Source organism: Gemmatimonadaceae bacterium, from assembly GCA_036003045.1.
In the GTDB taxonomy this organism is placed as follows: domain Bacteria; phylum Gemmatimonadota; class Gemmatimonadetes; order Gemmatimonadales; family Gemmatimonadaceae; genus JAQBQB01.
Genome location: DASYSS010000100.1, coordinates 1 through 44431 on the forward strand (window position 1 = coordinate 1; position 44431 = coordinate 44431).

A 44431-nucleotide genomic window follows, 5' to 3' on the forward strand; every position below is an offset into this window, starting at 1 on the left:
TTCATCCCGCCTGCATTGCCATGCAAGGGTGACGCGCGATGTCTGCGCGAAGCGATCGCTCGTCCACCGCGAACGCAACCGTCACCTCGATCTCGGCGCGCTCGGGAACGAGGCGAACGATTTCGAGGCGCCGTGTTTCCGGGCGCGAAAGAGCGCCGAGTACGCGCGGTGCCGCGTTCGCCGTCGCGGCCATGGGAACCCGGCACGGGAGAAAGAGCCGGCGCGAGGCGTTGCCGAGCTGCACTTCGAGTCCATAGCGCGCGAGAAACGCGGAGAGTACGTCGTATGCAGACCGCGCCGCCCTGAGATCGACGTCCGAGTGATAGACCCGCCAGGCGTCATGGACCCATCGATCACCGCGTCGGTCGCGAGTGATGACGAGCAGAGAGGAGGGATCGTGCCGCGGTAAGGACATCGGCGCGGCGACCCATACACCGACGGTCTCGAAGAGCGCGGTGCCACGGTCCGTCGTCGTCAGATCATTGACCCACCGGGGGAACCGGAGCACCCGCTCGACGTCGCGACGCGTTACGTGATGGGTTGGCGCGTGACGCTTGAACTCGTGCTCGAATTTGATGCGGAACCCATTGAGGGGCACACCGACTGCTGGTGCCATGGCAACACCTGCGGCTCCGCGGTCGCAGCCGCGGGTCGTCCCAAAAAAAACCTCTACGTACGGTGCGTCGTCGCCGCCGTCCGATCGTATAGACTTGCGAATCCAGCAAACGTATCGGGCCACATTTGCTTCTTACCGAGATGTAAAGCGGCTCGGATGTGTTCACGCCGAGGCGCAGCAAACCCGCCCACTCAGGTCGCGGGAAATACAAACTCGCCCTGAAAGTCCACGAGGACGAAATCGTTTTTGGCGTTACGCTTACCGTTGGGCGGTTCGTCGCGGGTATGGCTCGAGCCAGTTAGAACAGCCCGTGAGCGTGATACCAGTCGTGAACCCGCTGGAACATCGCCGGCGACGTTCGCACGGCGAGGTGATCGAGGCCCGGGTACACGAACAGTTGATGGTCGACGTTCGTCGCAGCCAACACCGAGTCCTGACGCTGGTCGTAGCTCAGTGCCACGGTGGTGTCGGCGTCACCATGATGCATCTGGTAGGGCGTTCGGATGGTGATCGCTTCCGCGATCGTTGGCGCCGGTCCCGCGACGATGAACGCCGGGCGGACGCCGCCGCCCGTGTGCGACGCGACGCGAAAATCACTCGGGTACGCGCCCAGCAGCGCGACGTCGACATACGCGCCCATGCTATGCCCATGAGCGGCGACGCGGGTCATGTCGACGTACCCGAGCTTGCGCAACAAGAGATAGGTCATGTGGGCGCGCTCCACGTTGGCGGCACTGGCGCCGACGTCGGCCGCGGTTCCGGGCGACCCGAGCGGTACGCCGCTCGAATGGGTGTAGTTCACGCCGATGCACACGAGTCCCCACGTTACCATCGTCGGCGCAACGAGACCCGAGAAGAACGAGGCGCTGCCATCGGAGCCATGACTCAGCAGAACCGCCGGAAATGGTCCCGCGCCGAGGGGTTTGTACAATACGCCGGTGAGATCATACGCGACGCCGTCGACGGCGCCTTTGTACGACCATGTTGCCCCAGTGGGCGACTCGGGATTTCCGGTGACTACGAACCCGGTGTCGGAGCCGGAGCCGATCGTGCCGCTCGAGGTAGCACCGGAGCCACCGCACGCGGCGATGGCGATGAACGAGAGCAACACGAGCATTCGGACGCCGCTATGCATAAGAGCATGGACGGTTCGAGGATCTGGCCGCGCGACATGCGCGACGCGGCAATGGAAAGTGGTAGAGAATACGCCGGTGCCCGTCAAGCCGATTCAGGCTTCTTGGCGCGATTCCATGTGCAGATGGCGATTTACTCCGCGGATACCTTCAAGAAGCAAGGCTTGCCAACGGTCAGCTCGCGCGAGCACACGGTGGAGGGAATGACTCCGGTGCTCATCGGATTGATCTGGCTGACGAACGCGTCGTAGCTGACGGCTCGACGCCGCCGCCATTCGCTGATCCGAATGACGGCGGCGCTGCAACGGCGGCGGCTTGATCACGTGCAGGTGCCGGCCGCGGATGTGACGTTGACGGTGTAGCTCGCTGTGTGCCCCGCGACCGCGACCGTCCCAGCGTACGTGCCAAACTGGCTGATCGGCACTCGCACGACGACTGATCCGGATGAGAGCGTCCCCGCGAGGCTCGTCGGACCGATGACGCCCGGGCCGGAAATACCGAGCTGGTACGCTTGGTCAAGCTGCGCCGGCGTCGTGTTGATCGTGACGCACACTTCACTCGTCGTGGTCAGATGACGATACGTCGCCGTGCTGGAGAGCGTGAACGTTGCCGCGGGTGGCATCCACGTTTGGTCGACCGTGATATACCGAACACTCATGTTGTGCTTCGCGGTGCCGCCGCCGTCCGTCGCCTTGTCCTCGGCGAACACGCCGAAGCAATAGCGGAGCGTCGTGGGGGCTCCACCCGCGCTGACGGGATTGAAGGCGTTGGCGTTGAGCGTGAAGCTGCCGTTCGACAGCACGCTCGACGTGTAGTCCCACGAGTTGCCTGCGACCTGCCCCGGCCCCGTACCGCTCGGCCACGGCGTGTTATCCGTATTACCGCACTGGTTGCTCGGGCCGGGCTTGAGGACGCTCCCGGTGGCCTTGAACAAATAGGCATCCGCGATCGTGCCGCCGATGCTGAACGGCATCGACGCACCGTTCGACTGCGACGTGGCCGGCGGAGGCGCCGGAATCGTGATCGCCGGGCCGTGGTTCTTCAGGTAGAGACTCATCGTCGACGTGGCGCGGTTGCCGGCAACGTCCTTTCCGTTCCAGACGATGCCGAGTTGGCCGTCGGGAAGGCCCGTCAGCGATGCGGTGTACGTATTTCCGTTGCGGGTCACAGGGAGAGACTCCCCGCCGATCGACGCGCTCACGCTCGATGGATCGACCCCGCTCGCCGCCGCTCCGTTTGATCCAATGATGTCGTTGATGTCGACATGAATGCTGTTGATCGCGAAAGGACCGGTCAGCGACGACACCGGAAACGGATTGACAAAAAGCGGCGGCGTGTTGTCACTCACGGTCGGCGTCGTGTTTTCCACCAACGACGGCGGGACGAAGAAATCCGCCGGCTTGGCTTCGCAGCCCGCCAGGACGAGCATCGATGCAAGAACCGCTACCGACGTGGCGTGGCGCGCGAGCGGCCGGCCGCCAAATGAGAATTCCGAGTCGAGTTTCATTGAAGTATTCCTCAGAAGCCGGCGTGGATGGGAAGCCGGTACGTAAGGCCGGCTCCAAAGCGGAGATTGAGGTCGGCGTCGTTCGAGGTGCCCGCGCCGGTGTAGGTCATGTTCAAGCGCCAATTCAGATCCGACGACAGCGGGCGCTCGATGGCGACGCCGATGTTGGTCTTCCACGTCTCGAGCGTCCGATGCGACTGGTCGAGCGAAACGCCGAGCCGTGTGATCGGAACGAGGTCGAGGTAGTCGTAGGCATACGTGACTCCGCCGATCACCTCGACATGGGTCTTCCACAGAAACGACAAGCTCCGGCCGGCGCTCAGATCGTAGAACGTCCCGTTCAAGTCTCCGTCGACTCGCGAGAATGGTGAACCGGGTGTGCTGAACCGCTGGGTGTAGTGCAGTGTGTTGACGTGACGGCACGCCCAAATGCGCCACCCGGCCTGCGCGAATCCAAGCCCGACGCCCCAGCCCGGCGCGGTCTGCTCCCCGGTGAAGGCGCCGATGTTCGCCTGGTCGCCCGCCGTATGCGCGAATTGTTGATACCAGTTCTCCTCGATCCCCGCGCCCACGAACCACCCGCCGCCGCCCACCTTGCCGTGAGGGATCGCGCCCACCTTGGGCGGTTCCGTTCCACTCGGCGTTCCGGTCCCGGGCTTCTCCATCGTATGAGGACGCGTCGTGTCGATGGCCGGCGGAGCGCCGGTGCCAGGGCGTTCTTGGGTGTGCGGGTGCGTCGTGTCCGTTGGCGGCCGCGCCGGCGGCACACTGTCCTTCGGCGCCCTGGGCTGCGGCGTCGTCAGATGTTCTGTGCAGTCGATGATCGGGATTGGCAAACCATAAATGTCAAGAATCTGATAGTAGATTCGCGTGAGGCGTGCGTGTTCGGCCTGCTCCCACTTCTCTTCCGCTTCGAGCACGCGGACGGCCGCCGTGTCGGATGGAACGCTACGAAGCGCCGCCGCCAAGCGATCGAAGACCTCGTCGTGGTAGTTGCGCAAAGCAGTCGCCGCGTCCTGGTTCTCGCGGAGCAGCTGAGCGATCGCCTTTTTCCACGCGTCGTACTCCGCTTGCGTGCAGAAAAACTTCGGAATGGACGGGATGCCCTGGAGGAACCGGGCGGGCCGCTTCAGGCCGGCCAGAGGATCCTTCTTCGGCGGGTCGACCGGTGGCGGATTTCGCCTCGCCTTGGGATCGCTGCAGTCGACGACCCGAGTCTTTCGATAGAGCTCGAGCTTCTCGTTGAGCGCCTTCTGCGGGTCCTGAAGGATCTCTTTGTTCGACTCCGACCAGAAGCCGGGCGCGAGCGGATCGATGCCCGCTTTGGCGAACGCACTACCGGGCCCGGATATTTCCGTTGAGCCGTTCACGCTTCCCTTGAACGCAGTCCAGTCGCGCTCGAGGTCGCCCAGCTCCGCGCGCAGTTCGGCCAACATCCGGCCCGCGGCCAGTTTGTCGGCGTTGTCGCAGTACACGCCGCCGACCGGCACTTCGTCGATCCGTTTGAGCAGCGCGGCAGCGCGATCCTTGAACTCGGCCGACTGGCGGCGATAAGACTCGACGCCGTTCTCGAAAAAATGCCACTGCGCGCCCGCGCTGGCGGCGTTCGCCGCCAGCCCGCCGAGCGCCATCGTCAGTACCAGCGCGATCCTCCCGGTGCCGTTCGCGGCAAGACGCAACGCTTTGGATCCGACCATTGTTCGCTCCCTGAAGGGGTTCGCTTACAACGCCGGATTTCGCGCTGAAAGTGCTCATTGCCCTCAGAGGTCGGGCCGACGAGCCGTCAGCCATGCCCGTGATTGGCGCCCGAGGGCCATGAGCGGTATCGTCTGGTCGACCCAGCCGCGCTCCTGTGCTCCCTCTCCCCCCGTCCGAATCGGCGCCGGTCACCGAGATTCTCGCCCAGGCGCGAGCCGGAGACCGCGCGGCAATGGAGCGGCTCGTCTCGCTCGTGTACGGTGAGCTGCACGCAATGGCCCATCGCAAGCTGTCGTTCGAGCGCACGGGTCACACGCTGCAGACGACGGCGCTCGTCAACGAGGCCTACCTCAAGCTGGTAGATCAACGCAACGTCGATTGGCAGAACCGTTCCCACTTCTTTGCGGTGGCGGCGCTCGCGATGCGGCGGATTCTCGTCAACCACGCCGAAGCGCGGAACGCCGCCAAGCGAGGCGGCGCGGTGGAGCGCGTTCCGCTCGATGAGGTTCAGGTCATCGGCGGCGACATTCCCGACGACCGGCTGCTCGCGCTCGACGAGGCGCTGAAACGGCTCGAGCAGTTCAATGAACGCGGCGCCCGCGTGATCCAGTATCGCTTTTTCGGCGGAATGAATTACGACGAAATCGCGACGACCATGGGTGTTTCTCCCATTACGGTCCGCCGTTCGTGGGAATCGGCGCGGGCGTGGCTCAAGCGTGAGCTCGAAGCCGATATCGTCGACCAGCCATGACGAGTCCCCGCCCAAACCTCGATCCCTCGCAACCGACGGCCGAACGCTGGGCCGCGATTGAATCCGCATTCGGCGAGGCGTCCGGGCTGGCCGCGGCCGAGCGCGCCTCGTATTTCGCGGCGCTCGACCGGGACGATCCAGCGCTCGCCGCCGAGGTGAGGTCGCTCCTCGAGGCGAGCGACCCGTGGTGGATCGATGAGTCGCTGGTCACGCTGCCGGTCGCTGAGCCGATGGTCCCTGACCAACGAATCGGCGCATACCAACTCGTTCGCGCCCTCGGCCGCGGCGGGATGGGCGAGGTGTGGCTCGCGCTGCGTGAGGGCCAGGATTTCCGGCAGCACGTCGCGCTCAAGATCGTGCGTGCCGGGATGGAATCGTCGGAGCTGGTCGCCGGCTTTCGGGCGGAACGGCAGATCCTCGGGTCGTTGAACCATCCCAACATCGCGCACTTACTCGATGTCGGCGAAACGGAAGACGGACGGCCATTCCTGGCATTGGAGTTCGTCGAGGGCCACCAGCTCACTGACTACTGCGACGAGCATCGGCTGTCGGTCGACGACAGGCTGCGCTTGTTTCGAACGGTGTGCAACGCGGTCAGATTCGCGCACCAGAACCTGGTGGTTCACCAGGACCTGAAACCGTCGAACATCCTGGTGACGTCGGACGGCGTCCCGAAACTGCTCGACTTCGGGATCGCAAAAGTCCTGGCGCCGACCCGCTTTGACGCGGATCCGGCGAGTTCGGCGGCCGGGCCGGACCTCAAAGCGCTGACGCCGGAGTACGCGGCACCAGAACAGATCGAAGGCGGGCCGACCACCACGGCGAGCGACGTCTACGCGCTCGGCGTCATTCTCTTCCAGCTTCTTTCGGGGCGGCGGCCATATCGTGATGTCGGCGCCGACCGGTCTGCACTGCTGGAAGCCATCCGCACCCGGCCGGTGCCATTGGCGAGTGAAGCCGTCGACTCGGACGGCGACGTTGAACGCGCGGGTCAAGTTGCCGCAGCCCGAAAGCTGTCGCCCGATGCGTTGCGGGCGAGACTGGCCCGCGACCTGGACGCCATCGTCCAACGCGCGCTGGCGCCGCTCGCCGCCGACCGGTACTCCTCCGCGGAGCAGTTGGCAGCAGACGTCGAGCGAAGCCTGAACCGGTACCCCGTGAGCGCGCGTCCGCGAGCGCCGCGCTACGTCGCCGAATGTTTCATGCGCCGTCATCAGGTTGGCGTCGTGTTGAGCGTCCTCGCATTCGCGAGCTTGGCGGCCTTCATCGTCACGGTCCTTCGACAATCGGCGGCGATTCGCGAGCGGTCCGCGCAGGTCGAGAGCGAGCGCAAGCGCGCGGTGGCCGTTTCCTCGTTCCTTCAGGATCTGTTTCGCGGCGCCGACCCGGCGGAGGCAAAAGGCACGACGATCACGGCGCGGGAACTGTTGGATCGAGGCGCCGCGAAGATCGAGCGCGAGCTGGTCGACCAGCCGGCAGCGAAAGCTGATCTGATGACGGTGATGAGCGAAAGCTACCAGAACCTCGGTTTGTATCCGCCGGCCGAACAGTTGGCGGAACGCGCGGTGGCGACGCTCCGCGCTCGCCACGCTCCGGCCGACTCGGCCTTCGCCGCCGCGCTGATCGCGCACGGAATGGCGCTGCACTACATCGATCGCACCCGCGACGCTCGCGTCGAGTACGACTCTGCGCTCGCGATCCGGCGCCGACTGGGCGACACGACGAGCGCCGTGGTCGCGCAGACGCTCGCCCTCGAGGGGTCGACGTTTCAGGACGACGGAGCGGACAGCACGGCGCGCCGGCTTTATAGCCGGGCAATCGGCTTGCGGCGCGCGAGTGGGGGAGGGGAAGTCACGACGGACACCGTGCTCGCGTTCACGCTCAACAACCTCGGCGTGCTGTTGCGGCGGAAGGGAGATCTGAACGGTGCGGATACGGCGTACCGCGAAGCGCTCGCGATTCGCGAGGCGACGCTGGGGCCGGATCACTTCGAGACTCTGCGGACTCTCAACAACCTCGCGCTCGTGTCCGGGGCGCGCGGAAACCTCGCGGTGGCCGAGTCGTTACTGATCGTCGCGGCGGACGGATGGAAGCGAGTCGTCGGGGCCGATCATCCAGCGACCGCATTCGCTCTCAACAACCTGGGCAGTGTCTACATGAGGATGAACCAGCCGGCCAAGGCGCTGCGGTTGTTCAATGAGGCATTGGCCATCCGGCGGGCGAAACTCCAGCCGAGCGAGCCACTCATCGCGGTGACTTGGACCAACGTCGGCACGGCTCTACAAGCATTGGATGATCGCCGAGGTGCGCTTCAGGCGTATCGTGCCGCGCTTGCGGTACGAGAATCGGTACCGGGACCGGAGACACCGGCGGTGGCGGACTTGAAGAAGGCGATCGCGCGTCTCGAGAAGACGACTCGACGCTGACGGTAACCCACGGTCACCGAGAGAAGATGTACCGGAGCCCCTTGGGCGCTTCTTTCGCCTGCCAGAGCATCGACGACGGGTAGGGGAGCAACGTGAGCTGAAGCGGCGACAGGATCCGCGGCAGTTGCTCGTGCACGTCGGCCCACGACTTCGCCCACCCTTCGTCGCTCGCATCCTCTTGATGCTTGTAGGCGTCGCTCACGTCGTACACTTCCGGAAGAGCAACGAAATAGTCCGCGAGCTTCTTCCAGTGGGCGGTCATCATCTCCGTCCAGTGCGCCTGCGCCGCTCGCACTGCCTCGAGCTGGTCTCTCGTCAGCAGCAGCGAGTCGGACTCGGTGGCGATCGATGCGTATGGGTCGAGGACGGTGCGGATGTAGCGTTTCACCAATTCATCTGACGTGAGCTTGGGGCCCGGGTGGCCGGCGCGGCCGGGGTTGAGCCAGCGTTCGAGCTGCTGTTCGGTGGCAGGGCGGCCGAGCGTCATCGACACGTCGAGCGTGAGGCGGAAGGGAGCGCGAAGGGTGTTGAGCGACGGGTTCGTCGTGCCGAAGCGCGGGTTCACTTGATAAACGAACCGGCTGTTCGCCGCGTCGAAGCCGCGGACGTTGTACAGCACCGGATCGGCGAACGGCTGCGTGCCCCAGCCGCGCAGATGGTCGCTGCCGTGAAGCAGCTGATCGAGCCCGCCCAATGGGTTCGTCAGGTTGAGCGCGACGTTCTGCACGTTCTTCGGCAGATGGAGCCTCCCACCGGTGACGTTCACCTGCGCGTTGAATGACGCCGTCCACGGACCCTGGCAGCTGTTGCGCTGCGCGGCGGCGCCGAGTTGGCGCTCGAGGCAGTTGCGCGCGGCGCTCGACGTAGAGAACAGCGAACGAAGCGCCGACGCGACGCTCGTGTCGCGCGTGGTCGCCGGGTTGAAGACGAACGCGCGGTCGTTCGCGAGCCCATCCCCGTTTACATCGGAGCCGACGAGCGGCGTGAACGGCACGCCGGAGGAGAATCGTCCGAGGCCGGTCAGCGTGAAGCCCGCCCTGGATATGCCGAGCGAATAAATGAATGAATGCCGGATGTCGAAGTCGCCTCGGCTCCATGCAACCACATTCGGATCGCCGAAGGCCGAGCCGTCGAAGCCGCGATGCTGAGCGCGGTTGTCGGCGTAGGTGTACGCCAGCGACGTGTAGAGGAACGTGCGTTTGAAGGTCGTGTTGCGAGAGACGGTCGTGGTGAATTGGGCGGTGTGGGAACGAAGGTCGGAAACGTTGTCGACGACGCGGCCAAAGCTCTGGTCAACCCGAGCCGGCACGCTCGAGACCCCGCCGGTCGCTGGATCGATCGCCGTCGCGGGAACGAACACCGGTCGTCCTTCCTCACCCAGAGTGAATTGAGAGCTCGGCCGAAAATTCGCGTCGACGATCCCGGGCTGATTCAAGTTGAGCGCGTAGGTCCCCTCGAGCGCGTAGACGAAGTTGGCGAGGTTGGAGGAGAAGGAGAGATTGCCGCGCCAGCTTCGCGACGCGGTGTAACGCGAATCGAAGAGCTGGACGCCGGGAGCGGCGTCGGAAAAGACGGGGTTGGGCGCGCCCGGGACACAGCTCGACGGAATCGAGGATGGATCCGCGACGAACGAGGACCAGTCGGGCGTCGGAGCGGCGGCGCCGAGGCAGGTGATGCGCTCGATACCGTTGGGGAGACCAGTCGAGACGCGCGCCGTGGAGAGGAGCGCGGCGGGGAGCATGTTCCGGAATTCGCCGATGCCGCCGCGGATGTACATGGTCGGCGCCAACGCGAACGTGCCGACCGGATTGAACATGATGCCGGTGCCGCCGGGCCGGCGCAGCCAGGTGAAGCCCAGCCGAGGACTGAGGCCCCACGTGTCGGGGGCGTGGTCCGTGCGGAGTCCAAACACTCGTTCCACATCCGGGTTGTACGCCGGCACGGCGTTGAACCGGTTCCCCTCGAGGCGCAGGCCGCCGAGCAGTTGGAGCGTCGGCGACACGCGCCAAAGGTCGCCGGCGGAGAGGAATGCGTTCCATTCGCTGCCGGTGCGCGTCGGGTCGTTGAGAGTTCTGGTATAGACCGTCGGGCGCCCGGCCTGAAGATCGCTCAGCGAGTTGAACGAGAAGGTGCCGTACTTGTTGGTCTCCAGATCCTGCGAGAAGCCGTCGAGCCGGACGTCGGTATCGAACTTGAGACGATGCGGACGCTTGGCGGACACGTAGCTCTGCATCGTGCCGATGTTCTCCCACGTCCACTGGCGAACGTCGGTCGTGAGTCCGGAGTTCCCGCCGAAACCCAAACTCGTCGAACCCGACGTGGCGTCGGGGAAGCTCGACGTCACGAGCACGCGGCCGTCGGGGAGCTGCACGTACGGCGTCGCCTTGTTCTCCGAGTAGCTGAAGCCGCTCTTCGCGTCGAGGAGATAGTCGTCGTGGATGAACGTGGAGTAGTAGCCTTGCACCATGCCGATCGCCTGCCGGCTCTCGCCGCCGTGGCTCGGCGTTACCGTGGGCGACAGCGAGGTGGCCTGAGCACGCGACACCTTTCCGTAGAAGGTGATGGCCTCGGTGGTCGTGGACGGTTTGAGGTTCGCCCAGTCGTAGGGTGAGTGGTCGAATCGGGCGATGAGCGAGATGTTGTCGTTGATGCGATCGGGCGACGCGACGGGTCCGGCAACGGGCACGTGGGCACTCGACAGGAGGCTCCTGAGCCGGTCGACAGAATCCTGCGAGACGCCGGCGTGCGCGAGCAGGAGGGGATCGGCAGAGAGCAGCGAGGTGGCGTTCGAGAGGCTGCGGCCCCCCTGCACGCCGTAACTATAGAAGTACTTGTCGTCGGCGGACATCGAGCCGCCGCTGCCGAGGCTCGCGTTGAAGTTGGTGACGCGGGAGCCGAGGGCGCGCGAGACAGGATCGGTGTACTGCAGCGCCGGCGCGTCGAGCGTGAGATGCCCGCGCCGGTTGGTAAAGAGACTGCCGCCGCTCAGCTCCGTAGCGGTCTGCGCGCCAGAAAACCAACCGCGTGCGGGGTCATAGGTCGAGGTTGTCACGCGCGTCGTCATCTGCGCATCGCGTGGGACGTCGGCGCCTGGGAACGCCATGCCATTGAGCGTGGTGCTGTTGGCGCCGGGGCCGAGGCCGAGGGCGGAGATGCCGCCGCTGACGGTGGAGATTCCGGGGATCGTCGAGGCGAGCGACGCGAGATCTCCGGCGAGATCGGGCGAGAGTGCACCGGTCACGCCATAGGCAAATGTCTCCGACGATCCCACCTCGGGGCCGAATCCCGGCCCGCGCTGCGGCTTGGGCTTCGTCGCTTGTACCTGGACGGCGTCGAGACGTTGAACGACGGCGGGCATCTTCGCGTCCACGGTGTACACGCTGTCCGGGCCGCTTCGGGTGATCCGTTTGCGAAACGCGTTGAATCCGATCTTCGTGATGTGGACCAGGTAGTCGCCGGTGCCGTTCGGGATGACGATTCTATAGAAGCCGGCGGAGTCGGTGCGGGTCTCGAAGGTGGCGCGGTCGGGCGCCATGGTGACGACGATGTTGGCGGCTGGGATGGGGACGGTCCCGTCGGCGGTCGCGTGTCCCTGGATGATCTCGCGGCGGATGGCGGGAGACTGGGCGCTCGCCAGGGTCGGGAGTGCGACGCAGTGCGCGAGGGTCAGCGCGATCAGTCGGTATGACACGAGCGGCTCGGTCCCGGGTGGCTTGCGGAAAGGGCGCGGCGGCGCGCTGTGGCGTAAGAGTTTTTAGTATAATGCTCTTGCGCCGTCGCGATAGCGGGGGAGGTACGGCGCTGTGGACGTCCTTAGGGCGCTGATGTCCTTAGGGCGCTGACGTCCTTAGAGCGCTGACGTCCTTAGAGCGCTGACGTCCTTAGAGCGCTGACGTGCTTGGGGCGCTGACGTCCACGCTCCGGCGAGCCCGAGCAACATGGCGTTCGAGGTGTGCGGTGACTCCAAATCGTCGACACGACCCGTCGACTCCGCGATGACCGTTCGCTCGGCTGGCCCCGCCGCGGGCAGGCTCGTATGTTCGCGAGCATCGACCGCAACCGACGACATGAACGTTCCACTTCGCCTCCCAGTCCTGCCGCTGTGCGCCGTACTCGTCGTGGCTACCGGCAACGCCATTGCTGCGCAGACGACACCTGGCGCGCACTTCCCCACGAACGAGGACCTGCGCCATACGCGCGCAATCGCCGATCCGCGACTCTCTCCCGACGGGCGGATGGTCCTCTTTGCGGTGACAGAGCCAACGGTCGACAGTGCCACGACTCACTTCTGGCTCGCCGATGTCGCCACGAACACGTCGCGGCAGATCACGTTTGCGCCCGCAGGGACAAAGAGCAGCGAGCGAGACGGCACATGGTCGCCCGACGGGCGCGCCGTGTATTTCGTCGCGAAGCGCAGCAAGCACTCGCAACTCTATAGGTTGCCGCTGAACGGCGGTGAAGCCCAAGCGATCACGATGAAGATCGTTCCCTCGATCGACGCGTCCGCCGCGCCCGATGCCGTGGATGGATCGGCTGCGAAAGCGTCGCGCGACTCGGTCGAGATCGACGTGGCGGACTACTCGGTGGCGCCGGACGGGCGCACGGCGGCAATCGTGGCTCGCGATCCCGACACGCCGGGCGAGGAGAAGCAGAATCAAGATAGGGCCGACGCCCACGCGATCGACCAGGACATTCACGGCTCGCGCGCATACCTGTTCAACTTCGCGTCGTCGAAACTGACGCCGATCGCGATCGCCCCCGACATAAAAGAAGTCGTATGGTCGCACCGCGGCGACCGTCTCGCGGTGGTGACGAGCCCGATGAACAACGTCAGCGATCTCGGGCCGTCGGACACGCTGTGGATCGTGGACGTCGCGAATCCCGGCGCGCCGAGGCGCCTGGCCGAGTCGCCGACGACCGCCGGCAAGATCGTCTGGTCGCCGAGTGACGCGAGACTGTTCTTCGCCGCCCAGGCCGCCGCGGATACACCGCCAGGTTACTCGGACCTGTATGTCGTACCGCTCGCCGGCGGCGGTATCAGAAATCTGTCGAGCGGCTATTCGGGTTCCGTGAACTCACCGGACCTCGCGGAGACGGAGGAGACGGTCATTGCCAGCGTCGCGAACGGAACCAGGACGGGCTATGCGCGCTTCGCGGTCGCCGGCGGGCCGCCCGTCGAGCTCGCGATGGGTCACGCCGCGGTTGCATCGCTCCAGACGAACGATCGTCGCAGCGCGTGGGTGTATCTGGCCGCCGGCACCGACGAGCCGACGGCGCTGTACGTCGCCTCGAGCCTCGGCGGCGCCGCGACCCGGGTCTCGGCGCCGGCTACCGCCGACGCGAGTTGGCCAGCGGTGAAAGCGCGCGTCGTGCACTGGAAGAACGACGGCCGCACGATCGACGGGCTTCTGTATCTGCCGCCCGAAGCTGCGCGCGGGAAAGTGCCGCTGGTCGTCGACGTGCACGGCGGCCCGCTCGGCGCCTGGCTCGAGTACTACTCGGCATTCGCGCAGTTTCTCATCGGACGCGGCTGGGCCGTGTTGATGCCGAACCCCCGTGGGAGCAGCGGACGCGGCGCCGCGTTCGCCGCGGCGAACAAGAACGATCTCGGCGGTGGCGACTACCGCGACATCATGGCGGGCGTCGACTACGCGATCGCCAACCAGCCGATCGACGCCAACAAGCTGGCCGTCTTCGGCTACAGCTATGGCGGCGAGATGGCCGCGTTCATCGAAGGAAAGACGGACCGCTTCAAGGCGATCGTGTCGTGCGCGCCGGTGATCGACCAGTTCAGCGAGTACGGCACCGAAAACGGATCGTGGTACGACCGGTGGTATTTCGGAAAGCCGTGGGAGCAGTTCGCTGACGCGTGGCGGCAGAGCCCTCTCGCTGGCGCAAGTCACGCCAAGACGCCGTTCCTGCTGCTCCAGGGCGAGTCGGATTTGACCGACCCGATCGGGCAGTCCCAGGAGATGTACCGGGCATTGCGTCAGGCCGGCGTGTCGGTCCAGCTCGTGACATATCCGCGCGACGATCACGGTCCGCTCAGTCGCAACATCGTCGGGGGGCCGAGTCCGGAGCCGTGGCACGGCTTCGACGCGCGTCAGCGGATCGTGAAGTTCTACGAATCCGCGTTCGGCCGTTAGCGCGAGCTCGTGAGTTCCCCTCGCATCACACGGGCACCAATTCAAACGCAGACGACACCGATTTGAACTACAATCCCGCAGATTGTTTCGCTTTTTTGATCTGCGGGATCTCTCCGCTATCTCAGCGCCTCCATCGGATCGATGCGCGCCGCCCGCCGCATGGGAGCCAGCGCCGCCAGCACGGCGCACAGGGCGAGCACCAATCCAGCGACGGCCAACGTGAGCGGATCGGTCGCCGCAACGCCGAACAACTGCGAGGCGATCAGTCTATGTGTGGCGAGCACGCCGGCGGCTCCGAGACCAATGGCGACAGCCGTAACGCCCGCCGCCTCGCGCAACACGACGCGGACCAAATCGCTCGGCAAGGCCCCGAGCGCCGCGCGGACTCCAAGCTCCTGCGTCGCTGCGCGACCGAGTAGCTGATGACGCCGTAGGGCCCCACGGCCGCCAGGAGGAGCGCGAGCGTCGCGAATGCTCCGAGCGTGATCATGCTCATCCGTTGCTGCTGCGTGGCAGCGGTGCGCACGAGACGATGCGGGCGCCGAGCATCTGGAAGTAGTTGTTCGCGACGATGCGCTTTGCCGCAACCGGGCGTCACGCAGCAGATCCCACGCAGCCGGCGTCGTGATGGCCTGTCCGTCGACGCCAATGGTTGCCGCGCACGTCGCCGGCGAGTTGGAACGCCGATAGCTTGACGGTGTCGAAGAGCCGACCTAGCCACCCCGAGCATCCTATGGTCCGCATCCGGTCGATCATCGTGGGCGCGTTGTTTCCGGCGGCGCTTATCGCCCAATCATCGTCATCCGATAAAGGGCCCAACAACATTCGCGCGTCGTTCGCGTACTTCGCCGAACACTATGGCCGCCTGATCGTCGCCGCGCTCGACTCCATCCCGGCCACGAAATACGGCTTCAGCCCGACGCCGGCGCAGCAAACAGTTGGATACATCGCGCAACACCTCGAGGATGCCAATTTCGGCCTGTGTTCACGACTCGGCAGACCCGATCCACGCGCGGCGGCGGAATGGCGTATCAGCGATTCGGTTCGAGCGAAATGGCCCAAGGACACGCTCGTTGCGCGAGTCCGCGCGTCGATCGTCTTCTGCACCGCGGCCATCGGCCAGCTCAATGACCGGCGCATTGGGGAAGTGGCCACAATGCAATCCGATTCCGGCAGAACCATCTTGCCGGCGCGCGTGCTGCTGGCTTTCACGACGGACTTGGCCGAACACTACGCGCAGCTCGCATCGTATATGCGGCAGCTTGGCTTGGTTCCGCCATCGGCAGCGCCGCCGAGCAAAGCCCGCGTCGCCATCGACCTGCCCGTCAGCACGCTCGCCGCGTACGCCGGCAAGTACAACTTGTCTCCGGCCTTCGCGGGAGTCGGCGTGATGCTCGACGTGCACGTCCGCAACGGCGCCTTGTATCTCACGCCCAGCGGACAGCCGGAAGCGCGGCTATGGCCTGAGAGCGCGACGGATTTCTTTTTCAGGGAGATCGACGCCCAGGTCAGCTTCACGCGAAACGCGAGCGGTGTGGTGACGGGGCTCGTGCTTCATCAAGGCGGCGAGAATCGGGTCGGGCCGAAAGTGAAATAGCTGCCTAAGGGTCGATCACAGCCGGCGCGACACCCACTCATCCAGCGTCATCAGCCGCATACCGAGGCGTTCGGCCAGCGGTCCGGCATCGAACGACTGGTTGACCGTCTCAGTCAGGACCGCGGTCTGCATGATCTGGCTCAGCCCCGGATGAAAAGGCCGTAAGAGCACGGACATTACCCTTGGCACGGCGATCGGCGCATGCGTGACGCGGGCGCGCCGGCCGACCCTGCGCTCGTAGATGCGAACGACGTCGTGGCTGGAGAGGTTCTCCGGACCGCCGATGTCGACGGTCTGACCGACGAACGATGATTCCGTCAGCGAACGAAACGCGATCTCGGCCACGTCCGACGCCGCGACGAAATTCCGCGGGCGTTCGCCGCGGCCGAACAGCACGACCTTTCCCTTCTTGATGAGCGGCTCGCCGATGAGAACATGCGCGTGCAGATCCATGAACGCCGTCGGCCGAAGAATGGTCCACGCGAGTCCGCTCTTGACGAGATATTGCTCGACGTCGTGCTTGATCCGGAAGAAGGGAATCCGCCGGAACGCCCGATCGGGCTCATGGACGGAGACGTAGACGAAGCGGCGCACGCCGGCTGCTTTGGCGGCGTCGATCAGTCGGCATTGGCCGGCACCATCGACGTGAACCGACGCATGGCGTCCCCGCCCGAGAATCGAGTGTGCAGCCGAGACGACCGCGTCCGCTCCTTGGCATGCGCGAACGAGCGAGTCGGAGTCGAGGAGATCACCGCTGACGACGTCGGCGCCCTCGGCCCGGAGCGCGGCGACCTTGTTCGGCGTCCGCGACATGACGCGCACGTCGTACCCGGCGTTGAGCAGCCGAGTCGCGAGCATTTGGCCGAGCGTTCCACTTCCGCCGACGATGAGGATCACGCGCCTGCTCCGGTGCGTTCAAATATCCGGCGGGCTGGCCAGGATTCAAGCCGACCGCGAGAAGGGGCATCAGATCACGAAACTCCGGGAGGGCGAGACGGCCGAGAGGCGTTGTTCGAACATGTGAAGCGGCGTACTTAACGCTCGTGGGACGAGGTCTCGCCTCGCGCGAGGGCCAGATGGTGCGCGGCGTGGTGATCTCCTTCAGTCAACAGCCCGGCGAAGCCAAGACCCCGGATGCGAGCAACGGTCCGGGCGTCGGAAGAATTCTTGGCCGTGACAGCGATGATCGCACCTTCTGGCGTCGGCGTCGCCGACGCATGATACTCATCGCCGCGATCCAACATCTTCGCGTGATTGACCGCCATCCTCCGAATCGCATCGGCCGTGTGCCCCGTGCCTGTCACTCTCATCTCGACGCCCCCGGGGACGTTCCTCTGCGCCACTGCGGCGTGCAGCGTCACGTCGTCCATGTCGATCAGGTGCTGGCGAAGCGCCTCGATGTTGACCTTCGCCCAATCTGTGTTGGGGTCGGCCTTCAGCATCCGCACGACTTCGGAGATCGCGCCATACGCCGCCTGCCCGGCAGATACGGGCAATCGGGCGCTGCATTCCTTCGTGATTTGCGCGTGGGCCGAGTGATCCATCGTCGCGTGGTCGGCAGCAGGCGCGGTCAGGATGCTACAGTCGACCGAGCCTGCGGATTGGGCGTGAACGCGGGGTGTCGCGACGAAGAGGGCGGCAACTCCGGCGAGGATTACTTTCGTGCGGATCATGGCACCCTCTCACGGGTTAAGGTCTGCCATGAACCATGATGGGCACGAAGGCGAGGACCAAGAGACTAAAGTCACACCAGTTGGCGTGAGGGTTCAATTGTGATATCTCGGGATGCACTTGCCCGGCTACCGCTGTTCGATCGAGTAGCCCCGCAGGCCATCGATGCCCTGGCCGCCCGCGGCACCGAGCTGGCCGTTCCAACTGACGCAGTGATTTTTCGGGCTGGCAGCCCGCCACGCGGTTGGTTCGTCGTCCTCGAGGGTCGCGTTCGCGTCGTCCGCGGCAGCGGTGCGCGACAACACGTCATCCACACCGAGGGACCGGGAGGGACTCTCGGCGAAGTCCCGTTGGTGGCGGGGGGGACCTATCCGGCGACGAGCATCGCGGCGGAGCCGACCCGATGCGCGTTGTTCGACCGAGCCTCTCTCGAGGCCGCAATCGCCGAGTGCCCGGAGATCGCGTTCTTGTTGGCAGGGCGGTTGGCGTCGCGAGTTCGGTCGTTGGTTGCCCGGCTCGACGAGCGCTCGGCCACGAGCGTGCGCGCCCGCCTCATCGACTTTCTCCTGCGCCGGCACGCGGCGACGGCGTTGAATTCCTTCTCAATCGGCATGACGCAGCAGGACTTGGCCGAGGAGCTTGGGACGGTGCGCGAAGTCGTCGTCCGCGAACTGCGGCATCTCAAGGAAAACAAACTGATCGTGGCGCGGCCGAAGGGTCGTTTTCAGATTCCCGATCCGGCCGCTCTGCACAACGCGGTCGATCGATAGAGCTGGTCAGACATGACGGAGTGTCGCGTGCCGTCGTTCGCTATCGCGATGGTGGCCGGCTGTCCGGCGGGATGATGCCGTTCATCCGAAGGTATTCCACCAACTGACCGTAGTGATCGAATGAATGCGCCACCGCGTCGATGGCGAAAGACAGCCGATTCCTTTGCCATGCGCTCGACGTCGCGAGCGGGGCGGTGACGTTGGCCGAATTGATTGACGCGGCCGATCGATGCAGCGCGGCAAACGAACCTTGCAGATACGTCATGATCTGCACCTTCGTTCGCACCGAGTCCGGACCCGTCTCGTTCAACATCTCGGCGCTCGGGGTCTCTCGAAGGATCAACGCCGCCGCCCGGTAATTGTTGGCGGCAAGGTGCTTCACCTGCTCCCCGAAGGTGCGCACGCCTTCGAAGTCACCGAGCGCGGTCGATGGCCGAAATGAATACCGCTCCGCCGGCATCGCATCCGCGAGCGGCACCACATGCTGTTCCGTGTTCGCGATCCACGAATCGACGGTCTCGGCGATCGTTCCTTGCCGCGACGGCCGGATGGTTTGCGACCCGGCGGTGGCCGCTTCGATGAGAAATAGGATGGCGGCACGTGAAAGTCGGTTCATGAGCTCTCCGGAGTAGCCCGAGTCAGCGCGGTCCCGACGACTCTAACGCTTCAAGTCGACTCGAGCGCAAGCCGGGCTCCTGGAACACGCCGGTCCGCGCGCGCCCACCCACAGCCTGGCTTGCTGAACGCGGATGGCGTACAATGGCTCATGGCCCAGCTCACAATCTCGGAGGTCGGCAATCGCGTTGGCCTCCGGCCGTCGGCGCTCCGCTACTACGAGGAGATCGGTATTCTCCAGCCGCCCGCCCGCGTACACGGCCAGCGACGCTATGACAACGCGGCGCTCCATCGTTTGGCGGTGATTCAGCGGGCTCGCTCCCTTGGGTTTTCACTACGCGAGATTCGAACGCTCCTCCACGAATTCCCTACAGACGCTCCCCCGGCGGAGCGTTGGGCGACCCTGGCGCGACAGAAGCTCGATCAGCTGGCAACCCTCATGTCGCGCATGAAGGACAGGGAGTCGTTGCTTCAGCGCCAAGGGACGTGCACCTGTAAATCGCTCGATGAGTGCGGACGCTGTCTCACGGAAGCGAGTGTCACGGAGTCCTGATCCGGAGCCACGCGCGGTGACGGGCGGTTACCCCCCGTCAGGTGGCTGCCACAGCTCGACTTTATTGCCCTCTGGGTCGACCACCCAACCGAACTTTCCGTACTCGGATTCGTCGACCCGTTCTTCGACTTGCACGCCCTCCGATCGAAGCGCGGCAAGCAGTGCGTGCAGGTCGGCGACGCGGTAGTTGACCATGAACGGCGCAGCGCTTGGAGCGAAGTGTTGGGTGTCGGCAGGAAAGAGGGTCCACGCCGTCGTCCCAGCCCCTTCGGGATTGTCTGGCCCGTTCCAATCGAAGGCCGCGCCGCCCCACGTCTGGACGTCGATGCCCAGGTGGGTCTTGTACCAAGCACCCAAACTCTTTGGGTCCTTGGCCTTGAAGAAGATGCCACCGATACCTGTCACTCGCTTCATGAAGTCTCCAACGCTGAAAGGCCGGAAACGGACGCAAACGGAATGTTCAAACTTCTCTCGTGCGCGCTCTGCATCGACCCTACGCGCACCGGGCCAAGAAGGCGTGGGCGAACGCCGCTAGGTCAGTGAGGGACAATACCTGGCGTGCGCTCACGACGTATTCCCGTGCGAGACGATCGAAGCATAACTGGGCTCTTTCTCGTGGAGGACCGCCCACGCTTGGGAGGCCGTCGATGTACGCGCCAGTCGTATCCAATGTGAGGGATAACAGCGTCCTCCGTTGAGACGCGAAATCGTAGCGGTACGTTGCGTTGCCGTCGCAAGCGTAGTAGCCGTCTCGCAAGCGAAGGCGGAGCGAGTCCGGAACGGATACGCGCGCCAGTTTGATGACGTCCCTCGCCGTCGTCGCGACCCGAAAGACCACCCCTGAATGGTCGACCGTGTACCCACTCAGGCCGCCCCCGCAGCGGTCTCCGGCGGCGATATCGCGAACGACGGCAACGCGATCACTCTCGAGCCGCACCCAGAAGAGGTTCGAGAACTGGCCACTGCCATATCCATAGGCCTCAGTGGCAACGAGAAACCGATCGCCGGCCGAAGCCAGAGCCCGATAGCCGATGATCCGCGGAGTGTCCGGGTCGCGATGTTTGGCCCGACGCCAGCCGTCGGCGTCGGCTTGAATTGCGACTACGGTATCGGTGCAGGAGGCAAGGAGGATCGGTTTGACGCGATCGAGACGCTCCGCATCGAAGTCGAGGCAGAAAGGATGTAAAGCCTTACCGTGGTACACGAGCCGAGCCGTCGCCGAGTCTCCCGTCACCACGACCCCAGTTGTTTGCGCGGCCGATGGCAATGGCGGCAGCCAAATGACAATGCCAAACGCGACTGGAATGGCGACGCGCATCACTCGCCAACGAGGAGTAATCAATTGCACGGAAGCCAGTTGTCGGGCGTCACCATCATTTCACGCGGGTCATCGTACCACCTGAAGTACGCTCGAGGTCAATCCGACGCTGCCCTTGACCTCACGCCCACTTGAGGTGCGAGAATGACCGGTTCGCCAAGCACTCCCATGAGACCCGATTCTACCACCAAGCCCGCCGTTTCGCTGTCGTACCCGTCGACCGCGCGCCAGCATCGCCTTCAGCGTTGGAACACGGGTACGCCATGGTGACCGGCCCCCTCGAGGCGCGATTCGTCTCGGACGAGCCGGCGACCACGACGGTCGCCCTGCGGCGATGAACCTCCACTTGCTTACCGAGAGGGCGACCGGTATTCTCATCTCGGTAACCGATATGACCTTGAGGCATGCCCATGCGCGTCTCTCGATGGCCGGCCATGTTCGCGCTTCGCCTGCGCACGCTCCTTCGCCGTGCGGACGTCGAGCGCGATCTCGAAGACGAGATTCGGGATCACATCGAGCAACAAACCCAGCTCAACGTCGCGCGCGGCATGAACCCGGTCGCCGCGCGGCAGGCCGCGCTGGTGGCTTTCGGCGGCGCGTCGCGCATCAAAGAAGAGGTGCGTGACCAGCTGCGACCCGCGGCCCTCGCCGAGTTGACGCAGGATCTGCGATACGCGTGGCGGATGTGTCGGCGAACGCCGGCACTCACGGCAGTCGTCGTCGTGACGATAGGAACAGCGGTGGCGCTGGCGACGTCGGCCTTTAGCGCCGTCGACGGCGTGCTTCTCCGTTCACTTCCGTATAGAAGCGCGGAGCGCCTGGCGCTCGTTTGGGACACTCAGCGGCAAAAGGGAATCGCGCAACTCGACCCCGTGTCGTTCACCAACGCCATGGATTGGCGCCGCGACGTCAGGGCGCTGCAGTCCTTGGCCGTCTTCAGTTGCACGCCGCGGCCGATCATTACCACGAGCGGAGTCGCGGATCGGACGACGCAAATGGAGGTGTCACCGGATTTCTTCGCCGTCATCGGCGCAACGCCGCTGCTTGGCCGGCTGCTCGAGCCAAGTGACTTCGCGCCCGGCGCGGCGCCGGTGGTCGTCATCACGCACGCATTGTGGCGGCAGCGCTTGAACGCCAATCCGGATGTCGTATCGTCGCGCCTATCGGTCGACGGCGTGCCGGCAACCGTCATCGGCGTTCTCAGGCCGGAGTTCACGGCTTTACCGACGATGCTCGCATGTCAGCCGGAGATGTATCGCCCGTTGCCGTCGCGCTACGACGACGCGCAGCGATCGTGGAGCTTTCTCAAGACGATCGCGCGGCTGGCTCCGGGCGCGACGATCGAAAGCGCGCAGCGAGAGCTCGACGTCGAAAGCGCGCGCCTTGCGGCGGCGTTCCCGGAAGCCAATCGCGGACACCGCGCCGTGGTCGTGAGCCTCGGCGACTACGTGACGAGACCGCTCGAGGGAGAGCTGCTGCTCGTTCAAGCGGGCGCCGTGTTCGTGCTCCTCATCGCATGCGCCAACATCGCCGGCCTGATGCTGACGCGCACCGCGGCTCGTCAACGCGAGCTCGCGATTCGAATCGCGCTTGGTGCGAGCCGCGCGCGTCTGGCGCGACAGCTGGCGACCGAGTGCGGGTTGCTGGGAGCGGCCGCGTTCGTGCTCGGCGCCGGCCTCACGTCGATCGGCGCAGTCGCCATCGCTCGACAACTCGGCGACGTGTTACCCGATCCGCGCGGAGTCTCGGCCGACTGGCGAGTTCTCGCGTTCTCGATTCTCGCCTCGTTTGCCGCGACGATCGTGTTCACGATTGCGACGGTGGCCGCGGCCTTCCGAGGGCCGGGGCCGCTCTCGTCGCTGAGGGACGGTGGGCGCACGTCCGCCCCAGGTCATGCAGGCGTTCGCCGCGTCGTCGTCGCCGCCCAGCTCGCAATGGCGACGATCGTTCTCGTGGGCGCCGGGTTGCTCGCGCGAAGTTACGTAAAACTACGCGCGGTTCCCTCGGGGTTCGATCCGAGAGGTGTGGTGACGGCGCGCGTCACGCTGCCCGATACGCTCTATCCGCGGGGCGAGCGTCAGGTGCGATTCTTCGGCGAAGTATTGAATCGCATCTCCGCCGTGCCGGGCGTGACCGCCGCGGGAGCGGTGAGCGTGCTTCCGGAGTCGCCGAATTTCGACAGGACCGACGCGAAAGTCGTCGGACGAACGTATGCGCCCGGCGAAGTGCCGAGTCCAGACGTGTATCGCGTCACGCCGGGCTACTTCGAGGCGATGGGTATTCCGCTCGACGCGGGACGGCGATTTACCCCGACGGATGACGACCAGCATCCGCTCGTCGCGATCATCAACGAGACGATGGCACGGGCTCTCTTTCCGGACGGGAGCGCGGTCGGGAAGCGCATTTGGAGCGGGGCGGGCCAGGCGGAACGTACGGTGGTCGGCGTCGTGGGCGACACGTATCAGTACGGACTCGATCGCTCCCTGACCATGCAACTGTACGTGCCGCACGCGGATAATTCGGGCGGCGACCTCACGCTCGTGGTTCGCGCGGCGAGGGACGACGCAGGGGCCAACATCGCTGCGCGGGTTCGCGATGCGGTGCGGGACGTGGACCCGGGCGTGCCGGTCGATGAGATCCTGACGATGAAGCAGGTGCTGGCGCAGTCGGCGGCTCGCCACCGCGTCATCGCGCAGGTCTCGATCGCGTTCGCGATTGGCGCGATCGCGCTCGCGGCGCTCGGACTCTACGGCGTGATCGCGTTCGGCGTGTCGGCGCGAACGCCGGAGATCGGCTTGCGTATGGCGCTGGGAGCGACGAGCCGAGCGATCATCGCCAACGTCGCGGCAGATGTGGGTCGGATCGTCATCGTCGGGATTGTTGTCGGCCTGTCGTTGTCGGTGTGGCTGGCGGGCTTATTATCGCCGCTCCTTTTTCGTGTTTCGGCGCGGGATCCGCTGGCGTTCTTCGGGTCCTGTGCCGCGCTCACCGTCGTAGCCGCGCTCGCGGCGCTGCTCCCGGCGCGACGGGCCGCGCGTGTCAGTCCTGCGATTGCGCTGCGCTGCGATTGAGAACGAGACGTCCTAAGGGCGCCGACGTCCTAAGGGCGCCGACGTCCTAAGAGCGCCGACGTCCTAAGAGCGCCGACGTCCTAAAGGCGCAACTTCGTGTGGCGTGTTCAGGGGGCGAGAGGGTGGGGCTGTCCGGAGCGGAGCCGAGGCAATATTGCAGTGGTCCGTGGAGGACAGTCCCACCCCGAGCCTTCGCGCGAAGAGAGCGTGACCATAGGTAGTATGCAGCATTGGCATTGCAGCTTTGTACACCTGTTGACAGCGTGCCGCCCCTATCCCGCTTGACGTTAGGCCGCCCACCCCTTCAACCAGATTCGGAGTCCGCTGCATGGGGCTGGCCTCGCTATCGCGAGGAACCGCCGTCGTGGTGCTCGTGGTGCTATCGTCACGGCGAGCTCGCGCGCAGGCGAGCCACGCGTGCAGTACAGATCGCGCGGTCTCGACACTCGTGGGCGCCGGGCTCGGTGCCGCCGCGGCCGCGATTCCGGCGACGATCGTGCACCGGCACGATGCGGGGCGGGGCGCCCTGGCTGGGGCCGTGATCGGGGGGCGTGCTCGGTCCGTCGGTGGCGCGTTTTACAATGTCGGCTGCGACCGTGAGCCGTGTAACGCCACCCGCCCGCGGGCCGGTGTGATGCTGTCTCCGCCACACAAAGTGCAGTTGCGGGCGGGCTCCTTGGAAGTCTTATCGGTTGGGCGTGGCCGCCCAAGCGGCCGTAGGCGCCGCTTGACGATTGGATGAGGCTTCCAAGGGGCTGAGCATCATTTTATAGTATGCTGTCATGACAACCAGCATGAGCGCGGCGGCGTGGCGTGACCGGGGCATCGATCTTCTTCGCGACATCGCGTCGATTCCGCGACGTCGCTTTTTCTGGCTTCTCGTTGCGGCGATCGCCGGCTATTCGTTCGGGTACCGAGACGCGTTTCGCGGGCCCGAATCGTTGGCCTGGAAGGTCGGCGACCTGCTCGAGCGCGTCGCGCCGGCGACCGTCGACGAGGCACGGCGCCGAAATGCCGAGGCCCTGCGGCAACGCATGCGGCAGCAGGTGGAGCTGCCGCAGCAGGTAGAGCTGCCCGAGTAGGTCTACGCGGGCGGCGTTCCTGTCCGCTCCGGCGCTCCGGCGCTCCGGCACTCCGGCACTCCGGCACTCCGGCACTCTGGCGCTCGGTTGCGGCATTGCGGCGTCGGCTGTCATTTCAAGCGGACGCCCTGCAAACGATTGCCGCTAGCGTCACATCAAGCGAGGATCGCCATGCGATTTCGCGTGCTCCCGTTGTGCGCCTTGCTCGCTACTTTCGGGTCGGGATTGGCCAAAGGTGCGTTGGCTCAGGCGCTCCCCAAGGGCGTGACGGCCTTGCCCGTCCAGGGAGACTCGGGCATCTCAGCCTCGTGGCGACTTCTGGATGACTCGGCATTTAGCGTTGCGCGTGACTATGCGGAGCCCGGCGCCACGCGCCGGATGCACAACCATCCGGAATTCTCGTACCACGTGTTCATTCTACTGAGCGGCACGCTTCGCCTTACCGTCGAAGGCGAGGAGCCCAGGGACGTGCATGCTGGAGAGGTGTTGCGCATCAAGGCAGGCGCGAATCACACCTTCACGAACATCGGCACGGTCGTCGCCACAATCGTCGAGGTGTTTGGCAAACCCCACACACCCGCCAAGTAGTCGCGTTCCGCCACGCCCATCTCACCAAAGCCGCTCGGCGATGACACATCTTTGATGTTCAGCTGCTGTCGATTGACGCTCGTTCTCGGGTTCACCCTTGGAGTCGTGTCGCCTGGTTCGGTGAGCGCCCAGCGCGCGTATCGTTGGAGCTCCGATGCCACGGTCGGCGGCGCGATCGTCAGCGGGGGCGACTTCTTCAACAACGGCCGCGCCGCCGCCCATCTCGCTGTTGCCGGCCGGCTGCTGCAGCGGGCAGGGGGACGCTTCGCCGCGTATGCGGAGGTTGGCTACGATTGGTTCGGTCAGTTCGGACTATTCGGCACCAACCCTGATCTGGTGTGCATCGTCACTCCGGGCGGCGGTTGTGAGCCGTCGTATCCCGACGTTGCTGGACCCAGCGGGACGGTCGGCCTGCTGTACGCTCCCGTTCCGAGCGTCGAGAGTCGGATCGGCGTGGGTGGAGCAGCGTACTCGGTGGACGGCACGCGCATTGGCGCCGCGATCGGCCAACTCGATGCCAGCGTGTTTCCCGCCGGCCACCTTGGATTGGTCCTCGGTGCGCGGCTCGCGGTGATTCCCCGATATCGGCGCGATCGCCTCACGCTGCTGCCGTTGCTGATAGGCGTGCGCGTTCGGTAGTTGTGAACGGGAGTCGAGAACTGCCGAACGCCGAGACTGCCGAACGCCGAGACTGCCGAACGCCGAGAATGCGAGACTTCCGAGCTCCGAAACTGCCGAACTCCGAGAACTGCCCGATGCCGAAGGGATTCCGAGTTGCAACGAGCAATTGGCGCCGCGCCGATTCGCGTGGTGGCCACCATGCAGCCGGCGCAAGCCGTCGTGCGCGACGTCATTGCCTGCCTCGCCGAAGCGATAGGCGTTCGGGATGCCGCGACCGTGCTCTCTCGCGACCGTGATCTCTAAGGAACGCTGAACCTGTCAAGCGATGTGCGGTTGTTACGAAGTCTGCGGCTGCGCAATCTTATATGACTCGCTTGCAGCTTCGCGATCGCTTGAGGCTGCTAGAAACATCATCGTCGTTATGGACTTCATCCGGAATCCGACGCCGACGGAGCTCGTCGCCTTCGGTCGCAGTGTCCGCCGCCGCCGAGCTGCGGTGGGGACCGTTGTCGCGCTATCGTTCGGCGTAGCGGCGCTCATCCGCGACGGCGGGGGCGCGGGCTGGTGGTTCGCCGTTGTTTGGGGCAGCGCAGCGCTTCTCAGTGTCAGGATCTGGCGATGTCCGCGCTGCGGACGACTTCTGGATCGCAACCTTCTGGCCCGCGAATGTTCTCATTGCTATCTGCGATTTGATGGCAATGTGCCGACGAGTCGTCCCGCTAACTCACGCTGACGCGGCGACGACCCTCAACGCCTCCCCCTCTCGTTGTTGAGCGTCGTCCTCTAGTGCGCGGGGGTGACCCTTCACCCTTGCCCTGAGCGCAGCCTCGCGTGGTTGAAACCGAGATGGTGCCTACGACCGCACGTGCCGCAGTTGTCGCGAGTATTCTTTTCGGGGGCGCGTGTGCACGGCCAACCTATCGGCCGACACCGATTCCGTTGGCGCAACCGCCGGCATGGGCGACCGTGTTCGCGGCCCGCGGCTTCACAATCGCGGCCGATACGCAACACGTCGAGAATGTCGCCAGTGAACACGCGCTGCTGATTTGGTTCCTCACGCGTCACGAAGAAACGCGACAGGCCGATTCGCTGCGATTCAACCGAAGCCGCATTCGCCTCCTGGTCCGCTGCCACCCCCTCGGCTTTCGGAGCGTCAGCCAGGAGCTCGCACTAGACGACGCACCACCGATCTTTCACATGGAATGGCCCTGGGCGGGACCCAAGGCCCCCGCGTGGCGAGCACCAGAGTTAGGTGCTACCGATGATCGATTTCTTCGACAAACGTGCGCCGATCTCGGGCGGCCGTAATCAAACACTTCAGGCACATACGAAGGCGGATCATGACTGACAGCGCACAGCGCGCCTCGACGCCTACCTCCGCGCATTTGAAACGTTGGACCCGGAGACCTTGCTCGTCGCACCGAAAAGACAAACATGTCGGGCCATTTGCGGCAGCACCGGCATCTCGTTGCGTGGCGCGAGCCTAGCCGTGAGCGACAGCTTTGAGCATGAGCTGTGAGCTGAAAGGCGATAGGGCATGGCGTCACATCGGTTGGATTGCGCCAGCGGAGGCCGGCGCTCTTATTAGGCTCCAACCCAACCGGTCGACGGCCACCATTCCACGCTCACTCACGCTCGGCGCGTTTGCGTCGACTCTCCTGTGCGCCACCGCCGCGGCGCAAACGTCGGTGATTCTCCCCGGGCCGTCGGGCCGAGCGAAAGCGAAGTTCGAGATTCGCGTTCCGCCGTCGGTGCGCAACGAGCCGCTCACGGGACGCGTCTACGTCGTCATCAGCGGCGACAGCACCCGCGAGCCGCGGTCGCAGATCGGCCGAGTGGGGACGCCGCTGTTTGGGCGTGACGTGGAGCGCCTCGCTCCCGGCGCGGCCGCTACCATAAATGGCGCGGATCTGGGGACTCCGGTGTTCGACCTGGCCGACATTCCGGCCGGCGACTACTGGATCCAGCCGTTCGTGAACGTCTACTCGGAGTTCAAGCGGGCGGACGGTCACACTCTATGGATGCACGACGACCAGTGGGAAGGGCAGAACTGGCCGCGCTCCCCCGGAAACATCTACGGCGCGCCGCAGAAGGTGCACTTCGATCCGAGGGCCGCGACGGTCGTGAAGCTGGTCGCCGACAAAGTGATTCCGCCGATTCAGGTCCCGGCGGACAACGAGTACGTGCAGCGATTCAAGTTCCAGAGTCCGTCGCTCACCAAGTTCTGGGGCCGGCCGATCTACCTCGGCGCGACGGTGCTGCTGCCGCGCGACTACAAGACGGCGACGATCAGCTATCCCGTGAATTACATCCAGGGGCATTTCGGTCTTGGTGCGCCGTATGGATTCGACCCGGCGGGGGGCGGCCGAGGAGGCGCGGCGTTCAGAGATGCGTGGTTGTCCGACAACTTCCCGCGCATGATCGCCGTCACCTTCCAGCATCCGACGCCGTACTTCGACGATTCGTACGCCGTGAACAGCGTGAACATGGGCCCGTACGGCGACGCGATCATGAACGAGCTCATTCCCGAGGTCGAGAAGCGTTATCGCGTGATCAGGGAGCCCTGGGCGCGGTGGCTGTCGGGCGGATCGACGGGTGGATGGGAGTCGCTCGCGCTTCAGATCTATCATCCGGACTTTTTCGGCGGCACGTGGTCGTCGTGTCCCGACCCCGTGACGTTCAGCGACGTCGAAGGCGTGAACATGTACAAGGACGTCAACGCCTTCTACAAGAATTACAGCCAGTGGCAGCTCACGCCGACCGTGAACTCGCGCGAGGTCAACGGAGAGATTCGGCAGACGGCACAGCAGCGCTACTGGATGGAGCTGGTGAACGGCACGCACGGCCGCTCGGGCACTGGCCAGCAAGACATTTGGCAAGCGGTGTGGGGGCCGATCGGCGCCGACGGTTTCTTCAAACCGGCGGTGGATTCGCGCACGGGCGCGATCGACCACACGGTGACGCAGTACTGGAGCGACAACTACGACCTCTTGCACTATCTCCAGAAGAATTGGACGACTGTCGGCCCGAAGCTCGTGGACAAGATCCACGTCTACGTCGGCAACATGGACAGTTTCTTTCTCGACCGCGCGACGCGCGAGCTGCAAGCCTGGATGAAGACGACGACGAATCCGCACTACGAGGGGTACTTTGTGTACGGCGATCAGAAGCCGCACTGCTGGAGCGGGCCGGGGACGAGCGCGGACCGGCTGCGGGAGATGGCGGAGTTCGGGCTGCGGAAGATGCCGGAGGGGATGACGGCGGCGTGGTGGAAGTATTGAGGCGAGGGGAGGGGGACGAATGCTGTGGGATCGAGAACTGCCGAACGCCGAGACTGCCGAAGTCCGAGACTGCCGAACGCCGAGACTGCCGAACTCCGAGGCTTCCGGGCTCCGGAACTGCCGAGCTCCGGAACTGCCGAACTCCGAAACTGCCGGGTGCCGACGGGATTTCGGCACATGAAAGCAGCGGAGGTGAGTGTTATACGGCAAAAAGCTCGCAGTATAACACTCTCAATCTCTGATGAGACGTCGGCACTTTGATAGCGCGTCTGAGTCAGGGCGGCATCTATTTCGATGAACAGACATAGCGAAGATCGCGTTCCAACGTTCATGCCCACTCTCCAGGAACAGTTTGGCGCGATCGACATCTACGTCTTCGATCAGCTGCTGCGCGGCAACGTCTCGAAGGGGATGACGATCTTCGACGCCGGCTGTGGCACCGGCCGGAACATCGTGTATCTGCTCCGCGCAGGGTACGAGGACTTCGGCGCCGATCCCGATCCGCAGGCGATCGACGCCGTACGCCGCCTCGCGCCGCACCTACCGGCTGACAACTTCCGCGTCGAATCTGTCGAATCACACTCGTTCCCGGATCTCTTCGCCGACGTCGTCATCATCAACACCGTCCTGCACTTCGCGCGAGACGACGATCATTTCCACGCGATGCTGCAGGGCTGCTGGCGGACGCTCAAGCCGGGAGGGCTTTTCTTCTGCCGGCTCGCGTCCACGATCGGGGCCGAACGTCTCGTCCGGCATTTGCACGATCGCTGGTACGCGATGGCGGACGGCACCGAACGGTACCTGGTCGACGAGGCGATGTTGATGCAGGTGACGAAGGACCTCGGAGCCGAGCTCGTCGACCCGATCAAGACGACCGTCGTGCAGAACCTGCGATCGATGACGACGTGGGTGCTACGCAAACGGTAGCATGCGGCGCTTCTTTCGCCATCGCGCGTAGATTTCAACTAGTCCTCCATCCGGAGCCGTCACAAATGGGCAAGGCTCGACGTAAACGGGCGGCGCGCGCCGCGGTCCGCTCCACGCCTGCTCGACGTGCGTCGCTGGCCGTCCGCACTCGCGCGTTCATCATTGGCGTGCTGCCCGTGGTCGCGATCGTGCTCGGCACCCGGCAACTGCTCGCCGAGGCCTTTCGGATTCCGAGCGGCAGCATGGAGCCAACTCTTCTCGTCGGCGATTGGCTCTTCGTCAACAAGCTCCGTTTCGGGCCGCACATCCCATTCACGAGTCGTTCGCTACCGGGCTATGCCAGCCCCAAGCGGGGCGATGTCACCGTCTTCATCTCGCCGCCGCAGGACATGACGATTCGAATATCCGCCGACGAGGTCACACCGACGTTGGTGAAGCGCATCGTCGGCGTCGCCGGCGACACGCTCCTCATGCGCCACGGGGAGCTGATCGTCAACGGCGCCGTGGCATCGTCACCCAACTCGTTTCGTCTTCCGGACTCCCTCGCGGACCAGCCGCAGCCGATCTTCGCCTGGCAGCATCAGGTCGAGATTCGCGGTTCTCGATTCGGTGAGCCGGTACCGGTTCCCAGCCTCCACGAGTGGGGGCCGCTCGTCGTGCCCACCGGCATGTTCTTCATGATGGGCGACAACCGCGACAACTCCGTCGATAGCCGGTACTACGGACCCGTACCGCGCGCAAACCTGCGTGGTACGCCCATGTTCGTGTACTACTCATATGATCCTGACCGAGGCGTCGACTACATCCGCGCCGTGACCGCCATCCGATGGCGCCGTCTCGGCGACTGGATCCGCTAAGGCTCCCCGGAATTCGTCGCATCAAATTGCTCGGTATCGGCAAACTCTTAAGGTCCTTTGCAGTTTAGTCAACGCGTCATACGGCTCGATGGCATCATGCCAAACACAGAACGTCTGGCGCGCGCGGGGATAGTCACTGCCGGACTTGCAGTGGCCGGCGGTGTCATCGGTGGCCTTTGCGGAATCGCAGCGATTCTCGCCGTCGCCATCATTGAGGAGGGTCTGCATGCTTTCGCGTCCCACGAGGTCCTCTCAATTCTGAGCATGGGTGCGGCGGTGGGGGCGGCTGCGGGAATTGTAGGCGCCCCGGCCTTGGCGTGGGGATTGCTGCGACGTGTTCCGCTCGGCCGGGCGATTCTTGTAACCGCACTCGGCACGGTCGCCGGCGCGATCGTTGGAGAGTTGTTGCATCCCTTTAACCCGTACGCGAGCGCCGTACCCGGGGTCATCGCCGGGGGGCTCGCCGGATTCCTCATCGCTGGCGTCGGCCTCCGTCTCAGACCCGGCCGCGCCACGTCAGGCTCCGGGGACAGAGCCGTTTAACGAACGCTGAAGGTGACAAGGCCGCTACTGATTGCGCTGCGCTCCGAGCAGCGTTTCTATATAATTGCCTTGCAGCTTAGCCAAGGTGGTAGCATCGAAGTGATGCGACGTTAGGGCGTGCTCCCACTCCACTGCGGTATAAACTTCCAATTCGCGGCATACCGCGGCTGTACAAAATGTGCGCCATGCGGAGACCTCGACTCGGGGTGTTCGATGGGCAGGGACGCGCGCAGTCGAACACCGCCGGAATGACCTTCCTCAAACTCGATTGGCCCAACCGCAGCGCGGCGACGGCCACGTGCACGGGATGTGGCCGCATCGAATGGTTTCTCGCCGACCCCGAGGAGTTGCCCGATGCTGGATAGGCTGCTGCGCCATTACGGCGCCTCAGGACGGTCCGCAACCGACATCCTGCCGGGGTGATTGTCGATGACCGTCCATGCCCGTCGCTATCCGATTCACTCTGACGACTGCGAGCGTCCGTTGCGTCGCCACCGCGCTACGTTGGCACTCGTTCTCTGCGTAGCCGGGACGAGCAGTGCGTGCGTGCGCACGCCACGCTCCTACTCGCCTGTAGGTGCGAGCGCCTTGTATGGCGATCGTACCGAAGACGGGGTGACACTGCTCCTCCACCTCGAGCCGCCGGCGGCGATGGCGCGGGTTCGAGAAGAGCTGCAGGCGACCGGGTATGAGCTGGCGGATACGGCTGCGGACGGCGCGGGGCAGACCGTGCGAACTCGCGCCCATGTCGTGGGCGGCGACACTCTGATGGTGGTCACGGCGCAGGTGATCCGGGTCGAGCTGCCCGAGGTGGCGTCGAGCGTTGTCCTGACGGCCACCTTTGACGTACCGTCGCGCGGAGTGCGCAACGCGCCGGTAATACAGAAACCCGGCACCGTGAGTCCGCTCTACGCACGCTTGAAGACTGTCGCCGAACGCGTAGGTGGGTCACGCGCGCCTGCGCCCGACGATCGCCAGCAAGCACGGGTGTTAACCGCTGGTTATCCGCGTGACTGATGTGGAGGTCGAACAGTTGGGCAGGCATGAGATCGTTCTTTCAAGTCGTTGCGGCGACGGCCATACTCGCGGCTGCTGGCTCGTGCGATGCGCCGACGGCTCCGGTCGATCACGACGTCGAAGGCTCGTGGAGTGAGAACACTCACGGAATGCTCAATCCGGGCAACTCCTTCCTCGTCGACCTCCACGAGTCGGGCGGCGTCGTCCAAGGCGTGGGTACGTTCTCCGGCGAGGCCGGGCCTATGGGCGCGCTGGTGGTCAGCGGCACCATTTCGCACGATTCACTGCAGCTCGCGATCGTCGCCATTGTCGGGTCGGGCACCGTTCCAGTAAGAACGGACACCTCGCACTTCGCCGGCGTGCTGACCTCGCGCGATAGGATCGACGGAACGCTGACCGAGAACAACCTCGCGACCGCGTTCGGCCTAGTGCGCGTCGCCGGCCGAATGGCCGCGTCGGTCATGGTGTCAGGGAAGTCACCTGGCGCGCCCCAGTCCCATCCGCGCAGACTCCAGTATCGTATGAAAGCAGCCAACGTCGGCACGCCGAGTGCGCGAATCGCCGCCTCGGCATCACTCTGAATGATTCAGCGGATCACGATCACGGTCGCAAATACCTTCGTCTTCAAGGCGAAGCTCCTGATCGATCGCGCGCCCAACACCTGCGCTGCCTTCACCGCCTTGCTTCCTTATCGCCAGCGCTTGATTCACGCCCGCTGGAGTGGCGAGGCCTGCTGGATTCCGCTCGGCGACTACCAGCTCGGCGTCGGCCATGAGAATCACACGAGCCATCCGTCGGCGGGCGACCTGCTATGGTATCCCGGCGGAATCAGCGAAACCGAGCTACTGTTCGCGTATGGCTCCGCGGTCTTCGCGAGCAAGGTCGGTCAGCTCGCGGGCAATCACTTTCTCGAGGTCGTCGAGGGCGGAGAGCGACTCGAGGAAATGGGGCGCTACGTGCTGTATCGTGGAGCGCAGGACATTCTGTTCGAAGCGGAACTCCTTTCCGTCGCGCCCGGCTGATGCCGAGCTTCCAGCGCTCACTCGCGACCCCGCCCTATTTCCGCAGTCGCTCCGGCATGCCCATCCGCGCGAGCAGCGCCTGAAAGCGCGGTTCCTGCCGGAACGGATACAGTGCCGGCATCGCGTTCAATATCTGCAGCAGATCCAGGTCGCGTGCAGCGACCGCGCGATTGAGCGTGGCGTACGCGCGATCCTTATCGCCGGCCAGCAACAACAAACCACCAAGCTGGGATACCCGCGGATCACCTTCCAGCGAGTGAATCGCCCTCGCGAGCCCCGCTCGATCACCACGGGCGTTCGCCAACAGACCATCGTTGAACGTGCGCACCCAGTAGTCGCCGCCGGCAATCCGTCGTGCGCGCTCGTGTTCCCGCCGCGCACCCGCGCTGTCGCCGACGTCCGCGAGCACGAGCGAGAGAATGTCGAACACTTCATAGAACGTTGAATCCAGACGCGTGCCGATGCGTGCCGACTCGAGCGCCGCCGAGTCCTGTCCACTCGACCACAGCCCCCACGCGCGATCGCTCCGCCACTGCGCGGTGCTTGGCTCGAGATCGATCAGTCGCGTCGACGGATTCGCCATGGCATCGAAGTCGTGCATTTCCCACATCGCCCAGCCGAGTACCCCGAGCCCCAGCGATGAACTTGGCAGCGAGTCGGCATGCGCGAAGTCGGCGTAGGCCGGACCGAACTCCCACGCATTGTGCAGGCGCACCATGCCACGCGCGTAATAGGCGTCGCCCTGGCGCGGATCGAGCGCAATGGCGCGATCGGCCGCGCGCATGGCGTTGGCAAATGCGGAATCGCGCGACGTGGTCTGATAGATCAATGCGTACGCGTTCGTGATGGCCAGCGTCGCCCAGGCCGGTGCGTACGTCGAATCGATGGCCAATGAGCGATGCAGGTGCGTCACGCTGCGCTGAAATCCCTCGGCCGTGCGGAGCGACGCGGCTTCCTGTCCCAACAAGAACTCCGCGTACGCGCGCGGATCGACTTGTCGCGCCGTGCTGAGCGCCGTCTCCTGTTCGGGTGTCAGCCGCACACGAATGCCGCGCGCAATGTCGGCGGCGACATCGCGTTGCAGCGCAATCACGTCGGCCGCGGGGCGCTCGAAGCTGCGCGTCCACAACTCCTCGTTCGTCGCGTCAATGAGCTCGGCTGAGAGTCGCACGACAGTGCCGGCCTTCACGATCGATCCGGAAACGATGGCGTCGACACCGAGTTCACGAGCGATGTCCGGCAATGGCTTGGTCGACGCACGATACGGGACCACCGCGCGATAGCCGAGCACGTGGACGCCCGCGTCGGTGAGCGTCGAGATCACTTCGCGGGTCATGCCGTCGGCGAAGAATTGCTGCGTCGAGTCGCCGGTCTCGTTGGCCATCGGCAGCACGGCGATGCGCCGAATGGGCGATGCACCGCTCGTGCGCCGCGAGAACTGCCAGCCAACCGCGAGTGCCGCGACAATCGACACCGACCCGATTGCGACACGTGTTGCCGTCACTCGCGGCATTCGTTGGCGCGCGAGCGAGGGTGAACTCGCGGCGGCACTCTCGGCAGACGAAAGCGACTCGACAAATCGGGCCGCCGGATAAGGGCGTGCCGCAGGATCCTTCGCCATCGCGAGACGGATCGCACCGGAGACGGCGACGGGTGTTTCCGGACGCGCATCGGTTACCGCCGGCGGTTCGGCGACGAGATGTTGCGACGTCACAGACGCCGCGGTCGCACCAGAGAACGGCGGGACACCGGCGAGCATCTCGTACAACACGCAGGCGAGCGAATAGAGGTCGCTGCGGCCATCGACGGTCGTTTCGCCAACGGCCTGCTCAGGGCTCATGTACGCGGGAGTTCCAACCGCCAATCCTGTTTGCGTGATACGACTGTCGTCCGACGACGCGAGTACGCGCGCGATGCCAAAATCAGCGACCACCGCGTGGCCACGTTCGAGCAGGATGTTCTCGGGCTTGATGTCCCGGTGCGCAATGCCGCGCTCGTGCGCATAACCGAGTGCGTCGGCGACTTCGCGCGCAATGCGCAGCGCGTCGTCGATGGGGAGTCGCTTCTCACGATTCAGCCGATCGCGAAGTGACTCGCCGTCGACGACCGGCATGACGTAAAACAGCGCGCCGTTGGCCTCGCCGGAGTCGAAGAGCGGCAGGATGTGGGGATGCCGCAGCGTTGCCGTGGTCCTGATCTCGCGCGCGAATCGGTCCGCGCCGACGACGAACGCCAGTTCCGGTCGAAGCACCTTGATGGCGACGGCCCGGCCGTGCTTCAGATCGGTGGCGCGAAACACCGTTGCCATTCCACCGGTGCCGAGCTCCGATTCGATGCGATACCGGTCGGCGAGTGCCGACCGGAGGTGCGCCTGGAGGTGCGTTGGAGGCGACGTCACGCCACAAGGTGGGCCGTGAATGAGGGAAGGGGAAGAGCTTTGTCGGGCGCGCGGTTCGCTGCCCGGCCGCTTGAAAGAACGATGCTACGGCATTGATTGTTTGCCGTTGCGCGCGAACTTTTATATGATGTCTTTGCAGGTTGGCTAAGGAGTTGGGCCGACCATGGAGACCTCGTGATCCGTCTCGACGGACTGAAGCTGTTCGTAAGCGGCATCGCCGAGACGGGCGTCAACCCTTTTGATAGGGCCCCGTGGTCGGGTTGAGAGTAGCCCAGGCCTCGATGACGGAGCTGCTGACGGACCACGGGGCCGCGGTACGGGCCTTTGCCGCTCACGCCTCCGCCATTGCACCTGACCAGTGGAATGTGGAGCGAGCTCCCGGCAAGTGGACGCCGGCGCAGGAGGCAAAACATCTCGCGCTCGCGTATGCAGCCTTTGTCCGCGATCTTCGCGGAGGGCCGACGCTCCGACTCAAGGGGCGCTGGTGGCAGCGTCGGCTCTGGCGCTGGCGAGTATTGCCTCAAATTCTCGACGGCGGCCGCATCCCGCACGGAGGCCGTGCGCCACGTGAGGCCCGCCCGCCCGATCGCCCTGGACATCAAACGGAACTGCTCGCGGAGTTGGCCACGGAGGTCACGCAATTCGAAGCCACGGTCATGGACTTACAACAGTCGCAACCACGGCGGCGAGTGACGCATCCCTACTTTGGCGCTCTTACGTTGCCTCAGCTGGTAAGGTTCTGCACGGTGCACACGCGACACCACGCCGCGTTTCTTCCCGATGCGACGGTGCTGGCTAACGGCCGCTAGATCTCGGCGGGCCGGGCCAATGCCGGGTTCGACGGACAACCACCCTGAGAGTACTCTAAAGTTTGCCACAATGGAGCGAGGAGAGGTGGTGACTCGATTACCGGTCGTCCTCACGCTGCTGGTCAGCCTCGCCGCCTGCTCGGTACCCACGGAGGGCGGTTCGACCAACGACCCAAGCCGGCTGCCGTACGTCGTGAGCCCGGCGGGCGTTCGCATTCACGGGACTTCGCGGCTTCTTGTCATCCCCACGCGTTTCGCCGACGGTCCCGCGTCTCCGCTCACGTCGTCGGACATCGCCGCGCAGCTATTCAGCGGTGCGACCGGCGGGGCGGGGCCGCTGGCGGAGACCTATAGCCTGGCGTCCGGTGGAACGTTCACCCTGCGCGGCGACGTGACGCGATGGGTTACGACGTCGGTCACCTTCGCCGCCGCCAACGCGCGCGGCGTCATCACCGAGTCGGGGCTCGGCGACCATACGTTGCTGGCGCTGCAGGCCGTGGATGCGGACGTGGATTTCGGCCTCTACGACAACGACGGTCCGGACGGCATCCCGAACAGCGGCGATGACGACGGCATCGTGGATGGCGGCGTGGTCATCCTCCACTCGGAGCCCAACGAGTACTGCGACGCCAGCGTGCGTGGAACTCATCCCGTTTCTGTGACTCAGTGGCGTCCCAACGGGGCGCGGTTTCGCACACAGGATCCCTCGCGCAAAGGACGGTTCATCGAGGTCGGTGCGTACACGATTCTATCGGCGACGGGCTGCTCGTCGAGCATCGTCCAATCGCACGTCCTCGCGCACGAACTCGGCCATCTCGCACGTGCGGATATCGCCGGTCCGGTGATGGGGGCGCAAGGCTCCCGAATTCCGAGACTGCCGAAACGCCGAGACTGCCGAGGTCCGAAACTGCCAAACGCCGAAACTGCCGAACGCCGAGACTCCGAGACTACCGAACACCAAAGAAGCCGAACTCCGAGATTGCCAAACACCGAGCGGCGGCTGTGAGGATTGAGCTCGACGACGTGAGCAGGCCGGAGGTTCGAGCACATTCTCCAGCTGTTGCGCGAGCGCGCGTATCGGGAGTTGGAGAATGGCAATAGTGTTTTTATGTCCGTGCAGCTAACGAAACAGGTCGCCGCCGCTGACCACCACTGAGCCGGGGACGAATCGGACCGTGCCGTTCCACACATGCTGCATCGCTGGGAGCATTCGCTGAAGCAACTCCGCATTGAACTGCGAGTGATGACAGGCGAGCGCCTTCTTCGCCGCTTCGAGATCGCCGGGCGTGAATGGCACCTCGACCGTGAAATACTTCGCCTGCGGGATGACCATTGGTGGCTCGCCCCGCTGCGGATTGGACAGGCGGAACATCTCCGCCGGCAAGTACATGTAGACGAGGCGCTCGGGCATGCCTGTGACGCCGGCGCGGTGCAGCTGGGTGGCGATGTCGCTCACCAAGCGATGGTCCGGGTGCCCAGTGCCGCCGTCGGGACCCCACGTCACCACGACGTCCGGGCGCAGCCGCTCGATCTCCTTGGCGATGCGGTCCGTGAGTCGCATGAGCAAACTGCGATCGCCCAGATAGTCGCCGAGCTTTCCGTCAGGAAATGCGAAGAGCACCGGCTCCTGCGCTCCGAGCGCCGCCGCTGCGCACCGCGCCTCCTCGACACGAGCCTTGACGAGCGCGTCTCCCACGGGGCCTGAGTCGGACCGTTGGAGGTACGTCTGCGAGCCGCTGCCGCCCGACCCGTCCGTCGCGATGAGCATGAAAACCTGCACGCCTTCGCGGGCGTAGCGCGCCAGCGCCGGTGCCGCCGCGGTTTCGTCATCGGCATGGGCGAGGAGCGCGACGAGTTTCTTCGGCAGAGTCTGAGCGCCCGTCGTGGGCGAGAGCCAGGCCGTGAAAACGAGGAATGCAGCCGTAAGCAGCGGGCGCGTCGGCGGTCTCATGTACGTCGAACCTACGCCAAGATCCCGAACGACGAAACTACCGAACTCCCGGGTTGTTTCGGGTCGCAAGCGGGTGGGGCGCTCCGCGGACGACAATCCCACCCCGAGCATTTGCATCGACGGGCTCGCGGTTTCACCGAACGACGGTTGTCGGTGTACTTCTATAGAGTGTCCGATTCGGGGGCAGCATTGGCTGGGGTCGCCAGGTATCGAGGGTTCGCATGGCTCGCGGTGATGGCCGCGTCGTTCGCGTCTCGTATGCCGACGCTCGGAGCCCAGGCGACGGCGGATACCGTCGCGATCGCGGCACTGGCGCGGGATCTCTCGTCGGACGCTAATCGTGGGCGAGGGCCGTGGACGCCGGAGAACGCGCGCGTCGCGAGACAGCTCGGACAAAAGCTCGAGCAGCTCGGGGCACGGCCGGTGTTCGGCACGTCGCTGCTCGTTCCATTCACGACTCCTGAACATCCAGCCGACACGGTCCTCAACGTGGTCGGCGTCTTTCCGGGGCGCGGAGGGACGACGACCGGTGACCTCGTCGGAATCACGGCGCATCTCGATCACTTGGGCGTCGGGCCGCCCGACGCGACCGGCGATTCGATCTACAATGGCTTTCTCGACGACGCCGTTTCGATCGCGATGATCTTCGACGTCGCGCGGCGATACGTGCAATCGCCGGGCGACCGGCCGCTAGTCGTGATGTTCTTCAATCTCGAGGAGCAGGGGCTGCTCGGCGCGAAGGCGCTGGCCGCGCGCGCGGACGCAGCGCCATTCATCGATCGGCTCAAGCTGTTGATCGAGGTCGATGCAGGATCGCCGGCCGGAGAGGCGCTGACGTGGCAGCTCATGCAGTCAGCGCCACCCAACCCGGGCGCTCTCATCGCGGATTCACTAGCGCGCGCGCGCGGCTGGACCACCACTTCATCGGCGCCGCGGCCGATCAGCGACGTGTTCGTCTTCGCGCAGCGCGGCGTGCCGATCGTGTTCCCAATCCCGGGAGGGACGTGGCGCGGATACACGGACGCGCAGCGCGCCGAGGCGATGCGCAAGTTCGACCATTACCACCAGCCTTCGGATCAGTGGAGGCCTGACTTCCCTTGGGTTGGAACGGCCGCGTACGTGGATTGGTTGTTTGGGATCGTTCAACGAGCGACGCGATAACGGCCGGACGCCGAGACGGCTGGACTCCGAAACTGCCGAACTCCGAAACTGCCGAAAGCCGAGACGCCGAAACGCCCGAGCGCCGGGCCTTCCGAACGACAAAACTGCCAAAGGCCGAGATGCAGAGTGACCTCGCAGTTTCGGACTAGGGCAGTTTCGCTAGGGCAGTTTGAGTCGGCAGTTTCGAGTCAGGCCCGTCGATCGCCCTACTTCTTGGCCACTCCCTTTTTCGTAGGATCGTCCGACGGATTCACGTACGTGAGCGCGAACGGGCCCATCAGGTTGACCTGGACGATCGTGCGACCTTTGACCACGGCGTAGTGATGCTGGCCCGCTCCGGCCACGACGAAGCCACCGACGGGTATGGCCGTGAGCTTTGACTTGTCGACCTTGTCGCCCATGCCGACCTGGAACGTTCCTTGGATCACCGTGACGGCTTCGTCGGTCGGATGGAAGTGCGGCGGAAGCACGTAGCCGTTCGGGAAGTCGAGACGGACGGTCACGGGTTCCGCTTTGCCGGGATCGCCCTGAAGCACGGCCAACTTCGCGCCGGCTGGGAAGATCGCGGGTGCCGGGCCCCACTTGAGCTCAGGCGCTTGCGCGTGGGCACGGGCGGGCAGGACAAGTGCCGCGGCGAGAACTGTTGCGGTCAGAATGCGCATCGTTGTTGCTCCCTTTAAAAAAGAGTGATGTGGTGGGTTGCGGTTCGACCTTCCTGCTATTCTGCTCACGCCCGCGCGATCAAGTAGCGGAACGTGTTCTCTAGGCGGTACTCGCCGCGCGCGGTGCCGAAGGGGCGGATCGACTCGGCGACTGTTTTGCGCACGCGCCGCTCGCCGGCGAGTTGAACCGCGCGCACCGCCGGACCCGATGACAGCATCGCGTCGAGCGCGTCGTCCAGATCCGCGAAGCACCATTCGACGGCGACGTCGACGACCTCCACGGGTGTGAGCTCCATCTCCGCCGCGACGGCTTCGAGCGCATCCGGCTGCGACAGTGCGAACGGACCCGGGATGGCGGACGACGAAGGCACCAGAGCCTCGATGGCGTCGAGATAGGCGGCGGCTTCACACTCGTCGGCGCGGCCCCAAGCGGCGATGACGATCTGCGACCTGCCGCCCGGCTTGGCGACGCGCCTCGCCTCGCGCAGCACGGCGCTCGGGCTCGAGACGTACGGGAACGAGTTGATCCCGGTCACGACGTCGAACGTCGCGTCGTCGTAAGGCAGGTTGCCGACGTCGCCGAGGTCGAACGTGCCGTTCGGTACGCGCTGGCGCGCTATGTCCAACAGCGCCGGCGCGGAGTCCAATCCAACGACCGCCGCGCCGCGCGCGGCGGCGAGCCGGCAGAACAAACCGGCGCCGCAGCCGGCGTCGAGAAGCGACGTCCCCGCGAGCGGTGCGAGGCGATCGAGGATGGCGACGTACAACTGTCGCATCGCCGGCTCCATGAGCTCGGCCCAGTCGTGGGCGCGGGCACTCCACAACTCACCGCCAAGCGGAGTCGCACCGCCGTACACCTGTTTCAGTGAAACGCTCGTCATGTGCTGCTGTTCTCTCTGCGTCAGATTCGAGTCCTACAATCGCTGACGAGAGATACCGGGCGCGCGAATTAGCCGCTTCGCCCGGAAGAGCCATGGATGCGCGTGGCAGCCGCGTGGCCCGTTTGGGCCATGACGGGTGGACCGTGACCGGTGACCGGTGACCGGTGACCGGTCACCGACGCCGACGGCCGACTTAAATCAGTCCTTCGCGAGTGGCGTACGCGGCTGCGGCGGCGCGGGAGGAGAGGTCGAGTCTCGACAGCAGATTCGCGACGTGACGCTTGACGGTATGCTCGCTGAGCTTGAGGCGCACGGCGATGTCGGAGTTGCTCGAGCCTCGTGCGATGAACCGCAAAATTTCGAGCTGGCGGCCCGTGAGGGACGGCGTGGCGCTCGGCTTTCCCTTTCCGCCGCCGAAGGATCGAAGTAGACGCTGTCCGCGATTGGCCTCGTGCTCGGCGCCGAGTGCGTCGAGTGATTCCATCGCCAGACGGGCCTCGTGCTCGGCGAACGCGGTCCGGCCGAGCGCGATGAGCACTTCGGCGAGGTCGAGGCGCGTGCGTGCCGTCTCGAAGGGCGCGCCGTTCTGCTGAAAGAGATCGGCCGCATGCTCGAGGTGCGTCGCGGCTCCGGCAAGATCGCCTTGGTGGCGTTGCACGACGCCTCGCGCGGCGGCAACCGAGGCGGCGAACGACGCCGTGGCCGCGGCGGCCGCGATACGCTCGAGTTCTTGGAGCGCGACTTTCGCCGCGGCGAGAGCGCCATTCTCCGTATGCGCGCGAACCAATAGCTCGAGCGCGGAAGCGCGCGCGGTGGGCTCGGCGTCGCCGGCGTGCGCGAGATACTGATCGAGCAACGCGGCGGCTTCCGCGGCGTGGCCGCGCTCGAGCGCCAACTCCGCGATTCCGACGCGAGACTGCGGCTGCGTGGTCGACTGCTCGAACAGTCGCTCGGCGTCGTCGAAGCGTCCCTGGCGAAGTCGTAGCACGCCGAGTCGTGCGACGGGGGGACTCGTGAGCGCGGGGCGAGCCTGTTGCAACTCGCGTGTCGCAGCCGCCAGCTCTTCTTCCGCCTTCGTCCAATCACCGTGCCAGATGAGTACACCCGCATACTGCGTTCGGCAGATTGCCGAGAGCGGGCGGAGGCCCCAGCGTCGTGTGAATTCTTGAACGCGTGCCACCCACTGTGCCGCGCGGTCGTAGTCGCGGATGCGCTCGCAGGCAAAGATCTGCCAGCACGACACGAGACCGACGGCGTGCAGCTCTTTCACCTCGCCGGCGGTCGTCGCGATGCTGGCTTCGTCGAGCCGGCGCATTCCGAGGTCGACGTCGCCCGCGCTCACCCGCGCGAGTCCCTCGAGTCCGAGCGCCGTGAACTCGACGCCCTGATCCGCCAGCTCACGCCCGAGTTTCGCCGCACGCGCGGCACTGGCGATCGCGGCCGAGGGATCGTGTCGCCGAAAGAGCGCGACCTCGGCTTCCCGAATCATGAGCCATCCGTATTCGGCGGTGTCGTGCCGGCCGACGAGGAGACGCCGCGCGCGCTCGAGCCATCCGGATGCGACCGCGAAGTCGCCGCGGAAAGCGAGATAGTCCCACACGAGCCAGATCGCCACGCGCGCGGCGCCGCGCGAGTCCTGTCGTTCGCGGTACAAGACGTACGCCCGCTCGCGTGAGTCGAAGGTGAGCGTGGGTTCGTCGAGCCACCAAGCGGCGAGGCCGAGGTCCTCGAGCGCTTCGGGTGTTTCTTGCTCAGCGATGGTCGCGGTGAGGTGGGTGCGGGCTTCGTCCCACGCGCCCCGATCGAGCGCGTCGCGGCCTGCTGCGAGCGGAGCAGAGGGTTGGATCGGGGGGGCCGGTGGGGTGAGCATTCTCATGGAAGCATACGGCGGGCGGTTCCGGAGGGCGAGACTGTTCAGTCCGGAGGGCGAGACTGCCGAACGCCGAAGGTGCCGAACGCCGAAACTTCCGAGCACCGAGGTTCCGTTGCAGCTTAGCGATTGCTACGCAGCCCCCCACACGAAAAGGGAACTGAAGTGAGTAGCCGCACCTCCGCCGCGCTCTACATACTCTTGATGGTCGCCGTGATCATCACGGTCGACGTGCTGTTTTTCAAAGGCCGGTTCTGGGCGCGGTTGGCAGCGAACGTCGGGATCGTGCTGATAGGCGCAGCTTTCTACTTCAGATTCGTGAAGCGTCCCTGACCGGGCGTGGATTGGCACTCTTTGTATGCGCTTCCGTCGCTTGGTCCGTCGAATCCTTCGCACCGTGCGCGCGCCACGGATTGTTGCACCGCCGGTGGCCATTGGCGAGTTGACGCTACGAGAGGCGACGATGGCCGATCTACGCCTGCTCGCCGAGCTCCATGTTCGCACGTTCAACGAAACGCACGTGGGGCCGTTCGGGTCGGGTCCGACCTATGCGACTCGGGAATGGCAGTGGCGGGACAAGCTCGCCGAAACCGATGCGACCCATTTCGTTCTCGTGCTGGAGACTCCCGCGAAGCAACTCGTCGGCTTCATCTGGTGTCATCCGACGCAGGACAATCCACAATGGGCGGCCCGCCTGAACAAGATCTATCTTCTCCGCGAATACCAGAGGCGCGGGCTGGGCAAGCGCATGGTCGCCGCGGCCGTGGACCGGCTCCTGGGCAATGGCCTGATGTCGATGGCGCTATTCACGGAAGTGGACAACGAACCCGCCTGCAACTTCTACGAGCAGCTGGGCGGCGAACGTCAACTGGATGAGCGCGGGGAGTTC

Annotated in this window: 40 protein-coding genes; 25 read left to right on the plus strand and 15 right to left on the minus strand. The window is 65.1% G+C overall.

Annotated features, from left to right (window positions below; all coding sequences use genetic code 11):
- Position 1: 1 nt before the first annotated feature.
- Positions 2-616 carry a hypothetical protein gene (locus VGQ44_21860; GenBank protein HEV8449483.1) on the minus strand — a complete coding sequence of 205 codons (615 nt, stop codon included), beginning with the start codon at positions 614-616 and terminating at the stop codon, positions 2-4.
- 298 nt (positions 617-914) lie between these two features.
- Positions 915-1751 carry a dienelactone hydrolase family protein gene (locus VGQ44_21865; protein HEV8449484.1) on the minus strand — a complete coding sequence of 279 codons (837 nt, stop codon included), beginning with the start codon at positions 1749-1751 and terminating at the stop codon, positions 915-917.
- 6 nt (positions 1752-1757) lie between these two features.
- Here VGQ44_21865 and VGQ44_21870 point away from each other — a divergent pair, with 6 nt between their 5' ends.
- The gene (locus VGQ44_21870; protein ID HEV8449485.1) at positions 1758-2000 is read left to right on the plus strand and encodes a hypothetical protein; all 243 of its coding nucleotides are present in this window, start codon (positions 1758-1760) and stop codon (positions 1998-2000) included.
- 68 nt (positions 2001-2068) lie between these two features.
- On the opposite strand, the gene VGQ44_21875 is transcribed toward VGQ44_21870, so the two are convergent.
- Together VGQ44_21875 and VGQ44_21880 are read right to left on the minus strand one after the other, a co-directional pair.
- Positions 2069-3256 carry a hypothetical protein gene (locus tag VGQ44_21875; protein ID HEV8449486.1) on the minus strand — a complete coding sequence of 396 codons (1188 nt, stop codon included), beginning with the start codon at positions 3254-3256 and terminating at the stop codon, positions 2069-2071.
- Between the two features lie 11 nt (positions 3257-3267).
- Complete coding sequence (locus VGQ44_21880; GenBank protein ID HEV8449487.1) at positions 3268-4953, minus strand: hypothetical protein; 1686 nt, start codon at positions 4951-4953, stop codon at positions 3268-3270.
- A gap of 155 nt (positions 4954-5108) precedes the next feature.
- Between VGQ44_21880 and VGQ44_21885 the strand changes: the two genes are divergently transcribed.
- Together VGQ44_21885 and VGQ44_21890 are read left to right on the plus strand one after the other, a co-directional pair.
- On the plus strand, positions 5109-5705 hold the full coding sequence (locus VGQ44_21885; GenBank protein HEV8449488.1) for a sigma-70 family RNA polymerase sigma factor: 597 nt from the start codon (positions 5109-5111) through the stop codon (positions 5703-5705).
- Positions 5702-8131, plus strand: coding sequence for a serine/threonine-protein kinase (locus VGQ44_21890; protein ID HEV8449489.1), 2430 nt, complete (start codon positions 5702-5704; stop codon positions 8129-8131). The genes VGQ44_21885 and VGQ44_21890 overlap by 4 nt, the downstream gene beginning before the upstream one ends.
- A 13-nt stretch (positions 8132-8144) precedes the next feature.
- On the opposite strand, the gene VGQ44_21895 is transcribed toward VGQ44_21890, so the two are convergent.
- Positions 8145-11822, minus strand: a complete 3678-nt coding sequence (locus VGQ44_21895) for a carboxypeptidase-like regulatory domain-containing protein (protein HEV8449490.1) — start codon at positions 11820-11822, stop codon at positions 8145-8147.
- A 376-nt stretch (positions 11823-12198) separates the two neighbouring features.
- On the opposite strand from VGQ44_21895, the gene VGQ44_21900 reads away from it, so the two are divergent.
- Positions 12199-14277, plus strand: coding sequence for an alpha/beta fold hydrolase (locus VGQ44_21900; protein HEV8449491.1), 2079 nt, complete (start codon positions 12199-12201; stop codon positions 14275-14277).
- A gap of 116 nt (positions 14278-14393) precedes the next feature.
- On the opposite strand, the gene VGQ44_21905 is transcribed toward VGQ44_21900, so the two are convergent.
- Positions 14394-14864, minus strand: a complete 471-nt coding sequence (locus VGQ44_21905) for an FtsX-like permease family protein (protein HEV8449492.1) — start codon at positions 14862-14864, stop codon at positions 14394-14396.
- A 146-nt stretch (positions 14865-15010) separates the two neighbouring features.
- Between VGQ44_21905 and VGQ44_21910 the strand changes: the two genes are divergently transcribed.
- Positions 15011-15874, plus strand: coding sequence for a DUF3471 domain-containing protein (locus tag VGQ44_21910; GenBank protein HEV8449493.1), 864 nt, complete (start codon positions 15011-15013; stop codon positions 15872-15874).
- A gap of 15 nt (positions 15875-15889) precedes the next feature.
- On the opposite strand, the gene VGQ44_21915 is transcribed toward VGQ44_21910, so the two are convergent.
- Both VGQ44_21915 and VGQ44_21920 read right to left on the minus strand, forming a co-directional pair.
- Positions 15890-16771, minus strand: a complete 882-nt coding sequence (locus VGQ44_21915) for an SDR family oxidoreductase (protein ID HEV8449494.1) — start codon at positions 16769-16771, stop codon at positions 15890-15892.
- A gap of 137 nt (positions 16772-16908) precedes the next feature.
- Positions 16909-17547 carry a hypothetical protein gene (locus tag VGQ44_21920; protein HEV8449495.1) on the minus strand — a complete coding sequence of 213 codons (639 nt, stop codon included), beginning with the start codon at positions 17545-17547 and terminating at the stop codon, positions 16909-16911.
- A 99-nt stretch (positions 17548-17646) separates the two neighbouring features.
- Between VGQ44_21920 and VGQ44_21925 the strand changes: the two genes are divergently transcribed.
- On the plus strand, positions 17647-18315 hold the full coding sequence (locus VGQ44_21925) for a Crp/Fnr family transcriptional regulator (GenBank protein HEV8449496.1): 669 nt from the start codon (positions 17647-17649) through the stop codon (positions 18313-18315).
- Between the two features lie 40 nt (positions 18316-18355).
- Here VGQ44_21925 and VGQ44_21930 read toward each other — a convergent pair whose 3' ends face one another.
- Positions 18356-18931: a DinB family protein gene (locus tag VGQ44_21930; GenBank protein ID HEV8449497.1), complete on the minus strand. Its 576-nt coding sequence runs from the start codon at positions 18929-18931 to the stop codon at positions 18356-18358.
- Positions 18932-19081: 150 nt separating this feature from the next.
- Here VGQ44_21930 and VGQ44_21935 point away from each other — a divergent pair, with 150 nt between their 5' ends.
- A complete protein-coding gene (locus VGQ44_21935; GenBank protein HEV8449498.1) occupies positions 19082-19483 on the plus strand; it encodes a MerR family transcriptional regulator in 402 nt (133 codons plus the stop codon).
- 27 nt (positions 19484-19510) lie between these two features.
- On the opposite strand, the gene VGQ44_21940 is transcribed toward VGQ44_21935, so the two are convergent.
- Entirely contained in the window at positions 19511-19897 is a 387-nt protein-coding gene (locus tag VGQ44_21940) for a VOC family protein (GenBank protein HEV8449499.1), read from the minus strand.
- A 430-nt stretch (positions 19898-20327) separates the two neighbouring features.
- On the opposite strand from VGQ44_21940, the gene VGQ44_21945 reads away from it, so the two are divergent.
- The 13 genes from VGQ44_21945 to VGQ44_22005 all read left to right on the plus strand — a co-directional run bounded on the left by VGQ44_21945 (position 20328) and on the right by VGQ44_22005 (position 33810).
- Positions 20328-20669, plus strand: coding sequence for a hypothetical protein (locus tag VGQ44_21945; GenBank protein HEV8449500.1), 342 nt, complete (start codon positions 20328-20330; stop codon positions 20667-20669).
- A 542-nt stretch (positions 20670-21211) separates the two neighbouring features.
- Positions 21212-23872, plus strand: a complete 2661-nt coding sequence (locus VGQ44_21950; protein ID HEV8449501.1) for an ABC transporter permease — start codon at positions 21212-21214, stop codon at positions 23870-23872.
- Between the two features lie 782 nt (positions 23873-24654).
- Entirely contained in the window at positions 24655-24954 is a 300-nt protein-coding gene (locus tag VGQ44_21955; GenBank protein HEV8449502.1) for a hypothetical protein, read from the plus strand.
- A gap of 171 nt (positions 24955-25125) precedes the next feature.
- A complete protein-coding gene (locus tag VGQ44_21960; GenBank protein HEV8449503.1) occupies positions 25126-25542 on the plus strand; it encodes a cupin domain-containing protein in 417 nt (138 codons plus the stop codon).
- 72 nt (positions 25543-25614) lie between these two features.
- Complete coding sequence (locus tag VGQ44_21965) at positions 25615-26181, plus strand: hypothetical protein (protein ID HEV8449504.1); 567 nt, start codon at positions 25615-25617, stop codon at positions 26179-26181.
- A gap of 135 nt (positions 26182-26316) precedes the next feature.
- Positions 26317-26466, plus strand: coding sequence for a hypothetical protein (locus VGQ44_21970; GenBank protein ID HEV8449505.1), 150 nt, complete (start codon positions 26317-26319; stop codon positions 26464-26466).
- Between the two features lie 1385 nt (positions 26467-27851).
- Complete coding sequence (locus tag VGQ44_21975) at positions 27852-29444, plus strand: alpha/beta hydrolase-fold protein (GenBank protein ID HEV8449506.1); 1593 nt, start codon at positions 27852-27854, stop codon at positions 29442-29444.
- Positions 29445-29738: 294 nt separating this feature from the next.
- Positions 29739-30371, plus strand: coding sequence for a methyltransferase domain-containing protein (locus VGQ44_21980; protein HEV8449507.1), 633 nt, complete (start codon positions 29739-29741; stop codon positions 30369-30371).
- Positions 30372-30436: 65 nt separating this feature from the next.
- On the plus strand, positions 30437-31228 hold the full coding sequence (lepB, locus tag VGQ44_21985) for a signal peptidase I (GenBank protein HEV8449508.1): 792 nt from the start codon (positions 30437-30439) through the stop codon (positions 31226-31228).
- Positions 31229-31956: 728 nt separating this feature from the next.
- On the plus strand, positions 31957-32136 hold the full coding sequence (locus tag VGQ44_21990; GenBank protein ID HEV8449509.1) for a hypothetical protein: 180 nt from the start codon (positions 31957-31959) through the stop codon (positions 32134-32136).
- Between the two features lie 250 nt (positions 32137-32386).
- A complete protein-coding gene (locus VGQ44_21995; protein ID HEV8449510.1) occupies positions 32387-32788 on the plus strand; it encodes a hypothetical protein in 402 nt (133 codons plus the stop codon).
- A gap of 26 nt (positions 32789-32814) precedes the next feature.
- Positions 32815-33369: a hypothetical protein gene (locus VGQ44_22000; GenBank protein ID HEV8449511.1), complete on the plus strand. Its 555-nt coding sequence runs from the start codon at positions 32815-32817 to the stop codon at positions 33367-33369.
- Complete coding sequence (locus tag VGQ44_22005; protein ID HEV8449512.1) at positions 33370-33810, plus strand: DUF3830 family protein; 441 nt, start codon at positions 33370-33372, stop codon at positions 33808-33810.
- 34 nt (positions 33811-33844) lie between these two features.
- Here VGQ44_22005 and VGQ44_22010 read toward each other — a convergent pair whose 3' ends face one another.
- Positions 33845-36208, minus strand: coding sequence for a serine/threonine-protein kinase (locus VGQ44_22010; protein ID HEV8449513.1), 2364 nt, complete (start codon positions 36206-36208; stop codon positions 33845-33847).
- 281 nt (positions 36209-36489) lie between these two features.
- Between VGQ44_22010 and VGQ44_22015 the strand changes: the two genes are divergently transcribed.
- Together VGQ44_22015 and VGQ44_22020 are read left to right on the plus strand one after the other, a co-directional pair.
- The gene (locus VGQ44_22015) at positions 36490-37017 is read left to right on the plus strand and encodes a DinB family protein (protein HEV8449514.1); all 528 of its coding nucleotides are present in this window, start codon (positions 36490-36492) and stop codon (positions 37015-37017) included.
- Between the two features lie 88 nt (positions 37018-37105).
- Entirely contained in the window at positions 37106-38023 is a 918-nt protein-coding gene (locus VGQ44_22020) for a hypothetical protein (protein ID HEV8449515.1), read from the plus strand.
- A 114-nt stretch (positions 38024-38137) separates the two neighbouring features.
- Here VGQ44_22020 and VGQ44_22025 read toward each other — a convergent pair whose 3' ends face one another.
- Complete coding sequence (locus tag VGQ44_22025; protein ID HEV8449516.1) at positions 38138-38968, minus strand: PIG-L family deacetylase; 831 nt, start codon at positions 38966-38968, stop codon at positions 38138-38140.
- 258 nt (positions 38969-39226) lie between these two features.
- Here VGQ44_22025 and VGQ44_22030 point away from each other — a divergent pair, with 258 nt between their 5' ends.
- Positions 39227-40129: a M28 family peptidase gene (locus tag VGQ44_22030; GenBank protein HEV8449517.1), complete on the plus strand. Its 903-nt coding sequence runs from the start codon at positions 39227-39229 to the stop codon at positions 40127-40129.
- 206 nt (positions 40130-40335) lie between these two features.
- Here VGQ44_22030 and VGQ44_22035 read toward each other — a convergent pair whose 3' ends face one another.
- The 3 genes from VGQ44_22035 to VGQ44_22045 all read right to left on the minus strand — a co-directional run bounded on the left by VGQ44_22035 (position 40336) and on the right by VGQ44_22045 (position 43548).
- A complete protein-coding gene (locus VGQ44_22035) occupies positions 40336-40791 on the minus strand; it encodes a cupin domain-containing protein (GenBank protein HEV8449518.1) in 456 nt (151 codons plus the stop codon).
- A gap of 65 nt (positions 40792-40856) precedes the next feature.
- Positions 40857-41672, minus strand: coding sequence for a class I SAM-dependent methyltransferase (locus VGQ44_22040; GenBank protein ID HEV8449519.1), 816 nt, complete (start codon positions 41670-41672; stop codon positions 40857-40859).
- A 193-nt stretch (positions 41673-41865) separates the two neighbouring features.
- Positions 41866-43548, minus strand: a complete 1683-nt coding sequence (locus tag VGQ44_22045) for a LuxR C-terminal-related transcriptional regulator (GenBank protein HEV8449520.1) — start codon at positions 43546-43548, stop codon at positions 41866-41868.
- A gap of 159 nt (positions 43549-43707) precedes the next feature.
- Here VGQ44_22045 and VGQ44_22050 point away from each other — a divergent pair, with 159 nt between their 5' ends.
- Together VGQ44_22050 and VGQ44_22055 are read left to right on the plus strand one after the other, a co-directional pair.
- On the plus strand, positions 43708-43875 hold the full coding sequence (locus VGQ44_22050; protein HEV8449521.1) for a hypothetical protein: 168 nt from the start codon (positions 43708-43710) through the stop codon (positions 43873-43875).
- A 25-nt stretch (positions 43876-43900) separates the two neighbouring features.
- Positions 43901-44431: GNAT family N-acetyltransferase (locus VGQ44_22055; GenBank protein ID HEV8449522.1), on the plus strand; the 531-nt coding region annotated here is incomplete at its 3' end.

Bases quoted from the DNA above. Each gene is read 5' to 3' on its own strand.
- VGQ44_21950 (HEV8449501.1), top strand. From the start codon at position 21,212: ATGCGCGTCTCTCGATGGCCGGCCATGTTCGCGCTTCGCCTGCGCACG.
- VGQ44_21945 (HEV8449500.1), top strand. From the start codon at position 20,328: ATGGTCGACCGTGTACCCACTCAGGCCGCCCCCGCAGCGGTCTCCGGC.
- VGQ44_21875 (HEV8449486.1), bottom strand. From the start codon at position 3,256: ATGAAACTCGACTCGGAATTCTCATTTGGCGGCCGGCCGCTCGCGCGC.
- VGQ44_22015 (HEV8449514.1), top strand. From the start codon at position 36,490: ATGACGGAGCTGCTGACGGACCACGGGGCCGCGGTACGGGCCTTTGCC.
- VGQ44_21880 (HEV8449487.1), bottom strand. From the start codon at position 4,953: ATGGTCGGATCCAAAGCGTTGCGTCTTGCCGCGAACGGCACCGGGAGG.
- VGQ44_21955 (HEV8449502.1), top strand. From the start codon at position 24,655: ATGACAACCAGCATGAGCGCGGCGGCGTGGCGTGACCGGGGCATCGAT.
- VGQ44_22000 (HEV8449511.1), top strand. From the start codon at position 32,815: ATGAGATCGTTCTTTCAAGTCGTTGCGGCGACGGCCATACTCGCGGCT.
- VGQ44_21930 (HEV8449497.1), bottom strand. From the start codon at position 18,931: ATGAACCGACTTTCACGTGCCGCCATCCTATTTCTCATCGAAGCGGCC.
- VGQ44_21910 (HEV8449493.1), top strand. From the start codon at position 15,011: ATGGTCCGCATCCGGTCGATCATCGTGGGCGCGTTGTTTCCGGCGGCG.
- VGQ44_22005 (HEV8449512.1), top strand. From the start codon at position 33,370: ATGATTCAGCGGATCACGATCACGGTCGCAAATACCTTCGTCTTCAAG.
- VGQ44_22030 (HEV8449517.1), top strand. From the start codon at position 39,227: ATGCCGACGCTCGGAGCCCAGGCGACGGCGGATACCGTCGCGATCGCG.
- VGQ44_22035 (HEV8449518.1), bottom strand. From the start codon at position 40,791: ATGCGCATTCTGACCGCAACAGTTCTCGCCGCGGCACTTGTCCTGCCC.
- VGQ44_21870 (HEV8449485.1), top strand. From the start codon at position 1,758: ATGGACGGTTCGAGGATCTGGCCGCGCGACATGCGCGACGCGGCAATG.
- VGQ44_21860 (HEV8449483.1), bottom strand. From the start codon at position 616: ATGGCACCAGCAGTCGGTGTGCCCCTCAATGGGTTCCGCATCAAATTC.
- VGQ44_21890 (HEV8449489.1), top strand. From the start codon at position 5,702: ATGACGAGTCCCCGCCCAAACCTCGATCCCTCGCAACCGACGGCCGAA.
- VGQ44_21900 (HEV8449491.1), top strand. From the start codon at position 12,199: ATGAACGTTCCACTTCGCCTCCCAGTCCTGCCGCTGTGCGCCGTACTC.
- VGQ44_21990 (HEV8449509.1), top strand. From the start codon at position 31,957: ATGCGGAGACCTCGACTCGGGGTGTTCGATGGGCAGGGACGCGCGCAG.
- VGQ44_21980 (HEV8449507.1), top strand. From the start codon at position 29,739: ATGAACAGACATAGCGAAGATCGCGTTCCAACGTTCATGCCCACTCTC.
- VGQ44_22040 (HEV8449519.1), bottom strand. From the start codon at position 41,672: ATGACGAGCGTTTCACTGAAACAGGTGTACGGCGGTGCGACTCCGCTT.
- VGQ44_21935 (HEV8449498.1), top strand. From the start codon at position 19,082: ATGGCCCAGCTCACAATCTCGGAGGTCGGCAATCGCGTTGGCCTCCGG.
- VGQ44_22045 (HEV8449520.1), bottom strand. From the start codon at position 43,548: ATGAGAATGCTCACCCCACCGGCCCCCCCGATCCAACCCTCTGCTCCG.
- VGQ44_22025 (HEV8449516.1), bottom strand. From the start codon at position 38,968: ATGAGACCGCCGACGCGCCCGCTGCTTACGGCTGCATTCCTCGTTTTC.
- VGQ44_21960 (HEV8449503.1), top strand. From the start codon at position 25,126: ATGCGATTTCGCGTGCTCCCGTTGTGCGCCTTGCTCGCTACTTTCGGG.
- VGQ44_21940 (HEV8449499.1), bottom strand. From the start codon at position 19,897: ATGAAGCGAGTGACAGGTATCGGTGGCATCTTCTTCAAGGCCAAGGAC.
- VGQ44_21920 (HEV8449495.1), bottom strand. From the start codon at position 17,547: ATGATCCGCACGAAAGTAATCCTCGCCGGAGTTGCCGCCCTCTTCGTC.
- lepB (HEV8449508.1), top strand. From the start codon at position 30,437: ATGGGCAAGGCTCGACGTAAACGGGCGGCGCGCGCCGCGGTCCGCTCC.
- VGQ44_21865 (HEV8449484.1), bottom strand. From the start codon at position 1,751: ATGCATAGCGGCGTCCGAATGCTCGTGTTGCTCTCGTTCATCGCCATC.